Here is a 55,067-nt window from a genome sequence, read left to right on the forward strand (position 1 = left end):
CCCGATGGTCGTGCCCGTGCAGAAGAAGGTCCGCATCATCACCACCGCGAACGACGTGATCCACGCTTTCGCCGTGCCGCAGCTGGGCCTCAAGCAGGACGCCATTCCCGGCTTCGTGCGCGACACCTGGTTCCGCGCCGAGACCGTGGGCGACTACTACGGCCAGTGCCAGGAACTGTGCGGCAAGGAACACGCCTACATGCCGATCCACGTGAAGGTGGTCTCGGCCGCCGACTACACGACCTGGGTCGCCACCAAGCGCAAGGAAGCCGCCGCCAAGCTCGACGACCCGACCAAGGTCTGGACGCTGCCCGACATGCTGGCACGCGGCGAGAAGGTCTACGCCTCCAACTGCGCGGCCTGCCACCAGGCCAACGGCAAGGGCGCAGGCCCGATCAAGCCGCTCGACGGCGCAGCCAAGGTGACCGATTCCGACCACAAGGTTCAGCTGCTGGTGCTGCTCAACGGCCAGAACAACGGTGCCATGCCTGCCTGGAAGCAGCTGAGCGACACCGACCTCGCGGCCGTGGCCACGTACACCAAGAACAGCTGGTCGAACAAGACGGGCCAGCTGGTGCAACCGGCTGAAGTGCTGGCCCTGCGCGGCAAGTGATCCGACGGCGCCCCGCGAAGAAGAAATTGCAAGGAACAACGACATGAGCGCAGTCCTCGACCCCCACGGTCACGCCCCCGGCGGCCACGCACACGACGAGCATCACGATCACCACGCGCCCACCGGCTGGCGCCGTTGGGTGTTCGCGACCAACCACAAGGACATCGGCACGCTCTACCTGCTGTTCAGCTTCACGATGCTGATGATCGGCGGCGTGCTCGCCCTGCTGATCCGCGCCGAGCTGTTCCAGCCCGGCCTGCAGCTGGTGAACCCCGAACTGTTCAACCAGTTCACCACCATGCACGGCCTGATCATGGTGTTCGGCGCGATCATGCCGGCCTTCGTGGGCTTCGCGAACTGGATGATCCCGCTGCAGATCGGCGCATCCGACATGGCGTTCGCGCGCATGAACAACTTCAGCTTCTGGCTGCTGATCCCGGCGGCCATCATGCTGGCCGGTTCGTTCTTCATGCCCGGCGGCGCGCCCGCGGCCGGCTGGACGCTGTACGCCCCGCTCACGCTGCAGATGGGCCCCTCGATGGACGCCGGCATCTTCGCGATGCACATCATGGGCGCCTCGTCGATCATGGGTTCGATCAACATCATCGTCACCATCCTGAACATGCGCGCCCCCGGCATGACGCTGATGAAGATGCCGATGTTCTGCTGGACCTGGCTCATCACCGCCTACCTGCTGATCGCCGTGATGCCCGTGCTTGCAGGCGCCATCACGATGACGCTGACCGACCGCCACTTCGGCACCAGCTTCTTCAACCCCGCCGGCGGCGGCGACCCGGTGATGTACCAGCACATCTTCTGGTTCTTCGGCCACCCCGAGGTCTACATCATGATCTTGCCGGCCTTCGGCATCATCAGCCAGGTGGTCCCGGCCTTCGCCCGCAAGAAGCTCTTCGGCTACGCCTCGATGGTGTACGCCACCTCGTCGATCGCCATCCTGTCGTTCATCGTGTGGGCCCACCACATGTTCACGACCGGCATGCCGCTCACGGGCCAGCTGTTCTTCATGTACGCGACCATGCTGATCGCCGTGCCCACGGCCGTGAAGATCTTCAACTGGATCGCCACGATGTGGCAGGGCTCGATGACCTTCGAGACGCCCATGCTGTTCGCGGTCGGCTTCATCTTCGTGTTCACGATGGGCGGCTTCACCGGCCTGATCCTCGCGGTCGCGCCGATCGACACGCAGCTGCAGGACACCTACTACGTGGTGGCCCACTTCCACTACGTGCTGGTGGCCGGCTCGCTGTTCGCCATGTTCTCGGGCTTCTACTACTGGGCGCCCAAGTGGACCGGCGTGATGTACAACGAAACGCGCGGCAAGGTCCACTTCTGGTGGTCGCTGATCTCGTTCAACGTCACCTTCTTCCCGATGCACTTCCTGGGTCTGGCCGGCATGCCACGTCGCTACGCCGACTACCCCATGCAGTTCGCCGACTTCAACGCCATCGCCTCGGTGGGTGCGTTCTTCTTCGGCTTCGCCCAGGTCTACTTCTTCCTGTTCATCGTGCTGCCTTCGATGCGCGGCAAGGGTGAAGCAGCGGCCCAGAAGCCCTGGGAAGCGGCCGAAGGCCTCGAGTGGGAAGTGCCGTCGCCGGCCCCGTTCCACACCTTCGAGAACCCGCCCAAGCTCGACGTGACCGCCACCAAGGTGATCGGCTGATCACCCGCGCACGCCGCACAAGCACCACGACCGCACGACGATGACGACGCCTGAACAAAGAAGGAACAACCGACGCATGGGGCTCACGCTGGCCTCCATCGCGGTGATCTTCTTCATCGGCTTCATCGTCCGCATGGTCTGGTTCAGCGGTCGCTGACCGCGCCGCATCGCACCCCCCGAACGGAAGCAACAGCATGAGCCTCGGTCAACGCATCCGCCGCGCCAACGTCCGCATGGTCGGCAAGCTGGCCGTCGTGACCTGCGGCATGTTCGCCTTCGGCTACGCGCTGGTGCCGATGTACCGCGCCATCTGCGAGATGACCGGCATCAACATCCTCGCGCTCTCCGAGCTCCAGGTGCCGGGCGGTGCCAGCGGCGCCAAGAACGTGCGCGTGCCGGACAACACGCAGGTCGACATGACCCGCACGATCAAGGTCGAGTTCGACTCCAACGTGCGCGGTGGCCTGTGGGACTTCAAGCCGGCCGAGCGCTTCATCGAAGTGCACCCGGGCCAGCTGAACACGGTGATGTACGAGTTCCAGAACACGCAGAACCGCCGCATGGCCGCGCAGGCCATCCCGAGCTACGCACCGCAGCAGGCCGCGGCGCACTTCAACAAGCTCGAGTGCTTCTGCTTCAACCAGTACACGCTCGACGCGGGCGAGAAGAAGCAGTGGCCGGTCGCCTTCGTGATCGATCCGAAGATCTCGAAGGACGTCAAGACCATCACGCTGTCGTACACCTTCTTCGAGGTGGGCGGCAAGACGCCTCCGGCCCCGGTGGCCGCCGTTTCGCATGTTGTCGCTGATGAGCCGCGCTCGTGACCTCGCCGTTGCCGCCCGAAGCCCCGCGCCGCAAGCCCACGCTGTGGGACACGATGAAGGCGGTGGGCTGGTCGTTCTTCGGGGTGCGCCGCAACAGCGCCTACAAGGAAGACCTGGGCAAGCTCAATCCGCTGCACGTCATCGTGGTGGCGTTTGCCGCAGTGATCGTCTTCGTGGTCGGGCTGGTGCTGCTGGTGCGGCATGTGGTCGCGGCCGCCTGAGCGCTGCCTGCTGAGCCGAAGACAAAAACCACGATCTCCAGAATCATTGAATCGAGAGAAGAAAGAAAGCCAGGAGCTGATATGAGTTCAACCACCCACGGCACCACGCCCTACTACTTCGTGCCCGGACCCTCGGCCTACCCGGTCGTGTCCGCGATCGGCTTGTTCTTCGTGATCCTCGGCGCGGGGCAATGGATCAACAGCCACCAGTGGGGCGCCTGGTCGCTGCTGCTGGGCATGGTGATCTGGCTCGGCACGCTCTTCGTGTGGTTCCGCGCTGCCGTCGGCGAGAGCGAGAGCGGCCAGTACGGCCACAAGATCGACCTCTCGTACCGCTGGAGCATGAGTTGGTTCATCTTCTCGGAAGTGATGTTCTTCGGCGCCTTCTTCACGGCGCTGTGGTGGGCCCGCACCCACGCGCTGCCGACGCTCGGCAGCCTGGACAACGCGATCCTCTGGCCCGACTTCAAGGCCGTGTGGCCCAGCGTCGCGGCCGGCGTGACCGGTTCCCCGGCCGGCATCATCGAGCCCTTCCAGACCGTCGGTCCGTTCTGGCTGCCGACCATCAACACCGCGCTGCTGCTGAGCTCGGGCGTGACGCTGACCATCGCCCACCACGCGCTGCGCGCCGACCACCGCGCCCAGTGCATTCGCTTCATGTGGCTCACCGTGCTGCTGGGCGTGATCTTCCTGGGCGTGCAGGGCTACGAGTACTTCCACCTGTACACCGAACTGAACCTCAAGCTCAGCTCGGGCACCTACGGTTCGACCTTCTTCATGCTGACCGGCTTCCACGGCCTGCACGTGTTCATCGGCATGCTGATGCTGCTGTTCATCACGCTGCGCCTGCAGAAGGGTCACTTCACGGCCGAGCGTCACTTCGGCTTCGAAGGCGCCGCCTGGTACTGGCACTTCGTGGACGTGGTCTGGCTGGGCCTGTACGTGCTGGTCTATTGGCTTTGAGCGAAGACCTTCACGGCATTCCAGAAAAAAGGCGCCGTAAGGCGCCTTTTTCATGGTTCTCGTGGAACGAGCACCATCTGTTACTTCCCGAGCGGGAGCCCGGTGGGCTGGATGTAGCCGAGTTTCCAGGCCAGCAGCATGCACAGGAACAAAAAGACCGACAGGCCGATCCGAAAGGTGAGGGCGCGGGCCATGCCGCCGCGCTTGTTCTGCCCGTCGCGACCGTCCTTCAGCATGAAGTAGAGCGCGAAAGCGAGGCTCGCGAAGATGCCCAGAAAGATCAGCGCGACGAAATATTTCATGACCCGCATTATCGGCCGCACGCCCCGTCCGCTCCAGTGACCCCCGAGCCTCTCGTTTCCTCTGCCACGCCGCGCCGCCGCGCGGGCCGGGGCCGTTTCCTGGTCGTGACGCTGGCGGCCGTGCTGGCGCTGGCCGCCACTGTGTCGCTGGGCCGCTGGCAGCTGTCGCGCGCTGCGCAGAAAGAGGCGCTGCAGGCCCGCATCGATGCGCAGAAGCTGAAAGCCCCGCTGTCGCAGGCCGAGTTCCTGGCGCTGGGCGAAGCCGCCGGTGAAATGCACCGGCCGGTGCGCCTGCGCGGCCTGTGGCTCACGGCGCAGACGGTCTACCTGGACAACCGCCAGATGCACGGCACGCCGGGCTTCTACGTGCTGACGCCGTTCGCGCTCGAAGGCAGCGAGCAGGCCGTGATGGTCCAGCGCGGATGGGTGCAGCGCAATTTCGTCGACCGTACGCAGCTCGGTGTGGTCGAGACGCCGCCCGGCATCGTCGAGCTCACGGCGCTGATCGAGCCGCCGCCGAGCCATCTGTTCGAACTCGGCGCGAAGGCTGCGGCCGCACCGGCACCCGCGGCATCGGCCGCCGCACCGGCCCCTTCGGCTGCCGGCGCCAGCGCTCCGGCACCGGGCATTCAGGGGTCTTCCCCCATCCGGCAAAATCTCGACCTGGAGGCATTCCGCGCCGAGACCCAACTGCCGCTACGCACCGACGTGTCGCTGCAGCAGAGCGGGCCGGCGTCCGAGGGCCTGCAGCGCGACTGGCCGGCCCCGGCGTTGGGCCTTGAGAGGCACTACGGTTACGCATTCCAGTGGTTCGGCCTGTCGGCCCTCGTTGTCATCCTCTATGTCTGGTTCCAATTCATCTCCCCCTTCCGGCGCGCGCGGCGCCGCGCACGCGATGGCCGCGGCCTCTGACGAGCCGCTGGGCTTGACCGTGCACTCGATGCCGTCGCCGGGCCAGGCGCTGGACGAGGCCGAGAACCGCCGCACCGTCCACGGGCGCTGGAAGATGATCGCCGTGCTGCTGATGTGCGCGGCGCCCGTCATCGCCTCCTACTTCACCTACTACGTGATCCGCCCCGAGGGCCGCAGCGTGTACGGCGAGCTGATCGATCCGCAGCGCGAGATGCCCCGCCTCACGGCAACCGACCGCAGCGGCGCGCCGGTCGAGCTGGCCACGCTCAAGGGCCAGTGGCTGCTGGTGGCGGTGGCCGACGCCGCCTGCGACGCGCTGTGCGAGCAGCAGCTGTACCTGCAGCGTCAGCTGCGCGAGAGCCTGGGCCGCGAAAAAGACCGCCTGGACCGCGTCTGGCTCGTGAGCGACGCGGCGCCCGTGCCCGAGCGCCTGACCAACGGCCTGCACGGCGCGACCGTGCTGCGCGTGCCGGCCGACCAACTCGCCCGCTGGCTCGCGCCCGTGCAGGGCCACACGCTGCCCGAGCACCTCTACGTGGTCGATCCGATGGGCAACTGGATGATGCGTTTCCCGGCCCGCATGGACGCCGCCGGCGCGAGCCGCGCCAAGCGCGACATCGACCGCCTGCTGCGCGCCTCGTCCTCGTGGGACGAAGCCGGCCGCTGAGCCCGCGCGAACCACTACCGCCTCATGGACACGAGCTCCCTCTACGACCTCACGCCGATCGCCTGGATGATGGGCGCCGGCGTGCTGCTCGCGCTCGGACCGCTGGTCTGGGTGTGGCGCCGCAACGCCGGCTCCGGCCCCGCGCGGCGGTTGCATGCGCTGACCGTGCTCACGCTGTTCCTCACCTTCGACCTCACGCTGTTCGGCGCCTTCACGCGGCTCACCGATTCGGGCCTGGGCTGCCCCGACTGGCCCGGCTGCTACGGCAACGCCAGCCCGGCCGGCGCGCGCCACGAGATCGCCATGGCGCAGGCGGCCCAGCCGACCGGCCCGGTGACGCACAGCAAGGCCTGGATCGAGATGGTCCACCGCTACCTCGCGACCGGCGTCGGGGTGCTGATCCTCACGCTGGCCGGTGCCACCTGGATCGTGCGCCGCCGCCAGCGGCGCCAGCCCGCGCCGCCGGTCGACAGCGCGCACCACCACGTCGTGCTCAGCGCCTGGTGGCCCGCGGCCACGCTGGTCTGGGTCTGCCTGCAAGGCGCTTTCGGCGCCATGACCGTCACCTGGAAGCTGTTCCCCGCCATCGTCACGATGCACCTGATGGGCGCCATCGTGCTGCTCGCGCTGCTGTGCATCCAGGCCGTGCGCTACCGCCAGGTGGCGGCGCAGCGCCTGCCCACGGCCGTGTCGCCGGCCCTGCGCAACGGGCTGATCGCCACGGCGGTGCTGCTGGTGCTGCAGATCGCGCTCGGCGGCTGGGTCAGCACCAACTACGCGGTGCTGGCCTGCACGCAGTTCCCGACCTGCCAGGACAGCTGGTGGCCGCCGATGAACTTCGTGCAGGGCTTCGAGATCTGGCGCCACCTCGGCGTGACCGGCGAGGGCCAGCCGCTCGATTTTTCCGCTCTCACCGCCATCCACTATGCGCACCGCCTCATGGCGTACGCCGTGTTCGTGGCGCTCGGCCTGCTGGCCTGGCGCCTGCGCCGCCTCGAGGCGCTGCGCGCGCAGGCACACTGGCTGGCCGGCCTGGCGCTGCTGCAGCTGGCCACGGGCCTGGGCAACGTGCTGCTCGGCTGGCCGCTGGCCGCCGCCGTGCTCCACACCGGTGGCGCCGCGGCGCTGGCCGTGGTCCTGACCTGGGCGCTGTGCGAGAGCCGGCGCGAAAGCGCCGCCGCTGCACCGATTCCGCGCGCCGTCGACAATGCGCGCGGCACCCCCCAACCGAAGAAAGCCACCGCGTGAGCACCCCGATTCCTGTTCAGCACGCCAGCACCGCCAACGTGCTGCGCCAGTTCTACGCGCTCACCAAGCCGCGCGTGGTGCAGCTGATCGTGTTCTGCGCGCTCATCGGCATGGTGCTGGCCGTGCCCGGCCTGCCGTCGTGGGCCGACGTGCAGCGCGGCGTGCTGGCTTGCATCGGCATCTGGCTCGTGGCCGGTGCGGCCGCCGCATTCAACTGCCTGGTCGAGAAGGGCATCGACGCCAAGATGAAGCGCACCGCCTGGCGCCCCACGGCGCGCGGGCAGCTCAGCGACATGCAGGCGCTGGTGTTCTCGGCGCTGCTGTGCGCGGCGGGCTCGGCGCTGCTGTGGTTCACGGTCAACCCGCTGACCATGTGGCTCACGTTTGCCACCTTCGTCGGCTACGCGGTGATCTACACCGTCATCCTGAAGCCGCTGACGCCGCAGAACATCGTGATCGGCGGCGCCTCGGGCGCCATGCCGCCGGTGCTGGGCTGGGCCGCCATGACGGGCGATGTCGGCCCCGAGGCGCTGATCCTGTTCCTCATCATCTTCCTGTGGACCCCGCCGCACTTCTGGGCGCTGGCGCTGTACCGCGTCGAGGACTACCGCAAGGCCGGCCTGCCGATGCTGCCCGTGACGCACGGCAACGAGTTCACGCGGCTGCAGGTGCTGCTGTACACCTTCATCCTGTTCGCGGCCTGCCTGATGCCCTTCATCTACGGCATGAGCGGCTGGCTCTATCTCGTGGTCGCCATCGGCGTGAGCATCGGCTTCACCGGCTATGCCTTCGCGCTGTGGCGCAACTATTCCGACACGCTGGCGCGCAAGACCTTCCGGTTTTCGCTCATCCACCTGAGCGTGCTGTTCGCGGCGCTGCTCGTCGACCATTACCTCCGCTGACCGGACCTCACCTGCCCATGAACAAGCGCAATGCCCTGAAATCGATCGCCGCCACGGCCGGCTGGGTGGCCGCCTCTGCCACGCTGGGCCTGGGCCTTTCGGCCTGCAGCGAGCAGCCGAAACAGAGCTTCCAGGCGGTCGACATCACGGGCGCCGACTACGCCAAAGACTTCTCGCTCACCGACGCCGACGGCAAGGTGCGCACGCTGGCCGACTTCAAGGGCAAGGCGGTCGTGCTGTTCTTCGGCTACGTGCAGTGCCCCGACGTCTGCCCGACCACCATGACCGAGATGGCGCAGGTCAAGCAGCAACTCGGCGCCGACGGCAGCAAGCTGCAAGTGCTGTTCGTCACCGTCGATCCGGCGCGCGACACGCCCGAGGTGCTCAAGGCCTACATGGGCGCCTTCGACCCGAGCTTCGTGGCGCTCATCCCCACGGCCGAGCAGTTGGCCGCCGTCGCGAAGGACTTCAAGGTCTACTACAAGAAGGTCGACGGCAAGACCCCGACCAGCTACGCCATGGACCACTCGGCCGCTAGCTACATCTACGACCCGCAGGGCCGGCTGCGGCTCTACGCGCGCTACGGCGCGGGCGTGCCGGCCATGGTGTCGGATCTGAAGACGCTGCTCGCTTCCTGAGCCGGACGCTCACGGAATGGACACCGCATCGGTCGCGCACCTGAAGTCGCGCAAGGGCGCGTTCCGCATCGCGCTCATTCCGCCCGAGGTGCTGGGTGCGCTGAACGGCGGGCTGCTCGAGACCGTCAACCTCAACGAATTCCTCGCGCTCGAACTGCCGCTGCTCGCGCGCAGCGTGGCGGGCCATGTCGGCCTCGACGCGACGCACGAACGGCTGGACGACACGCTCGCCATGCTGGCCGCCTTCAAGCCCATGCAGCGTCACAGCCACATCGCGCGGGCGCTGTACGACATGACGGCCGAACACGCCGAGCGCGACGCCGTGGCACACCGGCTGGCCACGCACGCGAGCGACGTGGCGCGCTGCTGGGCGGTGCAGTGGATCACGCTGTCGGGCCTGCCGCTGGCGGCCCAGCTCGACGCCGTGCGCCGCTTTGCCGCCGACCCGCATTTCGGCGTGCGCGAGTTCGCCTGGATGGCGGTGCGCGACAGCGTCATCGATTCGCTCGACGAAGCGCTGGCGCTGCTGCAGCCCTGGGTGACCGATGCCGACCCGAACGTGCGCCGCTTCGCCAGCGAGCTCACGCGCCCGCGCGGCGTGTGGTGCGCGCAGATCGAGACGCTGAAGGCCGAGCCCTGGCTGGCGCTGCCGCTGCTGGAGCCGCTGCGCGCCGACGCGCATCGCTACGTGCAGAACTCGGTCGCCAACTGGCTCAACGACGCGAGCAAGACACAGCCCGAGTGGGTCGAGACGCTGTGCACGCGCTGGGTGGCCGAGTCGCCGACCGCCGAGACCCGCTACATCGCGAAGCGGGCGCTGCGCACGCTGACCAAGTCGACGCCCTGAAGCGCCCCCGAACGAAAAAAAGCCCGGCACTGCCGGGCTTTTTCGTGGAGGAGGGCGGTCGTGACGCTTACGCGTACTCGGCCAGCGCCTTCTTCATCTTCTTCATCGCCGCCACTTCGATCTGGCGGATGCGCTCGGCGCTCACGCCGTACACCGCGGCCAGGTCGTGCAGCGTCATGCCGCCCGAGCCGTCGTCGTTCACCTTGAGCCAGCGCTCTTCGACGATGCGGCGGCTGCGGTCGTCCAGCGCCTCCAGGGCGGTGGCGATGCCGTCGCTCGACAGGCGGTCGCGCTGCTGCGATTCGAGCAGGGCGGTCGGTTCCTGCGTGGCGTCGGCCAGGTAGGCAATGGGGCCGAAGCCTTCATCGCCGTCATCGGACGGACCCGGATCGAGCAGCACGTCGCCGCCCGACAGGCGGGTTTCCATCTCGAGCACTTCCTCGGGCTTCACGTTCAGGCGCGTGGCCATCTGCGAGACCTCGTCGGGGCTCAGCGTCTCGCGGTGCGTGCCGTTGTCGGCCGCGGCCGAGTCGGCCTTGAAACTCTGCTTCATCGAACGCAGATTGAAGAACAGCTTGCGCTGGGCCTTGGTCGTCGCGACCTTGACCATGCGCCAGTTCTTCAGGATGTACTCGTGGATCTCGGCCTTGATCCAGTGCATGGCGTAGCTCACCAGCCGCACGCCCTGGTCGGGGTCGAAACGCTTCACGGCCTTCATGAGGCCGACGTTGCCTTCCTGGATCAGGTCGCCGTGCGGCAGCCCGTAGCCCAGGTACTGGCGGGAAATGGACACGACCAGGCGCAGGTGCGACAGGATCAGCGCACCGGCGGCTTCGAGGTCGTTCTGGTCGCGCAACTTGCGTGCGAAGCCCTGCTCTTCTTCAAGCGTGAGCAGCGGCAGGCGGTTGGCGGCCGAAATGTAGGCATCCAGGTTGCCCAGCGGGGGGACCATCGACCAGGGGTTGGCGACGGCCAGCTGGTTGGCAGAGACTCCAGACAGCGTTGTCATCAGGGGAAACTCCTTTGTGTTGGCCATATTAGCACTCGGTTAGAGGGAGTGCTAAGCCAAGGGTTCCCTTGGGTTTCTATCGTTGCGATAGCTTTTGTCGCGATTTGTTGGATATTTGTATGCCGTTTGGCGTTTTTCAAGTCCTGGACGCCTGCCCCAGCAACCAGTCCTGGAACGCCAGGATGCGCGGGTCCCGGGCGCTGCCTTCCGGGTAGACCAGGTGGTAGGCGTAGCCCGCCGCCATGGGCACGCCGATGTCGAACAGCCGCACCAGCCGGCCCTGGGCGAGGTCGGCGCCGATCATGTCCAGGTCGGCCAGTCCGACCATGCCGCTCTCGGTGACGGCGCGCACCACGTCGCTCGAGTCGGCGAAGCCGATGCAGCGGCTGTCGTCGAAGCCCTCGATGCCCGCCGCGGCCATCCACATCGGCCAGTTGGGCCAGACCATGCCGTCGGTCTTCCAGTCGACGTAGCACAGCGTGTGCTGGAGCAGGTCGCGCGGCGTTGCCAGCGGGGGCCCGCTGGCGAGCAGCCTGGGGCTGCAGACCGGCACGATGACGGTGTCGAACAGCCGCTGCGCGCGTGTGCCCGGGTCTTGTCCGTTGCCGAAGCGGATCGCCACGTCGATGTCGTCGGCGTCGAAATCCCGCAGCGCGTCGGAAATATCGAAACCCAGTTCCAGCCCCGGATTCGCGGCCCGGAACTGCGGCAGCCGGGGCAGCAGCCAGTTGGTCGCGAAACGGGCGCTGGTCGACACGCGCAGCGTCGCCGCCCCGCGCGCCATGCGCCGGGCGCGGCCGGCGGCGCGGCGCAGGGTGTCGAGCGCGTCGGCGGTGGCCTCGAACCACACCGCGCCGGCCGGCGTCAGGCGGATGCTGCGGCTGGTGCGCGTGAACAGCACCACGCCGAGTTGCTCCTCGATCTCCTTGATCTGGTGGCTCACGGCCGCCGGCGTCAGTCCGACTTCTTCGGCGGCCCGCGTGAAGTTCAGGTGCCGCCCGGCGGCCTCGAAGGTGCGCAGGGCGCGGGTGCCGGGGAGCAGTCTGGGGTGCATTGATCTTCAAATGGTTTTTGATGATTTTCCAAAAACTATTCGTTTCTCTTGGGGAAGTCAACGCGGGATAGTTCAGGAACTTGATGATCCATCCCCTCGAGGAGCCACGAAACCATGTCCGCCAGCGTCCCTTCTTCTTTCTTTGTCGTGCAGCGCAACGGCCAGCCGGTGCCCGCCGCGGACCTGGCCCCGCTCGCCTTCGCCGGCCACGCGCATTTCACGGCCATGCAGGTGCGCGGCGGCCGGGTGCGGGGCCTCGACCTCCACCTGGCGCGGCTGCGCTTCGCCTCGCAGACCCTGTTCGGCCAGGCGCTGCCCGACGACACGGTGCGCGCCCACCTGCGGGCGGCGCTCGCGGCCGGCCCAGCCGACCTGTCGCTGACCGCCACCGTCTACTCCCCAGCCGGCGAGTTCACCGCGGCCGACGTGGTGCCCGAGGTGCTGGTCCGCACCGGCCCGCCTTCCAACGGCCCCGCCGGCCCGCTGACCCTGGCCGCGATCGAGCACGAGCGCTTCCTGCCGGCCGTGAAGCACGTCGGCGAAGGCGCCAAGACCCAGCTGTTGCATCAGGCCGTCGCGCGGGGTTTCGACGACGCGGCCTTTCTCGACCGGCACGGCCGGCTCGGCGAGGCGTCGATCTGGAACCTGGCCTTCTGGGACGGCGAGGCGGTGGTGTGGCCCGAAGCCGAGATCCTGACTGGCACCACGATGGGCATCGTGCGCCGGCAGCTCGAACGCCTCGGTGTCCCGCAGCGCAGCCAGGTGCTGCGGATGGCCGACCTGCCCGCGCTGGCCGGCGCCGTGGTCATGAACTCGTGGACGCCGGGCGTGGCGGTGCACCGCATCGGCGACGTGGTGTTGCCGCCAGCGCCGGCTTTCGTGGAACTGCTGCACCGGGCCTATGAGGCCGAGCCGCTCGTGTCGCCTTGAAGGAACCCCGCGCGCGGACGCTGCGCACCGGCGTGGCCGGGCCTGCGGGGCTACCAGCGAATGCCGAGTTTGACGAACAACTTCGACAGCACGAACAGCGGACCGACCCAGAGGTACTGGATGTCCTCGAAGAACGACGGCTTCTTGCCTTCGATCTTGTGGCCGACGAACTGGAAGATCCACGCCACCACGAAGATCGCCGCCGACACCGGCGCCACCGCGGTGCCCATCGCATGCACCGCCACCAGCGCCAGCACCGTGAGCGCCAGCATCGTGACGAGGAAGGCCGGCGAGCGCAGCAGGGCGTAGTACACGAGGCTGGCCGCCACGAAGGCGTAGGCCACCCACGGATGGATCGCGAACAGCAGCCCGACGATGCTCAGCATGATCGCGGGAATGGCCACGAAGTGGATCAGCTCGTTGGTCGGATGGCGGTGGCTCTCCTCGTAGTGGGCGAGCAGGCGGTCGACCTTGCGCTCGCTGGTGGCGAGCGGGGCGGCGGCAGTGTGGGTCATGGCAGGTCTCCGGGGCGCCGTGCGTTGCGGCAAGACGTCCATGGTGCCCACGGCGCCGCGCCGTGGCAAGTGGCGCCAGCCCGGGTCAGGGCGCCATGACTTAGGGCACTGTCGCGCGGGGCTTGCGCCGCTAAGATCAAATCCGTGGCCTCTTTCGACTCCCCCTCCGCACCCCCGCCGCCCCTCACCGACACCGGTGTGCCTGCCGGCGTGTCCGGCGCGATCCTGGTGGTCGACGACCACGACCTGCTGCGCCTGGGCGTGAGCGCGCTGGTGCAGGCCCAGGCCGCCACCTCGGGCGCGCGCATTTCGGTGTTCGAGGCCGGCAACATCGCCGACGCGCTCGCGCTCTATGCGGCGAACGAGGCGGCCATCGGCCTCGTGCTGCTTGACCTCGCGCTGCCCGACACGCACGGGCTCAGCGGCCTGGCCGAGTTCCGGCTGCGCTTTCCGGCGGCGCGCGTCGTCGTGCTCTCGGGCACCGCCAACAGCACGCTGGCGCAGGGCGCGCTCGCACTCGGTGCCAGCGCCTTCCTGCCCAAGTCCGCCGACCTGAAGGAGATGGTGGGCTTCATCCGCGCCTGCGGCCTGTTCGAGGCCGATGGCACGCCGCAGCAGCCGCTGCCGCCCGCGGCACTGCCCAAGTCGCTGTCGGGGTACGCGGAGTTCGCGCACGCCAGCGCCTGGCAGGAGCTCACGCCGCGCCAGATGCAGGTGCTGCAGTGGGTGCTCGAAGGCAAGGCGAACAAGGAGATCGCGCAACTGGCCAACCTGAGCGAGGGCACGGTGAAGAACCATGTCTCGACCATCCTGCTGCTGTTCGGCATGCGCTCGCGCGCCCAGCTGATCAGCATGCTGCGTTGAGCGGCGCCACGCTGGCGGGCCGCGGCGACGCCGCCGCCGGCCAGCTGCTCGGCCAGCGCGTGCTGCGCGAGCACGTCGGCTCGGTCTACGACACCTACGGCATCTCCACGCTGACCCACCTGGGCTTCGTGATCGTGTTCGGCTGCATCATCTACTCGCAGCTCAGCGATGCGCGCCTGCTGTTCTGGATGGCGGCGCTGGTGGCGGTCGACATCTACGTCTTCTTCACGCCGCGCTGGACGCCCGACAAGCCGGCCTCCGAGAGCCCGTACTGGGCGCGCAAGATCTCGCGCATGGTCACGCTGGTCAGCATGATCACGGCGGTGGTGCCCTGGTTCATCGTGCCGCACGAGAACCTGCCCATGACCTCGCTGCTGATGGCCGTGATCGTCGGCAGCTGCGCGCGCGCCGCGCAGTCGCTGTGGCCGCTCAAGCCCGCGCTGTTCGGCTACACGCTGCCCATGTCGCTGGGCATGATCATCGCGCTGGCCTGGCAGGGCGACGGCCTGCACCTGTTCCTGGCCGCGGCGGGCTCGGCCTACCTGATGCTCACGCTGCACGCCGGCGTGCGCCAGCACCGGCTGCTGACCGACTCGCTCATGTTGCGTTTCGAGAACGAAGCGCTGGCCGCGCGCCTGGGTGAGCAGATCGCCGCCACCGAGCGTGCCAGCGAAGAAAAGACCCGCTTCCTCGGCGCCGCCAGCCACGACCTGCGCCAGCCGCTGCACGCCATCGCGCTGTTCGGCGCCGCGCTCGAGAACGAACTGCGCGGGCGCCCCGAGAGCCGCAACGCCGAGCGCCTGATGCGCGCCGTGAACGCGCTGGGCGCCTCGCTCGACACCATGCTCGATGTGTCCCGGCTCGACGCGGGCGTCATCACGCCGTCGCCGCAGCCTGTCGAGCTTGATGCGCTGTTCCTGCCGCTCAACCACACCTTCTCGGCGCAGGCCGAGCAGAAGGAGCTGCAGCTGCGCGTGCGCGCCAGCGGCCTGTGGGTGCGTAGCGATCCGCAGCTGCTGCACCGCATGCTGTCCAATCTGATGGACAACGCCCTCAAGTACACCGTGCAGGGCGGCGTGACCGTGACGGCGCGCGACCGTGGCGACACCGTGTGGATCGAGGTGCGCGACACCGGCATCGGCATCGCGCCCGAGCAGTCGCACCGCATCTTCGAAGAGTTCTACCAAATCGATAACCCGGGCCGCGACCGTGCGCGCGGCCTGGGCATCGGCCTGTCGATCGTGCGCCGCCTGTCGCGGCTGCTGGGCCATCCGGTGCAGATGCATTCGCGCCCGGGCCGCGGCACGCACTTCCGTGTCGTGCTGCCGACCGTGCCGCCGCAGGTCAGTGCGCTCGTGGGACCGTTCCCGGCCGGCAGCGCCGAACTGTCCGTGCGCCGCCGCGCCGCCGCGCTGCCCGGGCGCGTGCTGCTGATGGACGACGAACTCGAAATCCGCGAGGCCATGACCGGCCTGCTGCGCTCCCACGCGATCGACGCACACGCCGTCGCCGACGAGGCCGCCGCGGCCGATGCGCTGCACCAGGCCCGCGCCGAGGGCCGTCCCTTCGGCCTGCTGATGTGCGACTACCGCCTGGCCGACGGCGTCGACGGCCTGGACGTGGGCCTGCGCCTGAGTCGGCATCTGGGCACCGAGCTGCCGCTGCTGCTGATCACCGGCGAGACCTCGCCCGACCGCCTGCAGCGCGTGCGCGAGTCGGGCGTGCCCGTGCTGTTCAAGCCCGTGGCGCCCGATGCGCTGCTGCAGGCCATGGCGGGGCTCGCGACGGCACCGTAGCGTCTCGCACACAGCTTGCGATCGAAAGTGAATACGTTGTAGTTCATTGCGTGCCGATCGATCCGGATGGGCACATATGCAATGACTTTTGGCACTGCCGGGAACATCGGCCCCGTCGTAATTTCGGGTTTCCACGGCGTCGACGGACAGCGGTCCGCGTCGCCACCGAACAAGAATCGACAAGGGAGTGACCATGAATTTCAAACCTGCTGCAGTGGCCGCCGCGACGGCCGCGCTGCTGGCCCTGACGGCGTGCGGAGGTGGGGGCAGCGGCGGCGGTGGTGGTGGCTTCGTGTTGCCGCCGCCGGCCCCGCCGCCCGCACCGGCACCAGCCCCGGCGCCTGCACCCACACCAGCGCCGGCCCCCGCACCCGCGCCGAATCCGGGCGCGACCACTTTCCTGTACGAGGGCCTGCCGGCTGCGACCGCCACGTCGGCCTTCTTCGACAGCCTCGCGGCACAGGGCGCGCGCGGGTTCCGTTTCCTGAGCGGTTTCTCTTTCATGGCCAGCCCGACCACTGTCGATCAGGTCGATGGTTTCGTGAAGACCGTCGATGCGACCTACAGCTACGAGAAGAAGCCGCAGGCCACGTCCAACGCGGACCTGCTGAACCAGCTGAATGAAGCCGGTGCGCGGGGCTTCCAATGGGCGGGCGAGTGGAGCGTCGGTGGCGAGACCTTCTACTTCTACCGCAAGAGCAGCGCCGACACTGCCACCTACAGCTACCGTGTCGAGCTGGCGCCTAAGAGCAAGGCGGACTACCTGACGCAGGCGAACACCCAAGGCGCGAGCGGATTTTTCAACCGGACGACCGCGTTCATAACCGGAGATCCGGCGGGCACGGTCGCCGTCTATGAGAAGAGCTCGGTTGGCAACGCCACCTTCGCCTACGAGATGGGTGACATCAGCGGTGATCACGCTGGGTACCTTGCGCAATTCAACGAGCGCGGAAGCCGTGGCTTCCGTTTCCGGGGCGAACTCCTCTTTGCGGGGGGCAACGGTGTGCTCTACGCCAAGGACCTGTCGCAGTCGGCGACCTTCAACTTCTATTCGCTCGCACCGAGCACCAACACCACGGCCCTCATCCAGCAGGCGAACGCCGAAGGGGCCAAGAAGGCGGCGCTGCTCGGTCACCTGGCGCTGGGCACCAGCGAGCAGAAGGCCTACTACTTCACACCGACCGATTGCAACGTCAGCCCGTTGTGCGGCCCGACGTCACCGTTCGGTTTCTGATTTCCGAAGAGGCACACACGCAGGGGGAAATACAAAGGGAGAAAAAAGAAAGACAGGGAGCTGACGGTCCCCGGCGCGAGTCGGGGACCGTTTTTTTTGACCGAAGCGAACGGCGGCGAAAGCGCCGGTCAGCCCAGCAGCGCCTGCGCGAACTCGCGGGCGTTGAAGGTCTCGAGGTCCTCGAGCTTTTCGCCCACGCCGATGAAGTACACCGGAATCGGCCGCTCGCGCGCGATGGCGCACAGCACGCCGCCCTTGGCGGTGCCGTCGAGCTTGGTGACGATGAGGCCCGTGAGGCCCAGCGTCTCGTCGAAAGCCCTGACTTGCGCCAGCGCGTTCTGGCCGGTGTTGCCGTCGATCACCAGCAGCACCTCGTGCGGCGCGGTGGCGTCGGCCTTGGTGACGACGCGCTTGATCTTCTTGAGCTCGTCCATCAGGTGCAGCTGCGTCGGCAGGCGCCCGGCCGTGTCGACCAGCACCACGTCCTTGCCGCGCGCCTTGCCGGCGTTCACCGCGTCGAAGCTCACGGCCGACGGGTCGCCGCCTTCGTTGCTCACGATCTCGACGGTGTTGCGGTCGGCCCAGACCAGCAGCTGCTCGCGCGCCGCCGCCCGGAAGGTGTCGGCCGCGGCCAGCAGCACCGAAGCGCCCTCGGTGGCCAGGTGCTTGGTGAGCTTGCCGATGGAGGTGGTCTTGCCCGCGCCGTTGACGCCGGCCACCATGATCACGGTGGGCGTGTACTCGCCGATGACCAGTGGCTTCTCCAGCGGCTTGAGCAGGTCGGTGACGGCATCGGCCAGCAGGCGCTTGACCTGCGCGGCGTCGGTGGCCATCTGGCGCTTGACGCGCACCTTCAGGTCGTCGAGCAGGAACTCGGTGGCCTTGACGCCGGTGTCGGCCATGAGCAGCGCCGATTCGAGCTCTTCATACAGCGCGTCGTCGATCTGCGCGTTGACGAACACGGCCTGGATGCCGGTGCCGGTCTTGCGCAGGCCGGTCTTGAGCTTGTCGAACCAGCTCTTGCGCTCGGTGGCGATGGGGGCCGGCTCGACGACGGCGACAGGCGCGGGAGGCGGTGCGGGCACGGGCGCCGGAGGGGGCGGCGGTGGCGCGATGACGGGAGCGGGTGCAGGAACGGGGGCGGGCGCTGGCGCAGGGATCGGCGCTGGTGCATCGACCGGAGCTGGCGCGGGCGCCGGCGCCACCACGGGCGCGGCCGGTGCCGGCTCGGGGGCCGGCGCAGGGGTGAGTGCGGGTGCGGGAACAGGCGCTTCCGCTGCCGGCTTCGACCCGAACCAGCTCGACGGCGAGAACACCGAGCGTGCCGGTGCGGGTTCCGCGGCCGGGGGCGGCGCGGGTTCGGCGGTCGGCGGCGGGGCCGGTGTCACCGGGGCATCGGCAGGTGGTTTTTTCTTGAAGAAACTGAACATCGGGAGCTTTTTACAATCCGACCCATTCTATGAAACACCTCTCGCCACGCCGCGCTGCGTCTGGTGCGGTGCTGGCCCTGGCGCTTTCGGCGCTGTGGACCGTGCCCGCGCAGGCCCAGTCCACCCCCGCTCCCGCCGCGTCGACCCCTGCCGCCGCGGCCCCGGGCCCCCAGCAATTCACCCTCGCCAACGGCATGACCGTGATCGTGCAGACCGACCGGCGCTCGCCGACGGCGGTGCAGATGGTCTGGGTGCGGGTCGGCTCCATGGACGAGGTCGACGGCACCACGGGCGTGGCGCACGTGCTGGAGCACATGCTGTTCAAGGGCACGAAGAGCGTGCCGGCCGGCGAGTTCTCGCGCCGCGTGGCGGCGCTGGGCGGCCAGGAAAACGCCTTCACCATGCGCGACGCCACCGGCTACTACCAGCAGATCCCGGTCGGCAGCCTCGAGCAGGTGATGAAGCTCGAATCGGACCGCTTCGCCAACAACCAGTGGCCCGACGACGAGTTCAAGCGCGAGATCGAGGTGGTCAAGGAAGAGCGCCGCCTGCGCACCGACGACCAGCCGCGCGCCCTGCTCGGCGAGCAGCAGAGCGCGGCCGTCTTCACCGCGTCGCCGTACCGCCGCCCGGTGGTGGGCTGGATGAGCGACCTCGAATCGATGACGCCCGCCGACGCGCGCGCCTTCTTCCAGCGCTGGTACGTGCCGGCCAACGCCGTGCTCGTGGTGGCCGGCGACGTCGACGTGGCACGCGTGCGCGCGCTGGCCGAGAAGTACTACGGCAGCATCCCCGCGCGCGCCGTGCCGGAGCGCAAGCCGCGCACCGAGCCCGCGCAGCGCGGCATCCGCCGCCTCGAGTTCAAGGCCCCGGCCGAGCAGGCGTACGTGTCGCTTGCCTTCCGCGTGCCGCAGCTCACGAACATCGACGACGCCAACAGCGACGCCTGGGCGCTGGTGGTGCTCTCGGCCGTGCTCGACGGCTACGCCGGCGCGCGGCTCGACCGCGCACTCACACAGGGCCCCGGCCGCGTGGCCGATTCGGCCGGCGCGTACGCGGGCTTCATCGGCCGCGGTCCGCAGCTGTTCATGCTCGACGGCGTGCCGGCCGCCGGCAAGACCGCCGAGACGGTCGAGGCCGCGCTGCGCGCCCAGGTGGCGCGCGTGGCGAAAGAGGGCGTCGGCGAGGCCGAGCTGGCCCGCGTCAAGACGCAGTGGGTGGCGAGCGAGACCTACAAGCGCGATTCGGTGATGGCACAGGCGCGCGAACTCGGCAGCAACTGGATCCAGGGCCTGCCGCTGGACGCCAGCGAGCGCATCGTCGCCCGGCTGCAGGCCGTGACGGCGGCGCAGGTGCAGGCCGTGGCCGCCAAGTACTTCGGCGACGACCAGCTCACGGTCGCCACGCTGCGGCCCCTGCCGCCCGAACCCAAGCGCGGCCGCGGCTTCGCCGCCCCTGCTGGCGAGATGCGCTGAAAGGCACCGGATTCCTCCATGAAGAACCTCAAGAAATTTGCAAGCACCGCCCTCCTGGCGGGCATCACCGCGCTGTTCGGCATGGGCAGCGCGCAGGCCGCGTTGCCCATCCAGCACTGGACGCTGGCCAACGGCGCCAAGGTGTACCTGGTGTCGACCAACGCATTGCCGATCGTCGACGTGCAGATCGATTTCGACGCCGGCAGCCGGCGCGACCCGGCCGCGCAGGCCGGGCTGGCCAGCACCAGCGCCGCGATGGTCGAGAAGGGCGTGCGCGCCGGGCGCAACGGCGAGCCTGCGCTCGACCAGAATGCGCTGGGCGAGGCCTGGGCCGACCTGGGCGCCAGCTTCGACGTGAGCGCCGGCACCGACCGCACCAGCTACACGCTGCGCACGCTGTCCGACCCCGCGCTGCTGACCAAGGCCGTGGCCCTGGCCGCGCGCGAGATCGGCGAGCCCTCGTTCCCCGACGACATCTGGCCGCGCGAGCGCGAGCGCATCAACGCCGCCATCAAGGAAGCCAACACCAAGCCCGCCACCGTGGTCGGCCGCGCCTTCGCGCAGGCCGTGTACGGCACGCACCCCTACGGCCAGGAAGTGACGGAAGCCACGCTGGCGCGCATCGACACCGCGGCCATGCGCCAGCGCTACGAGCAGCTGATCCTGCCGTGCCGCGCCAAGCTCAGCATCGTGGGCGCGGTCACGCGCGCCGAGGCCGAGGCGCTCGCGACCACGCTGCTGTCGCGCCTGCCCAGCCCCGCCGCCTGCGCACCGCTGCCGGCCATCGCGCCGGTGGTGGCGCTCACGGCGCCGAAGGACGAGCGCATCGCGTTCGACTCGGCGCAGGCCCACGTCTTCATCGGCCAGCCCGGCTACCCGCGCCAGGACCCCGACCACTTCGCGCTCACGCTCGGCAACTACGTGCTCGGCGGCGGCGGCTTTGTTTCGCGGCTGACCGAAGAGGTGCGCGAGAAGCGCGGCCTGGCCTACAGCGTGTACAGCGGCTTTGCGCCGGGGCTCGACGCGGGCGCCTTCCGCATCGGCTTCCAGACCCGGCCCGACCAGGCCGAGGCGGCGACGAAGGTCTCGCGTGACGTGCTCGCGAAGTTCGTGGCCGAAGGCCCGACCGAGAAGGAGCTGAAGGCCGCCAAGGACAACCTGATCGGCGGCTTCCCGCTGCTCTTGGACAGCAATCGCAAGCTGATCGGCAACGTTGCCAATATCGCCTGGTACGGCCTGCCGCTGGACTACCTCGACACCTGGACCGCGCGCATGAACGCGGTCACGGCCGCCGACATCCAGGCCGCGTTCGCCCGCAAGCTGCAGCCGCAGCGCATGGTGACGGTGGTGGTGGGCGGCAAGCAGGCCGCCGCGGCGCAGTAAGAAGAAAAGAAGAGCTCAGGCCAGCGCGTGCGGCCCGCTGCGCGCGGCCTCGCGCACCGCGGCGCCGAGCTGCGCCAGCAGGCGCGGCGCCGCGCGGGCGTGCTGCCAGTACAGCGGCACCGGCAACGTCGCGCCGGGCACCAGTTCCACCAGCGTGCCGTCGCGCAATGCATCGGCCACCATGCTGGTCGGATGCATGCCCCAGCCGATGCCGCGGCAGGCCGCCTCGACGAAGGCGGCGGGCGAGGGCACCCAGTGGCGCGGCGTCTCCACGTTGCGGTGGCAGATGCGGCGCACCCAGCGGGCCTGCAGCCGGTCCTTGCGGTCGAACACCAGGTTCGGCGCGGCGGCCAGCGTGCGCGCGCCCACGCCCTTGGCGAAATGGCGTTCCACGAAACCGGGGCTCGCGGCGGCCACGTAGTGCACCGTGCCCAGCGCCTCGCTGTTGCAGCCCGTGACCGGCTGGGCCAGCGCGGTCACGGCCGCCAGCACCGCGCCGCTGCGCAGCCGCTCGGCCGTGTGGTCCTGGTCGTCGGCCGTGAGGTCGAGCAGGGCGTCGGGCGCCTGTGCGGCAAAGGCCGCGGCGCCCGCCATGAACCAGGTCGCGAGGCTGTCGGCGTTGACCGCCACCCGCACCGTGACCCGCTCGTGCGCCTCGCCGCTGCCCATGCCCAGCGCGGGCAGGGCCTCGCGCAGCTCGTGCTCCAGCATGCCCACGCGCTCGACGTGCCGGCACAGCTGCAGGCCGGCCTCGGTCGCCACGCAGGGCTGGCCGCGCACCAGCAGCGCGCCGCCGGTGCGCTCCTCGAGCAGCTTCACGCGCTGCGACACCGCCGAGGGCGTGACGTGCAGCGCGCGGGCGGCGCGCTCGAAACTGCCTTCGCGCACCACGGCGGCAAGGGCGTGCAGGGCGGCGTAGTCGAGCATGGTCGTGAATGAAGTAAAACTGAATCGACGTTAGAAAGTTTAGTTTGATTGAATCGGCTGCGGACGGCAAGCTCGGACCATGACCGCCGTTCACGCCTCCACCGCTTTCCTCAACGGGCTCTTCATGAGCCTGGTGCTCATCGTCGCCATCGGCGCCCAGAACGCCTACGTGCTGCGCCAGGGATTGCGCCGCGAGCACGTGAGCGCGGTGGTGCTGTTCTGCGCCGTCTGCGACGCGGTGCTGGTCGCCGCCGGCGTGGCCGGCATGGCGCAGGCGCTGAAGGGGCGGCCGATGCTGGCAACGCTGCTCGCGGGCTTCGGCGCGGCCTTTCTCTGCGGCTACGGCCTGCGCGCGCTGTGGCGCTCGCGCCAGCCGGGCGCGTTGCAGACGGTGTCGCAGGGCGCCTCGCGCTCGCGCGCCGCGGTGGTCGCGCAGGCCGCCGGCTTCACGCTGCTGAACCCGCACGTCTACCTGGACACCGTGCTGCTCGTGGGCACGGCCGGGGCGCAGTACCCGGGCCTGCTCAAGGCCTGGTTCGTCGTCGGGTCGACGCTGGCCAGCGTGCTGTGGTTCACCGCGCTGGGCTTCGGCGCGCGGCTGCTGGCGCCGGTGTTCGCACGGCCGCGCGCCTGGCAGATGCTCGATGCGCTCATCGGCGGCACGATGCTCGTGCTGGCCGCGCTGCTGGCCCGTCGCGCGTTCATGGGCTACTGAGTGAAGGGGGGCCAGCTGCGGCGTTAAGCTCGCCGCATGCCCCAGAAGCCCCCGAAGAAGAACGCCGCCGCGCCCGTCTCGCGCGCCCCCGCCGCCAAGCGCCCGTCGCGGCCCAGCGAGGTCCGCATCATCGGCGGCGAATGGAAGCGCACCCGCCTGGCCGTGGCCGACAAGCCCGGCCTGCGCCCCACGCCCGATCGCGTGCGCGAAACGCTGTTCAACTGGCTCGCGAGCCTGGCCGGCGTGGGCGGCGGTGCCTTGCCGGGCTGGCACTGCATCGACGCCTTCGCGGGCACCGGCGCGCTCGGCCTCGAAGCCGCCTCGCGCGGCGCGGCCCAGGTGCTGCTGTGCGAGCAGGACGCCGCGCTGGTCGCCCAACTGCAGGCCGCCAAGGCCAAGCTCTCGGCCGAGGCCGTGCGCGTGGAGCGCGGCAACGGCGTCACCGCGCTCGAACGCGCGGCGGCGGGCAGCCTGCAGGCGGTGTTTCTCGATCCGCCCTTCGACAACCTCGCGCTGTACGAGCCGGCCCTGCGCGCCGCCGCGCGCGCGCTGCATGCCGACGGCGCGATCTACCTCGAAGCGCCGCGTCGCTGGGCCGCCGAAGAACTCGCCGCGCTGGGCCTGGCCGAATTCCGCTACCTGAAGGCCGGCGCCGTGCATGCCCATCTGCTGCGCCGCGCTGTGTCCGTGCCTGCATAATCCGCCGGACAAGCCGCACCGGCAGCATGAGGAAGAAGCAACCATGGCCAGCAACGTGATCGCGGTTTATCCCGGCACTTTCGACCCCATCACCCTCGGTCACGAGGACGTGGTGCGGCGTGCAACCCAACTCTTCTCCAAGGTGATCGTCGCCGTCGCGGCGGGCCACCACAAGAAGGCGCTGTTCACGCTCTCCGAGCGCATGGACATGGCCCGCGAGGCCGTGAAGCCCTACAGCGACCAGGTGACGGTCGAGAGCTTCTCGGGCCTGCTGCGCGACTTCGTGGTCGCGCGCGGCGGCAAGGCCATGGTGCGCGGCCTGCGCGCCGTGACCGACTTCGACTACGAGTTCCAGCTCGCCGGCATGAACCGCTCGCTGATGCCCGACGTCGAGACCGTGTTCCTGACCCCGAGCGACAAGTACCAGTTCATCTCCAGCACCTTCGTGCGCGAGATCGCCATGCTCGGCGGCGAGGTCAACAAGTTCGTCTCGCCGAACGTCGAGCAGCAGCTCACTGCCAAAGTCCGCAGCCTGGGCAGGGAATGAGCCCGCTCCAGGCTTCGCGCTGAGGTGAGCGCCACCCCCTTGCCCCGCCTGCATCCGCTGGGCGATGCGGCGCTGGTGTGCGACCTGCCCGCGCCCGCTACGCTGGCGCAGCAGCAGCGCATCTGGGCGCTGGCCGCCGAGGTGCTGGCCTGGCCCGGCGTCGGCGAGGCGCTGCCGGGCATGAACAACCTCACGCTGACCTTCGACCCGACCGCCGTGGCGTTTGAGGAACTCGCGGCGCGCGTGCTCGAGGCCTGGCCGGGGCTCGCGGCCCATGCCGCCGAAGGGCGACGCATCGAGATTCCCGTGGCCTACGGCGGCGAGCACGGCCCCGACCTGGCCGACGTGGCGGCCCACACCGGGCTGTCGGCGGCCGAGGTGGTGCGACGCCACAGCGGCGGCGACTACGTGGTCTACCTGCTCGGCTTCCTGCCGGGCTTCGCCTTCATGGGCGGGCTGGCACCCGAACTTGCGACACCGCGCCGCGCCGAACCGCGCACCGCCGTGCCCGCGCGCTCGGTCGGCATCGGCGGCGAGCAGACCGGCATCTATCCGCTGGTGTCGCCGGGTGGCTGGCAGCTCATCGGGCGCACGCCGCTCGAGCTGTTCGACCCGTCGGCCGAGTCGCCCACCTTGCTGCGTCCGGGCGACCGCGTGCGCTTCGTCGTCGAAAGCCTGCAGACATGATCCTCGTGCGCAAACCCGGCGTGCATGCCTCGGTGCAGGACCTCGGGCGGCCGGGCCTGCGCCAGCTCGGCATCTGCCCGGGCGGCGCGCTCGACATGCTCGCGCTCACGCTGGCGAACCGGCTGGCCGGCAACGCCGACGCGGCGGCGGGCATCGAATTCACCATGGGCGGCTGCGAGCTGCAGTTCGAAGTCGACACCCGCATCGCGCTCACCGGCGACGACTTCGGCGCCACGCTCGACGGCGTGCCGCTGTGGCCCTGCTGGAGCGTGCCGGTGCGTGCCGGCCAGACCTTGCGCCTGGCCGGCGCCAACGCGCCTGGCACGGCGAAGGCCGGCCTGCGCAGCTGGCTCGCGGTGGCCGGCGGCATCGACGTGGCGCCCGTGCTCGGCTCGCGCAGCACCGACCTCAAGGCCGGCTTCGGCGGCCACGAGGGCCGCGCGCTGCGCAAGGGCGACCGGCTCGCGCTGGGGGCTTCGCGTCTCGGTGCAGACCAAAGCGCGCGCCGTCCTTTCGGCCTGCGCGCGCCCGACTGGGGCACGGCCGAGCCCGACGGCGCCTTCGCGCTGCGCGTGCTGCCCGGCCCCGAGTTCGACCTGTTCACGCCCGACGTGCAGGCGTTGCTGTGGAGCGAGCGCTGGCGCATCACGCCACAGAGCAACCGCATGGGCAGCCGGCTCGCCGGCGCCGAGCTGCAGCGCAAGGCGGGCGGCGACATGCTGTCTTCGGGCGTGATCCCCGGCACGATCCAGGTGCCGCCTTCGGGCCAGCCGATCATCCTCATGGGCGACGCGCAGACCACCGGTGGCTACCCGCGCATCGGCGTGGTGATCCGCGCCGACCTCTGGAAGCTCGCGCAGGCGCCGCTCGGCGGCCGGCTGCGGCTGGTGCGCACCGACCTGTCGCACGCGCTCGCGGCCTGGGCCGGGCAGCAGCGCTACCTGGCGCAGGTGGCGCAAGGGCTCGCCGCTGCGGGCTGGCCCGGCGCGGCCTAGACTGTGGCCTGACGCAGGTGGCTCCCGCACCTGCCCCCGAGACGGAGAACATCCCATGCAGATCGACCTGAACGCCGACCTCGGCGAAGGCGCCGGCAGCGACGAAGCGCTGCTCGGCCTCGTGAGTTCCGCCAACATCGCGTGTGGCTGGCACGCGGGCGACGCCAGGACCATGCAGCAGTGCGTGCGCTGGGCCATGGCGCACGGCGTGGCGATCGGCGCGCACCCGAGCTTTCCCGACCGCGAGAATTTCGGTCGCAGCACCATGCACCTGCCGCCCGAGGAGATCGTGGCGAACGTGCTCTACCAGGTCGGCGCGCTGGCCGCGATCGTCAAGGCCGAAGGCGGCCGGCTCGCGCACGTGAAGCCGCACGGCCAGCTCTACAACCAGGCGGTGAAAGAACCCGAACTCGCCGAGGCGCTGTGCGAGGCGGTGCGTCGCTTCGACCCCTCGCTCAAGTTCTTCGGCCTGGCCGGCAGCAACATGATCGACGCGGCCCGCCGTGCCGGCCTGCAGCCGGTCGAAGAGGTGTTCGCCGACCGCGGCTACATGCCCGACGGCAGCCTCGTGCCGCGCAGCCAGCCCGGCGCGCTCATCGAGAGCGAAGAACAGTCGCTCGCGCAGACGCTGTCGCTGGTGCGCGACCACCGCGTGGTCGCCATCGACGGCAGCACCGTGCCCGTCAACGCCCAGAGCGTGTGCCTGCACGGCGACGGCGCGCATGCGCTGGCCTTCGCGCGGCGCATCCGCGAGCGGCTGCAGCAGGAAGGCATCGACGTTCGCGCGATGGCCTGAACAGGATGCCGACGAAGCGCGCTTCTCCCACGGTCTTGCTGACGGGCTTCGAGCCCTTCGAGCAGGAGCTGCTCAACCCATCCTGGGAGGCAGTGCGCTCGCTCGACGGCTGGCAGTGCGGCCGCGCCACCGTGCATGCGCGCCTCGTGCCCTGCGTCTTCGGCGAGGCGCTCGCCGCACTCGACCGCGCGATGGACGAGCTCCAGCCGACGCTGGTGATCTGCATCGGCCAGGCCGGTGGCCGCGCCGAGTTCACGCCGGAGCGCATCGCGATCAACGTCGACGACGCCCGCGTGCCCGACAACCTCGGCCGCCAGCCGATCGATGTGCCGGTGGTGCCCGGCGCGCCCGCCGCCTACTTCTCGAGTCTGCCCGTGAAGGCCATCGTGCGCGAACTGCGCGCGGGCGGCGTGCCGGCCTCGGTGTCGAACAGCGCGGGCACCTTCGTGTGCAACCACCTCTTCTACGGGCTGATGCACCGCATCGCGACGCACGCGGCGGCGAAGGGCGCGCGCGGCGGCTTCATCCACATTCCCTACCTGCCCGCGCAGGCGGCGCGCTTTCCGGGCGCGCCGAGCATGTCGCTGGAGACGCTGGTCGATGCGTTGCGCATCACCGTGAAGACAGCACTTGCGGTGAAGCAGGACGTCGCGGAAACCGGCGGCCAGCTGCACTGACCGGGCTCTCAAGCGCGGGGGAAGTGCTTGCCCAGCCAGGCGTTGAGCGCCGTGTTGACGAACGCAGGCTTCTCCATCGTCAGCATGTGACCGCACTGCGGCACCCACACCACCTCGGCGCGCGGCAGCAGCGCCGCCATCTCGCGCGTGCATTCGGGTGGCGCGAGGCGGTCGTCGTCGCCGCACATCAGCAGCACCGGCGCGCGCAGCAGGGCCAGGTGCGTGCGCGCATCGGGGCGGCGCATCACGGCATGGTTCTGGCGGATGAGCTGGGCCGCGCCGGCGCCGAGCACGATGTCCAGGTAGCGCTGCACCAGCGCCGGGTTGGCGGCCTGCGCGGGATGGAAGGCGAAGGCCACGTTGGGCTCGATGATCTCGCGCACCTCGCCGCGCTCGAACCATTCGATGGCGCCTTCGCGCAGCGCGAACATGTCGGGCGTCTCGGGCCGCGCGCTGGTGCCCAGCAGCATCAACCCGGCGATGCGCTCGGGCGCCTGGCGCGCCGCTTCCATCGCGACCATGCCGCCCATCGACGCGCCGCACAGCACCAGCGGGCCGTCGTGCTCGCGCAGCACGGCGCTGGCCATGCCTTCGATGGTGTCGTGGCGCGTCTGGACGTCGCTCACGCGGGCGCCGAAGGCGGCGGGAAGTGCGGGCAACTGGGCCTCCCAGAGGCGTTCGTCGCAGGCAAGGCCGGGCAGCAGGACAAGATGGGGCATGGGCCGATTTTGCGCGATCGGACGCGCCCGGCGCACGGCCCGTACGCGGTGGCGACCATGCAACAGCGGGTTGGCACGAAGCCGCCGTGTCATGCACTCGGGGGACAATGCATGCAATGTCCACCACCACCCCCGACTCCGCCCCCACCGACCTCATCCTGATCCGCCACGGCGAAACCGCCTGGAACCGCGAACTGCGCTTCCAGGGCCACGCGGACGTCCCGCTCAACGACATCGGCCACGAGCAGGCACGCCGCCTCGGCCTGCGTCTGGCGGGCGAGACGGCACAGCACCTCATCAGCAGCGACCTCATGCGCGCCCAGCAGACCGCGGCACCCGCGGCGCAGCAGCTCGCGCTGCAGGTGGTCACCTCGGCGGCGCTGCGCGAGCAGCACTTCGGCGTGGTCGAGGGTATGCGGGCCGACGAGATCCAGAGCCAGCATCCGCGTGCCTGGGAAGAGTGGCTGGAGTTCCGCGAAGACCACGCCATGCCGCAGGGCGAGAGCGCGCGCGAGTTCCATGCACGCGTGATCGGCGCGCTCGGCGCCGTCGCCGCCGCGCACCGCGGCCAGCGCCTGATCGTCGTCACGCACGGCGGCGTGCTCGACATGGTGTGGCGCACCGCGCGCGGCCTGAGCCTCAGCGGCCCGCGCCAGAGCGAGATCCCGAACGCGGGCTTCAACCGCATCCGCATCGCCGACCCGGCCGCGCCGGACGCCATCGAGATCGTCGAGTGGGCCGACACGCGCCACCTCGCCGACCTGCCGCCGCAGCCGACCTACGACCAGCGGCGGCACCTGAAGAAAGACTGATCTCTCGGCTCAGGCCGGGCAGCTGCCCGCCTTCGGCGTGCGCAGCAGCGGCACGCCGGCGCCCACGCCCGTGGGCTGGCCGCCGTCCACCGCGAGGCGGCCGTTCACCAGCACCGTGACCACGCCTTCGGACAGCAGCGTCGGCTGCGTGTAGGTGGCCTTGGCCGCGAAGCGCTTCGGATCGAACACCACCACGTCGGCGTGGTAGCCGGGGCGCAGGTGGCCGCGCTGCACGAGGCCCAGCGTGTCGGCCGTGTACGCGCTGCTGCTGCGGATGAACTGCGCCAGCGAGATCGCGCGCTCCTTCACCACGTACTGGTCGTACTTGCGCGCGAAGGTGCCGTAGGCGCGCGGATGGCCCAGCGACGAGTCGGACGAGGTCATGACCCACGGCCGCTTCATGAAGGCGCGCACGTCGTCGTCGCTCATGTTGAACGAGGCGATCATCAGGTCGCCGTCGCGCAGCACGGCAATGGCGGCGTCGACCGGGTCGGCGTTCGAGGCCTTGGCCACGTCGGCCAGCGTCTTGCCCACGTACTTCGTGCTGCCGGCCGAGAACAGGATCGCCTCGGGCCCGCCGCGCAGGCGCAGGTTCTCGCGCATGTCCTTGCGCAGGCGCTCCTGCTGCGCCGCATCGTCGAAGCGTTGCAGCGTCGCGGCGCGGCCGCCTTCGTTGGCCCAGGGCGGCAGCAGCGCGGCCGAGAAGCGCGTGCTCGACGCGGTCCAGGGGTAGTGGTCGGCCGTGATGTCCAGGCCCGCGGCGCGCTCCTTCTCGATGCGCCGGATGATGTCGCCGCTCTGGCCCTGCACCGCCACGCCCAGCGCCTTGATGTGCGCCACATGCACCGGCAGCTTCGCCTCGTGGCCGATGCGGATCACCTCGTCGATCGAGCCTTTGAGGCCTATGTTGTACATGGCCTCGTCGCGGATGTGGCTGTCGTACAGGCCGCCGTGCGCGGCCGCCACCTTCGCGAGTTCGATGACCTCCTCGGTCTTCGAGAAATTCTGCGGCGGGTAGAACAGGCCCGTCGACAGCCCGAGCGCGCCGTCGCACATCGCGCGGGCCAGGTGCTGCTTCATCGTGTCCATCTGCGCGGGCGCGGGGGCGCGGTTGGCCTCGCCGAGCTGGCTGATGCGCAGCGGCCCGAAGCCCGCGTACATCGCGACGTTGGTGCCGACCGGCACGGCGCGCAGCTTCTGCGTCTGCGCTGCGATGTCGTAGCCGCCGAAGCCGTCGTTGCCGATCACGGCCGTGGTCACGCCCTGCGTGAGAAAAGGAATGTTCAGGCGCTTGCGCGCGTCGCTCGAGAGCAGGTCGGCGTCGGCGTGCGTGTGGGCGTCGATGAAGCCGGGCGCCACCACGAGGCCAGTGGCGTCGATGGTGCGGCGTGCGCTGAACTGCGCCGGCATGGCGCGACCTGCGAACACGATGCGGTCGCCCGCGATGCCGACATCGCCGACCACCGGCGTGTCGCTGTCGCCCGTGTAGATCGTGCCGCCGCGCAGCAGCAGGTCGAGCGCGACAGTGGCTTCAGCGGCGGTGGTGGGGAAGGGCGAGGCAAGGGCCGCGAGAACGGCCAGCGTGACGAGGGAGCGCTGCATGGGCGAACGGGAAGAGAGCGGGAGGAGCGGCCAGTTTAGGAGTCGCTCCCGCGCAGCCGTTAATTCCTTTTGCGGCACGCCCCATGACCGGAAGGCATGGGTGGTGCCACGCGCCGCTCAGCGCGCCGTGAGCTGCCCGAGCCCCAACCGCGCGTAGACCGCGTCGGCCTGCCGCCGCAGCCGCAGCGATTCGGGCTGGCCGTTGAGCTGCTGCTGCAGCAGGCCCTGCGCGCCCGCGAGCGCGGATTCGGTGTCGGTGCGCACCAGCGCGTCGAGGTACAGCTGCTCGAACAGGTCGCGCTGCGCATGGCTGCCGCCGATCTCGATCATGCGCGGCAGCGCGACGCCCAGGCCTTCGACCGCACCCGCCACGTCGCCGCGCGCATGGGCCACGAGGCCGCGCGCGGCCGGCACGCACACGCGCTGCCACGCGGCGCGCGTGGACGCCGGCGCCACGGGCGCGAAGGCCTCGATGTTGTGCAGCAGCACCTGCGCCTCGGGCCGGCCAGCGCGCGCCAGGCCGTAGAGGTACTGCAGGTCGAGAAAGGGCAGCACGTGGTCGGCCTGGCGCTGCCGCAGGTGGTCGGCCACGTCGTCCCAGCGCGCACCGACGTCGATGCCCGCCAGCTCGAGCCGCGCGAGCAGCGACACGGCGCCGATCTGGTCCTGTGAGTAGTCCTTCACCACGCCCCAGGCGTGCTCGTCGTACACGGCGAGCGCCTCGGCGTCGCGGCCCAGGTCGATGAGGAACAGCGCCACGTGCCACCAGTTGTGCGTCACCATGAAGGAGTTGAGCCCGGTCCAGGTGTCGCTCACGCTTTGCATGAACGCCAGCCCCTCGGCCAGCCGGCCTTCGGTGAGCATCACGTGTGCCAGCGCATGGTGCGCCCAGGGCTCCTTGCGGCACAGGCCGATGGCACGGCGCGCGCTGGCCTCGGCCTCGCGCAGCAGGTGGCACTGCTCGTAGCCGAAGGCCGCCATGCCGTGCACGTACGGCACCTCGGCCGCGGCCGGCAGCGCCGCGAGCGCCAGCCGCAGCATGCCGGGGCAGTCGCCGGTGTTGAAACAGTGGTACTGGCCCAGCTTCACCGACACCAGGTCGCGCGGATGCTCGCGCGCCTGCTCGGCATGCAGCGCGATGGCGCGCGCGATGTCGCCGTCGGCCCAGGCCTGGACGGCGGCGATGTAGCGCTGCTCGCGCGGCGTGGCGCGCGCCGCACCGGCGCGGGCCTTGTCGAGGAAGGGCTGCGCGTTGGCAGCGGCCTCGCGCGATTCGGCGAACAGGTGCAGCGTCGCGCAGTAGGCCTGCACGATCGGGCTGGCATCGCGTTCGGCCAGCGCCAGCAGGTTCACGGCGCGCGCCTCGGTCGAGAGAAAGCCCATGACGAAGTCGTCGACCAGCGTGAGGCTGGCGGCGTCGTCGAGCGTGAGCGGATTGCCGAGGCTGTCGGCGGCGTGCGGGGTTCCGTGGGAGGGCATGGCGGCATGGTGCCACGCCCCCGGCGTCTTTCAAGAAGTCTTCTCAGACACCCGCTTGCTGGTGGCGGTACTCCTGCGTCTGGCCTCCATAGCCGTAGGCCGCGGCGCGCGCGTCAATCACGTGGACGTACGAGACCTCGTGCAGGTCGGGCCGCAGCCGCGCCATGGCCGCGTGCACCTCGCGCAGGTAGCGCGCCTTCTCGGCCTTGGTGTTGGTCTCGTCGGTCACGCTGATGTCCAGGTGGAAGGCCGACTTGCCGAGTTCGGCCAGCGACTGACCGCCGATGAACCAGCTGTCGGCGGCGATGTACTGCACCGTGACGGCGATGACCGGCAGCGCCTTGCCCAGCACGCTCTGCGTGAGCTCGGCGACCGTGTCGACGGTCTTGCGGGTGAGGGCGGCGTCAGGCTGGCCGGAGAGGTGGACGACGATGTGGGGCATGGTGGACTCCTTTTGCGTTGAAGAACGGGTGGTCGATGGGGTGATTGTGGGATTCCTCTCGTCATCGGAAAAGCGGGAAGATATGATGGAATCCATCGGATCAGCGAATGGATAGGCAGGCACCATGCAAGGCTTCGACCTCGAACAGTTGCGCACCCTGGTGGCGGTGGCCGACGCCGGCAGCCTCACGGCGGCGGCGCCGCGCGTGTACCTGTCGCAATCGTCCGTGAGCGAGCAGATCCGCAAGCTCGAGGAGCGCGCCGGCCAGTCGCTGCTGACCCGCAGCAAGGCCGGCGTGGCGCCCACCGAGGCGGGCGTGCGGCTGCTGGGACATGCGCGGCGCATCCTCGCGCTGAGCGACGAGGCCTTTCGCGACCTGCGCGGCGAAACCCTGCAGGGCGAGCTGCGGCTGGCCGTGACCGACTACTTCCGCCCCGGCGACCTCACCCGCCTGCTGGGCCGGCTCGGCGAGCGCTATCCGCAGGTGCGGCTCCACGTGACCATCCTGAAGAGCGACGCGCTGCGCACCGCCTACGCGCACGGCGATTTCGACGTGGGCCTGGCCATGAACATCGCGGGAGCCAATGCAGTCGCGGCCGGCAGTGGCGCCGTGCTGCGACGCGAATCGCTGGCGTGGCTCGGAGCGACCGGCCTGCGCGTGGTGCGCGGCGAGCCGGTGCGGCTGCTGGCGCTGCCCGACATCTGTTCGCTGCACCAGTTCACCGTGTCCCTGCTGCGCCGCCGCCGCGTGCCCTACGTGCTGGCGCATGTCGCGTCGGGGGTGGCGGGCCTGCAGTCGGCCCTGGCCGCGGGCCTGGGCGTGGCCTGCCTCAACGAATCGGCTATCGGGGAAGGCATCGCGCGGCTGGCCACGCCGCATGGGCTACCGGCGCTGCCGCGCGTGGCGTTCCAGTGGTTGCCCGCGCGGCGGGGCGAGACCGCGTTCGTGACGCGGGCGCGGGAGATGCTGTCGTTGCAGCTGGGGTAAGGCGACAGCAAGTGGGTGAGGAAATCAGTTCAGCTTGATGTTGGAACCGTCGAGCTTGGCTTGATCTTCGGCGAGGCGTTGTACCTTGCCTTTCTTGACTTGAACGCCGGTGAAGTTCACGGTGCGGGTGATCGTGTTGCCCTCGATTTCCAATGAATCGAGGCGGCCCTGCTGAATGTCAAGCGATTCGATGGTGTTGCCCTCGATCACGACATCACCTGCATTGAGATATCCAGAGCGGAGAAAGGGAATTCTGCTGTCCCGCAGCGCGAGACGTCGCGTCATCACGGGCTGAGTTTCCTTGTTGTCCGGGTCGAAGCCGCCTCCGATGATCACTGGCTTGGTGACGTCACCACCGAAGATGCATCGTTCGATGAGAACGGAGTCAAAGGCTCCGGCATAGACATAGCAGACGGAGATCCCGTTGCCGTGAATCTGGCTGTCCTTCATGGAAAAGGCAAGCGCGGCTTCTTTGATGCCAACTTGAATGGCGCCACCTCTGACTCGCTCTATCACCAGATCGTCCTTGATCGTGGCATTGGTCAGGTCGAGGTGGTCCAGTACGGTGTCACGGATGGTCAGAGACCGAAGGTCGGCTGAGACCATGCCGAATCTGCCGCGCAGCTTGCAGCGCTCCAAAAGAACGGATGCGTAGAGTCCTTCGCCGCCGCCAGCGGGCTGACAACCGACCTCTTCGAACTCGCAGGACACGAGAGTGAGTCCCGCATAGCCGCTGATATCGAACCATCTCCCGCGGCAGTCGATGAATGTGGCTTCACCGTAGGTTCCCACACTCCCCCAATTGTTGGGCTCGCTGTCCGCTCCTTCGAAAGTGCATCTCTCAAAGACGGTGGAGCGGCTTTCGGTATCTCCAACCAGGTGGGTCTCCCCAGTGAGCTGGCAGTCCAGAAATCGAACTTCTTTGAGAACACCAAGGTTGAATACGCCAGTGAAGCGGCAATTTTCAAAGATCACTTTCTCGAGGCTTTTCGGTCTGATCTGATGCGAGCTAACGAACTCGCAGTTGATGAATCGAATGTTGTGCCAACTCTGCCCGATGAACTCCACATTGCTGACGTAGGCGCTATCGAGTGTCAGCATGGTGTCCCCTGTTTCCTGCTTGCGAAGATCGGGATCTTTTAGGTAGTTGAATTGCTTGCCGAAGTTTTGAATCTTTTCTTTTTTCATCAGATCACATCCTGTCAAAAAAATTGCGTCGCAACCGCCTGCGATTCGTATCGCAATTGATAGAAATCTGCGACGTTTCATGCGCCGAAACTCATTTGACAGCCCGACCCGTAATGACTTCGCGGGCGGCGATGTATCCCTTATCCCTGTAGTGCTCCGCCAAGAATCGCCAATCCGGCACTTGCCCGTGCTCCCCACTTCTACGCTGCATGAAGTCGAAGGCGTTAGATCCCACAAGAGACGTCCCGATCTCCAGCGGAAATATCCACGGATCGTTCTCCCATTTCATGTCTGCACTCCAATCGGGTGTAGCTTTTCCCTTTTCGGGCCCCGTGGTGTATAGCGCGATCATGGGCTTCTTCAGGATGACCTCGCAGAAGGATTGCGCCACTCGTTGCATGGAGAGCACCCCTGCACCTTTGGACAGGCTTGCGGCGCCACCCGCAGCGGGGCGTGTGGAGGTCGTCACCATGGCTTCTGCCAGTTTCTTCATGTCTGCCGAGGTGAAACGCAACGCACCGCCGGCCTCTGCGCGCTTGAACTCCGGGGTCAGACAGTGCCAGGTTGCGGGCTTGGGTTTGTTCTTCTCATCCACACGACCACCTTCAAAAATCCATACCTTCATCGCCGCGATGCAATCCAGCTTCTTCATCTGCTCGCTCAAAAGCACATTCACGGTGTCAGAGCGCCCCTTATTCAGTAGGCCTGCACGAGATTCCCAGGTGAAATGCACGGGTGAGTTGTCCGGTTGCAGTACGTGCAGATAGTCCAGAGCGACCGCCAAGCGTGGCACCTCGTTGTAGCGGGTACCTGTGTCGCGACCGGTGCGTTGGGTCTTGATCTGCCGGAGGGTGCGCTCGCCGCAATTGAGCAGGCTGCCTGCGGGTGGACGCAGTGTGTGGCCGTTGAGCTCACCGGCAAGGTTCTGGACACCAATGGGGCCACCGCATGAACTCACCACGAATTGCGTGCCGCTGCGGGCATACGCGATGAGCCCGTCCTTGTACATGCCGGGATCGCGCCGGGACGCGACGGTGATCGTGCCAGCGCCGAGGGCGTTGCGACCTTGATTGATGGTGTACAGCGCGCTACGGTGGCTGTGGCCGCTGAGGTGCCAGTCGACGCGTGTCGGCTGTCCGGGCACGCTGGCGCAATGCGCAAAGTACCACTTGAGATTGCGCTCGCAGGTGCCGAAGTTGGCATTGTTGAAGCCGGCCGAGGTCAGGCCGCGCGGCCCGTCGTGGGGAACGAAGCTCAGCTCTTCCTGGAGGGCCGCAGCGTTGTAATTGATCATCGTGAAGTGGCTGGCAACCACGAGCGGGGCGTTCGTGCTGCCCTTCAGCGCCAGAGCCTGACGCAGAACAGCCTGCTGGGCTGCATCGATGCTCGCACTGGCGCGCGGCAGGATCATCGCGCCATGACGGTCGGTTCCAAGCTTCGCGGCGCCCTCGACGTTCATGAAGTTCTCTGTTTCTCCCCACGCAAGACCTACGAGAACCTGCTGGGGAAGTCGCGTCGCATCGGGCTCCGTGGGCATCGCGATGCAAAAGTCGGACAGCGGCGTGAAGAGCACGCTGAACCAGTCGAAGTTGGCGGTGGTGAAGTTCAGACTGGTCCACGTCTGCCCATAAGTCGGTCCGTAGGCCAGCGTGGCTTCGAACACCGTCATGTTGTGATCTGCCGAGATGCCCGGATTGGCTTGCAGGCCCGTGAACTTGCTGGCGCCTTCGACGTCTTTCCTGTGGGTGTTGATCGATGCATCCAGCGTGGCGAGCATTTCCTTGTTGGCCTGCAGTGCGGCCTGCACGCTGACGCGCGCGGCGCTGACCGCGAGATGCGACGACGTCGCCATGTGCGCAGCCGCCGTTTGCGCCTGCAAGACGCCGATGCTCACGCCGAGGTCCATCGTGCGGGTCTTCAGGTCGTCCGCGAGATCGGTCAGCTGGACGCCGAGATCTCCGGCGCTCTGTCCGAGGCTGATCGCACCATGACCCACCGTGCTGACGACGCTTGTGTACGTGCTCCAGAGGGCACTGATGCCGGCGTTGGTTGCGTCGGCCACAGCTTGTTTGGCGCCTTGGAGCGCAGCGTGATAGATGTCCCACGCCTGTGCAGCAAGACCATTACCGGATGACTTCGGGGCGGGTTGAGGCGACGCGACTTTGGGTTGTCCGGCTTGGGTTTGACGCAGGTAGTCGTCGAGTGCGGCCTTGGCATTGGTGGCAGCAGCGTTGCTGTTGGCCTGAAGCCCTGCAAGTGCCGCCTGATTTTGCTGGCGAGCCGATCGCAGCGCATCGTGTGCGTCCTTGCCCTGCTGCTCGGCCGATTGATCGAAGGTGCTCCGGATGCGGTCGATCTGGCGGTCGCAGGCATCATGCGCCGCCAGTAGCTGCGTCCATTGCGCGAGGGTCTTGCGCATCTCGGCTTGCAGAATCTCCATGGCGCCGAGCGTCATGCCCCAGACGCCGACGCGCGGATAGACCCCATAGGCGATGTCATAGGCTTCGTGGTTGCCCGTCGTCATGAATACAGGCAGCTTGAGCTCGTTGTACGCGTAGCGCACCAGGCTGTAGGCCAGCATGTCGTCTTGACCGCGCGGGTACAACTCGGGATTCGCGGGGTCGTTGAGCCGGTTGAGAACGTTGAAGAGCTTCCATTGGTCTCCGATACGCCGGTCCGGCACCTTGGAGGGGTCGATATTGCGATTGAAGTCGATCAGGTCGCCCGTGAGCAGCAACACGGTATCGGGGCGCTTGCTGACACCCACCTGATCGAACAAGGCCTTGAGGGCGTTGAAGGTGTTGCACACGAGCTCACCCACTGCAGGTCGTTGGCCCTTGGTGAACTGGCTGTCCTCGATCACGTGCGCAGGCGACTTGGCCAGTGCGTTGTGCCGCACATTGATATGCACATCGCTCAGGTGTCCGACTTTCAAGGGGGCGTCGCTGGCGAGGCGGATGACCGGATGCCATGCGGCGAGGCGTGCATCGGTTTCGGTGAACAGCGATTGTGCAGAACGGGCGGTTCGTGGAACGTCGTATTCCATCAAGGCCGCTTCCTTGCCGCGCCGTGTCACGGCGGGCGCATTGGTGGCTTGGTGACGGTGTGACTGGTGCGTGACTTGCTGCGAGAGAAAGGTCTCGACCAGCAGGTCCTGCGCATGGACCGTGCCGCCCTTGCACAGTGATGGGTAGTCGTTCTTCTGGGCCTGTGTAGGCTTAACCATCCAGGCGAAGCTCTTGAACTCAGCGCTCTCTGGCTTGATGGTCAACCGGGCGAGGTCGAGTTCCACTTCATAGATATCGCCTCCCGGGAAGCCGGCGGCACTGAATGCCTTGACGGCCTGCGGACTGACGGTGGCGAACACCTCGCCTTTCTGGTTGTAGATGATGGCGCTGGGTTCGAACTTGGCGACCCGCCAGACCTTGATGGCCGTTTTCGCGATGGTGCAGTCTCGGCCGTCACCGGTCAGTGCGCCGACCTGAATGTCGGTGTCGGGCTTTGCGCCTTTCATGGCCACGAGTCGAAGATGGCGAGCGACGGTCGCTGACGCGTCGCCGCGCAGGAGGCTCACCCGCCCACGTTTGTCCAACGTGGCTCTCGCATCGCTGCTCGTGGCGAGACCGAGCGATTCCGCCGCAATGAATAGACTGCACTTCTTCTGGTGCGGTCCGATCAGCAGAGGAGTCCCCAGGCTGGGGTAGAGGATCAATGCCAGCTTTGGCGAGGGCTCGCTGCAATCGCAGACGGATGCTTGGGGGAGGAGGGCCATCGGCTAGCCTCCCGCTGTGGTCGCGGCCACTGGATGGCACGCGAGATCTGAAGCAGAAGCCGCGGACGCGGCAAAGCGACGCATGAACATTGCGTTTTCCTCCCTGTTGTTTGGCTGGCCGGCACTGTGCGCTCTTGTGGCCTCAACCTGTGACAAGGTGTGAGGCGAAGGCGCATTGTGCGGGGAGCATCTGTTCCCTGCGCAGGCAGTTCTTCACGAAGGCGAGAGGATTCGACGATGGCGTTTGCAGCGAGGCGCGGTCAGGCGCGCTGCGGATCGAGCCGGAGCAGCGTCTGGCTCGACCTGGGACCGATTCGATCAGCCCGGAACAACTCGCGGCCAAGGCCGCTGCACTTCCCTGATCTGCTCGAACGCGCGCGCCACGCGCAGCACGCCGAGGTCGTCGAAGCGCTGCCCCGCAATCTGCAGCCCGATCGGCAGGCCGCCGGCCGAGTACCCGCAGTTCACCGACGCCGCCGGCTGCTCCGACATGTTGAACGGCACGGTGAAGCCGATGTGCTCCAGCGGCCGCAGCGGGTCGTTGGTGGGCGAGGGCGCCTCGGCCGCTGCCGGCATGTTGGGCGACACCGGCGAGATCACGTAGTCGAAGCGTGCGCAGGCGTTCACCGTGGTGACGCGCGTCGCATGGAACTGGCTGAAGCTGCGGAACACATGCTCGCCGCTGAACTCGGCGGCGCTCTCGGCCCATTCGCGGATGTAGGGCAGCACCTTGGCGCGCTGGTCGGGGCGCAGGGCCTTCAGGTCCACCAGCGAGCGCATGCGCCACAGGTGGTCCATGCCGTCGAGCAGGGCCTGCGACATGAAGGGCTGCATGGGCTCGACGGTGGCGCCGGCCTTTTCGAACAGGCGCGCCGCCTGCTCGACCGCGGCCTGGATCTCGGGTTCGACCGCGAGGCCGCAGCCGGCGTCCAGCAGCAGGCCGATGCGCAGGCCGCGCAGGTGGTCGGGCGCGACGTCGAACGCGGCCCAGTCGATGTCCTGCGCGGGCAGGCTCATGCTGTCGCGCGCGTCGGGCCGGGCCAGCGCCTGCATCATGAGCGCGGCGTCGCCGACGGTGCGCGTCATGGGGCCGGCGGCGCGGCCCATGTAGGGCGGATCGATCGGGATGCGCCCCAGGCTGGGCTTGAGCGTGAAGATGCCGCACCAGCTCGCGGGCAGGCGCAGCGAACCGCCGATGTCGGTGCCCAGGTGCAGCGGGCCGTAGCCCGCGGCCGCGGCGGCACCGGCGCCGGCGCTGGAACCGCCCGGCGTGCGGCTCAGGTCCCAGGGGTTGCGCGCGAGCGTGTGAAAGCTCGACAGCCCCGACGACAACATGCCGTAGTCGGGCATGGTGGTCTTGCTGACGATGACGGCGCCGGCTTCCTTCAGGCGCGCGGCCGGCGGGGCGTCGGCGGCAGCGGGCATGAGGTCGACGGCGGCGGTGCCCGCGGGCAGCGGGTCACCGCGCGTGGCGATGTTTTCCTTGATCGTGGTCGGCACGCCGTCGAGCGGGCCGCGCGCGTCGCCGCGCTGCCAGCGCTGCTCCGAGGCACGCGCCTGCTCCAGCGCGGCCTCGGGCCGGAACAGCCACGTGGCCTGCAGCCGGGGCTCGCAGTGCTCGATGCGCGCGATGACGGCGCGCGTCACCTCGACCGGCGACAGGCGCTTCTCGCGGTAGGCCGCAGAGAGCTCCTGCGCCGACAGGTCGCTCAACGAAGGCAGGGAAGGGTCAGGCACTGCGGGGCTCATCCCCACGACAGGGCCGACAGGTCGTTCACGAAGATCGGGTTCTCTTTCCAGAGGCCCTTGACGTTCTTCTTGGCCACGGTCGGGAACTGCGGCTGGTAGAGGAAGCCGTTGGCCGCGTCGGTGGCCAGCAGCTTCTGCGCCTCGCCCAGCAGCTTGTTGCGCTCGGCCGCGTTGCCGGTGGACTTGATCTTGTCGAACAGCGTGTCGAAGGCTTTCGACTGGTAGCCCCAGTAGTAGTCGGGCTTGGCGTAGTTGCCCAGGTCGAAGGGCTCGACGTGCGAAATGATCGACAGGTCGTAGTCCTTGTTGGTGTAGGTGCCGCTGAGCCACTGCGCCCACTCGACGTTCTGGATCTTCACGTTGATGCCGATCTTGGCGAGCTGGGCCACGATGACTTCGCCGCCCTGGCGCGCGTACGGCGGCGGGGGCAGGGTCATGCGCAGTTCGAGCGGGGTCTTCACGCCGGCCTCGACCAGCAGCTTCTTGGCCTTCTCGATGTCGAAGGGGTTGATGCCCGTGGTGTCGATGTAGCCCGCGGCACCCGGCACGTAGTGGCTGCCGATCGGCACGCCCAGGCCGTCGGCAGCACCCTCGATGAAGGCCTTGCGGTCGATGGCCGCGAGGATGGCGCGGCGCACGCGCACGTCGTCCAGCGGCTTCTTCTTGTTGTTGATCGAGAGGATGGTCTTGGCGCGCGAACCGGCCAGGATGGTCTGGAACTGCGGGTTGTTGCGGAACTGCGGCACGGCGCGCGTGCCGATGCGCGTGAACACGTCCACGTCGCCCGAGAGCACGGCGGCAGCCTGCGCGGCGGTGTCCGAGATGAAGCGGAAGGTGACCTTGTTGATCTTGGCGACCGCGGGGGCGCGGAAGCCCTCCCACTTGCTCAGCGTGATCGACGAACCCTTGGCCCAGTTGTCCAGCTTGTAGGGGCCGGTGCCGATCGGCTTGGTGGCGTTGCCCTCGGCGCTCTTGGGCTCGACGATGGCGGCCGTGGCCTGGCCCAGCACGAAGGGCAGGTCGGGGTCGATCTCCTTGTTGATGACCACCACCGTGTGCTCGTCGACCACCTGCGTGGCGAGGTTGGCGAAGGTGCGCTTGTCCTTGTTGGTGCTCTTCTCGCCGCCGGCGCGGTCGAACGCGAACTTGACGGTGGACGCGTTGAAGGGCTCGCCGTTCTGGAACTTGACGCCCTTGCGCAGCTTGAAGGTGTAGGTCTTCAGGTCGGGCGAGATTTCCCAGCTCTCGGCCAAGAGCGGCGTGACGCTGCCGTCGACGTTGATCTTGGTCAGCGTTTCCAGGATGTTGTATTGCACGACCTCGGCGATGGCGGCGGCGGCGCCGGTGGTGGGGTCCAGGCCCGGCGGCTCCAGGGCCATGCCGATCACGATGGCGTCCTTGCGGCCCTGCGCCATGCCGGCCAGCGGGGTGGCCAGGGCGACGGTGGCGCCGGCGGTGGTAAGGAGCGTGCGACGGTTCAACATACGGGGTGATCTCCGGAAAACGGTCAGTGTCGAATGACTGCTTCGGCGCGCACCGTGCCCCAGGGGGAAGCGCAGCGCCACGAAAGAAAGACACACAGCACGAAAGATGCCACGTGCAGCGGATCATTCTCTCGCAGCAGGCCCTCCGGTGCGCGCCGGCGCGGGCGGTTTTTCCTCGGGACGTTCCCGGATGGGCGAGCGATCTTGCGCGAAGCCCACCGCTTGCGCCACCAGATGCTCATGACCGATCTGTCCGAGGCCGTGCCCCGGCGACTTCAGGCCGCGCGCAGCGTGCCGCCGGGCGGCGTGTGCAGCACCGCCGACAGCAGGGTGCGGGTGTACGGATGCTGCGCGTGATGGAACAGCTCGGCCGGCGGCCCCTGCTCCACGATCTGGCCCTTGAACACCACGCACACCTCGTCGCACAGGTGGTTGACCACCGCGAGGTCGTGGCTGATGAGCAGGTAGCTGATGCCGAACTGCTGCTGCAGGTCCTGCATGAGGTTGAGCACCTGGGCCTGCACCGAGACGTCGAGCGCGCTCACGGGCTCGTCGGCGACGATGAGCTTGGGCCGCGTGATGAGCGCGCGTGCGATCGCGATGCGCTGGCGTTGGCCGCCCGAGAACTCGTGCGGGTACTTGTCGAGGTCGGTGGTGCGCAGGCCGACGGCGGCGAGGGCTTCGGCGGCGCGTTCGCGCTGCTCGGCGCGGCGCGTTTCAGCCAGCGCTTCGAGCGGCTCGGCGACGATGCGTGCGACGGTCTGGCGCGGGTCGAGCGAGCCGTAGGGGTCCTGGAAGACCATCTGGAAGTCACGCCGCGCGGTGCGCAGCTCGGCCTTCGACAGCGCGTGCAGGTTGCGGCCTTCGAGGGCGACGCTGCCCGAGGTGGGCGTGTCCAGCGCCATCACGAGGCGTGCGATCGTCGATTTGCCCGAGCCCGATTCGCCGACGATGCCCACGCTCTTGCCGGCCTGCACGCTGAAGCTCACGCCGTTGAGCGCCTTCACGGTGGGCGGCGGGCCGAAGAGCTTTTCGCGCGGCAATGCGTAGTGCCGCACGAGGTCGGTCACCTGCAGCAACGGGGTCGATGGATTCATGGCGCAACAGCCTGCGCGGCTGCAATTTCTTCGAGACGCATGCAGCGCACCGCGTGGTCCGGCGGCAGCACCGTGGCGGACGGCCGCGTGGTGTGGCAGGCGTCGACCGTGTACGCGCAGCGGCCCGCGAACGGGCAGCCCGGTGGCAGGTCGACCAGCTCGGGCACGCTGCCGCGGATGGTCGCCAGGCGCAGGCCGCGCGGCGCGCCGATGGCGGGGCGCGCGGCGAACAGGCCTTGCGTGTAGGGGTGGGCGCGCTTGGCGAACACGGCGTCGGTGGGGCCGCTCTCGACCACGCTGCCGCCGTACATCACGAGCATCTTCGAGACCGTCTGCGAGATCACGCCGAGGTCGTGCGAGATCAGGATCAGCGCCATGCCGCGCTCGGCCACGAGGCCCTGGATGAGCTCCAGGATCTGCTTCTGGATCGTCACGTCGAGCGCGGTGGTGGGCTCGTCGGCGATCAGCAGATCGGGCCCGCAGGCCAGTGCCATCGCGATGCCGATGCGCTGGCGTTGCCCGCCCGAGAATTGGTGCGGGTAGGCATCGAGTCGCGAGGCGGCGTCGGGAATGCCGACGCGGTCGAGCAGCGCGAGCACTTCCTTGCGCGCCTCGGCTTTCGACAGACCGCGGTGCAGCCGCAGCGGCTCACCGACCTGGCGCGCGATGGTGTGCACGGGGTTCAGCGCCGTCATCGGCTCCTGGAAGATCATGCCGATGCGGTTGCCGCGGATCTGGCACATGTCTTTTTCGTCGCGCCCGACCAGCTCGGTGCCGTCGAAGCGGATGCTGCCCGTGACCTTCGCGGTCGCGGGCAGCAGGCCCATGAGCGACATGACGGTGATCGACTTGCCGCAGCCCGACTCGCCGACGATGCCCAGCGTTTCGCCGCGCTCCAGCGAGAAGGAAATGCCGCGCACGGCTTCGGCCGGCCCGCGTTGCGTCTGCAGGCCGATGTGGAGGTCGTTGACTTCGAGAAGCGCCATGGCGTGCTTGTTTACCTCGCGCGCGCCAGGCGCGGATCGAGCAGGTCGCGCAGACCGTCGCCCATCAGGTTCAGGCCGAGCACCGCCAGGGCGATGGCCATGCCGGGGAAGACGGCCAGCAGCGGCTGCTGGAACATGAGGGTCTGGGCTTCGCTGAGCATGCGGCCCCACGATGGTTGCGGTGGTTGCGTGCCGAGGCCGAGGTAGGAGAGGGCGGCTTCCGCCAGGATCGCGATGGCGAAGCGGATGGTGATCTGCACGATCAGCACGGCGGAGATGTTGGGCAGCACGTGCTGCATCGTGATCGCGAACGATCCCTTGCCGCAGGCGCGTGCTGCGGCGACGTACTCGCGTGACCAGATGGCGTTGGCCGAAGCGCGCGTGATGCGTGCGAAGGTCGGGATGTTGTAGATGCCGATGGCGATGATCGCGTTGACGATGCCGGCGCCGAACACGGCGGTCATCATGATCGCGGAGAGGATGGCGGGGAAGGCGAGCGTGAAGTCCGACAGGCGCATCACCGCTTCTTCGACCCAGCCGCGTCTCGCAGCAGCGAGCAGGCCCAGCGCGGTGCCGACCACGAGGCCGATGCCAACGGCGATCACGCCCACGAGGATGGACGCGCGCGCGCCCACCAGCAGCAGCGAGGCCACGTCGCGCCCGAAGGCATCGGTGCCGAGCCAGTGCGTGGCCGAGGGCCCCTGCATCTTGTTCGCCATGTCCATCGCGTAGGGCGACCACGGCGTCCAGACCAGGGAGAGCACGGCAGCGATCAGCAGCAGCAGGCTCAGCACGCCGCCGATCGCGAAGCTGCGGTGGTGCAGGGCGCGGCGCCAGAAGCCCGGCACCTTGAGCGCGACGGCGCTGGGAACTGTGGTCGTGCTCATACGTCGCTCGCCTTGATGCGCGGGTCGATCACGGCGTAGAGCACGTCGACCACGAAGTTCACGATGACCACCATCGCCGCGAGCAGCATCACGCAGTTGCGCACCACGATCAGGTCGCGGTTGCTGATGGCCTGGAAGATCAGCCGGCCCAGCCCGGGCAGGTAGAACACGTTCTCCACCACGATGGTGCCGGCCAGCAGTTCGGAGAACTGCATGCCCATGACGGTGATGACCGGGATCATCGCGTTGCGCAGCACGTGGGTCCACAGCACCATGCGCTGGGACACGCCCTTGGCGCGCGCGGTACGCACGAAGTCTTCGCGCATCACCTCGAGCACGGCCGAGCGCGTGATGCGCGCGAGGATGGCTGCCTGCACTACGGCCAGCGAGAGCGCCGGCAGCAGCAGCGATTTCAATCCCGCGAAGATGCCTTCACCCCAGCCCTCGAAGCCGCCGGCGGAGAACCACTGCAGCTGCACCGAGAACACAAGGATCAGCAGGATCGCGAACCAGAAGTTGGGAATGGCGATGCCGACCTGGGCCATGCCCATGAGGCCGACGTCGCCGAGCTTGTTGTGGCGCGCTGCGGCCGTCACGCCCACGAGCAGGGCGATGACGACGGTGAGGGCCATCGCCATCACGGCGAGCGGCACGGTGAGGGCCAAACGTTCCAGGATCAGGTCGATGACGGGCGAGCTGTAGGCGTAGCTGTCGCCCAGGTTGCCGGTGAGCAGGCCGCCGATCCAGTGCCAGTAGCGCGTCCACGCGGGCTGGTCCAGGCCGAGCTTGGTGGCCAGGGCGGCGACGGCATCGGGCGAGGCGTCGGGGCCCATGAGCATCTGCGCGGCGTTGCCGGGCAGGATCTCGAGGACGAGGAAAACGATGACCGAGGCGCCGATCAGGGTGCCGATCAGCGTGGCGATGCGCTTGAATAGAAACAGACTCATGGGGCGGGCCGCAGCATAACTGACTGATGCAACAACCGTGCCTTGGCTGTGAACTTTGTCGCTCCTCGCCGGACCGCCCTGACGCCGGCGGGGGCTCCGCAGGGTCTGCGGGGAGGCCTTCGCCCGGTCCGCCGATAATCGGGGGATGGCCCTCATGATCACCGACGAATGCATCAACTGCGATGTCTGCGAGCCCGAGTGCCCGAACGATGCGATCTACATGGGCGCCGAGTTCTACGAGATCGATCCGCACAAGTGCACCGAGTGCGTCGGCCACTTCGACGAGCCGCAGTGTGTGCAGATCTGCCCGGTGGCCTGCATCCCGGTGAACCCGGACCATGTGGAGACCCGCGAGACGCTGATGCAGAAGTACGTGCGCCTCACGGCGGACAAGGCGGCCCCGCCTTCGTCGGATGCCGCCTCGCCGTCGTCGTCAGCCGGCGCCCTCTGAGCCGGGTTTTTTCTTCGTTTTCTTCTTGCCTGTGTCCTTCGGCGCCTCGTCGCCGGTCGAAGGACTGTTGAAGCGCGCGCTCGTCGGGCGGGGCTCGGCCGTGTGCTTGCGCTGACGGGCCTGGACGGCCTGTTCGGCGGGCGTGAGCGGTTGTGCGCCTGAGGCGAAGCGCCCCGCATCGAAGGTCGTTGGATTGCGCCGGCCGAGCGCCTCCCGCTCCTGCGACTCTCGGTGGCGTGCCAGCCGACCCGCGCTGCGTTCGTTGCGGCGCGTGGCGTCTTCCGACGCCTTGCGGTCCGCATCGCTGCGCCGGTCGTCCACCTTCACGGTCCGCCCGCCTTCGCACGGCTGGTCGGAGTAGGTGTTGCCGCATCGCCAGGTCTGGGCTGAGGCGCCCATGGAGGCGACGGACATTGCTATTGAAAATATAGCGATTGCCGCTGTGCCTGCGGTCTCCTTGTTCTTCGTCGTCGTTCTTCTTTTTCTCATTTTTTGTTTGCTCTCCCTCCCTGCACTCCCGTGGCCGGCTAGGTGGCGGCAGGCGTCGTGCCTCCGTCGCCGGGCTCCCGCCTCGGCGGCTTGGGCCGCGGCGGTTTGCTCGTGTGAATCATCAGCGTGGCTTTTTCCATCTCGCCGGCCACCAGCGCGGGGGCGGCATGCAGGGTGCGCACGATGGCGTCTTCGATCGCTTCGCGCTGCTCCTTGAGCGGCTTCTTGAGCACCCAGTTGACGACCTCCGACTTCACGCCGGGATGGCCGATGCCCAGGCGCAGGCGCCAGTAGTCGCCGGTGCCGAGCTGGGCGTGGATGTCGCGCAGGCCGTTGTGGCCCGCATGGCTGCCGCCGAACTTGAGCTTGGCCTGGCCGGGCACCACGTCGAGCTCGTCGTGCACCACGAGGATTTCGTCGGGGGCGATCTTGAAGAAGCGCGCCAGCGCGGCCACCGACTTGCCCGACAGGTTCATGAAGGTCTGTGGTTCCAGCAGCCAGATGCTTTGGCCGCCGATGTTCGCGCGCGCCGCGAGGCCGTGGTAGCCGCGCTCGGGCACGAGGTTGAGCTTCCAGTCGCGCGCGAGGGCGTCGATCCACCAGAAGCCGGCGTTGTGGCGCGTGGCTTCGTACTCGGGGCCCGGGTTTCCGAGGCCGACAAACAGCTTGATCATGGCGGGAATTATCTCGCCGCCCCCCAAAGCAAAAGGCCCGCACGGGGCGGGCCTTCTGTTCGCGGACGGAAAGAAAGAGGATTACTTCTTCTTGGCCGTCTTGGCGGCGGGCTTGCCAGCGGCAGCAGCAGCGCCTTCGGCAGCAGCGCCTTCGGCAGCGGGTGCCGGCTCTTCCGAGACCAGCGGCGGCACGGCCGACACGATGACGGGGTTGGTCTTGCCGTGGCTCACGAACTTCACGCCCTTGGGCAGCTTGATGTCGTTGACGTGCAGCGTGGCGTTCTTCTTCAGGCCCGAGAGATCGATCTCGATGAATTCAGGCAGATCGCTGGGCAGGCAGTTGATTTCCAGCTCGGTCATCACGTGGTTCACGAGGTTGTGATCCAGCTTGACGGCGTCGGACTCTTCTTCACCCTTGAAGTGAAGCGGCACCTTCATGTTCATGCGGGTCTTGGCATCGACGCGTTGGAAGTCGATGTGTTGCACCAGCTGGCGGAACGGGTGGTATTGCACGTCGCGCAGCAGCACCTTGGTGACGGCGCCGGCGAGGTCCATTTCGAGGATCGACGAGTGGAAGGCTTCCTTCTTCAGGGCGTGCCACAGCGCGTTGTGATCGATTTCGATCAGTTGCGGCTGGGTGTCACCACCGTAGACGATGCCCGGGGTCTTGCCCGTGATGCGGAGACGGCGGCTCGCACCCGTGCCCTGCTTTGCGCGCTCATAAGCGACGAATTTCATAACTAGCTCCTGTGAGAGTCCACCGCGACCAGTGCGACTCCGGTTCAAAAAGGCCTCCGAAGGAGGCCTGCTTTTTCGCTCTCAGCTCAGAACAGGTTGTCCTGGTCCGAGAACAAACTCATCACCGACTCGCCCTTGGCAATGCGCTGGATCGTTTCGGCGATCAGCGGTGCCACGGAGAGCTGGCGAATCTTTCCGCACGCGACGGCCGCGTCGGAAAGAGGGATGGTGTTGGTGACGACCACTTCGTCCAGGGCCGTGCCCTTGGAGAGGCGCTCGATGGCCGGGCCCGAGAAGATCGGGTGCGTGCAATAGGCGTACACGCTCTTGGCGCCGCGCTCCTTCAGCACTTCGGCCGCTTTGACCAGCGTGCCGGCTGTGTCGATCATGTCGTCCATGATCACGCAGTTGCGGCCGTCGATCTCGCCGATCACGTTCATGACTTCGCTGACGTTGGCCTTCGGGCGGCGCTTGTCGATGATGGCGAGGTCGCAATTCAGTTGTTTGGCCAGCGCACGGGCGCGCACCACGCCGCCGACGTCGGGCGAGACCACGATGAGGTCTTCGTAGTTCTTCTGGCGCAGGTCGCCCAGCAGCACGGGCGAGGCGTAGATGTTGTCGACCGGAATGTCGAAGAAGCCCTGAATCTGGTCGGCGTGCAGGTCCATGGTGAGCACGCGCTCGACGCCCACGGTTTCCAGCAGGTTGGCGACCACCTTGGCCGAGATCGGCACGCGGCTCGAGCGCGGGCGGCGGTCCTGGCGGGCGTAGCCGAAGTAGGGAATCACGGCGCTGATCCGCTCGGCCGAAGCGCGCTTGAGCGCGTCGACCATGATCAGCAGTTCCATCAGGTTTTCGTTGGTCGGCGCGCAGGTCGACTGCACCACGAACACGTCACGGGCACGGACGTTCTGGTTGATCTCGACGGTGACTTCGCCATCGGAGAAGCGACCGACGCGTGCGGCGCCCAGCGAGGTGCCGAGGTTGTGCGCGATTTCTGCAGCAAGGCCGGGATTGGCGTTGCCGGTGAAAACCAAAAAGTCAGGGTGATTGGCCTGCATGAGCGCGTCCGGGCAGTGCAAATGGGCTTGCGGGAAAGCCGCCAAAGGTTTCGAGTCGTGGCGGCCTGTGTGGGCCGCCGATTATTGCAGCCGGTGGACTGCAAAAGAAGCACTGCGGCCATCAGGCCGCAGTTTGAGAGATTTGGCAGGGGAGAAAGGATTCGAACCTTTGCATGCTGGAATCAAAATCCAGTGCCTTAACCAGCTTGGCGACTCCCCTACACAGGTTGATGGTTTGCACCATCCACCGATATATGTCGCATCGAACCGCAGAGCGTTCCGATTATCTCTTCAGGCTGCCCATCCCCAGAGTGGATGAACTGCCAGATTGTCGCATTGTCGAACCTGCCATCCCCGGGGGGCTTCGAGCAGTTCCGCTTCCTGCGGCAATTGCGGCATCTTCGCGAACACCGAACTTCCGGAGCCGGTCATCCGGGCCTTCAATCCTTGCAGTCCGAGCCATTCGATGGCGTCGGTGACTGCGGGGCAAAGCCGTTGGGCAACCGGCTGCAGGTCGTTGTGACCGAAGTCGTAAACCCCGTTGCCGAGGTTTGTGGCTTCTAGCTGTTCGCTATCTGCAGCAAAGCCTGAGATTATAGCAACAGGAGTTGCCCGTTCCAAATCATCCGCAGAAAAAATTAATCGGGTATCGAGTCCCTCGGGTGGCTTGGCCACCACGAAGCGTGCCGGCGGCAGGTTCACGGGGGTGATTTCCTCGCCGATGCCCTCGACCCAGGCGTTGCGTCCGCCGAGGAAGAAAGGCACATCCGCACCCAGCTTCAGCCCGATCTGCGCCAGGCGCGACAGCGGCAGGTTCAGGTTCCAGAGGCGGTTGAGCGCGAGCAGGCAGGTGGCCGCGTCCGACGACCCTCCGCCCATGCCCGCCTGCGCCGGCACGTGCTTGGCGATGCCGATGTGCGCGCCCTGGCCCGGTGCGGCATGCGCCTGCAGCGCACGGGCGGCGCGCAGTACGAGGTCGTCGGCCGGCAGCGGCGTGGTGAGGTCTTCGCGGCTCAGTTGGCCATCGTTGCGCAGTTCGACGTGCAGCGTGTCGCACCAGTCGATCAGCATGAAGACCGACTGCAGCAGGTGGTAGCCGTCGTCGCGCCGCCCGGTGATGTGCAGGAACAGGTTCAGCTTGGCCGGCGCGGGAAGGTCGTAGATCGCCTTCATGAGCGTTCGAACACGATGCGCAGGTCTGCCCGTGGCGCAGGGGATTCGCGGGTGGCCTGCAGCTTGCCGTTCGACAGCTGGCCCAGATCGGCGCGCCAGCCGGGCACGGGGTCGGCGCGGCCGTCGAGCCAGCCGAACAGCGCGCCCACCGGAATGGCGGCGCCGGTAGCGGCTTCGATCAGCGCGTCGACGGAGTCGTAGCGGCGGGTCTCGCTGCCGTTCTTCAGCAGGGCTTCACCCGGCGCCCAGTGCAGCTGGGCCAGCGTGCTGCCGATGGGCGTGGTCAGCGTCAGGTCGCCGGTCTCGGCCGAGCCGCGCAGCTCGAACAGGGCGGCAAAGGTCTGGACCGGTTCGCTGTCGATGCGCAGCGACATTCGCCCGCTCCAGCTGGCCGAACGTCCGGGCGCGGCAGCGGTGCCGCCCGAGAGCTGGGCGCAGCCCGCGAGCCACAGCAGCAGTGCGCTGCCGCCCGCGCCGAGCGCCGCGCGGCGGGTGAGGGACCCATCGCCCCGCGCGGGAGCCGTGTACGTGATCGGTGCCATTCAGGGTTTGACGCGCAGGCGCTTGAGGGTTTCCTGCAGCGTCTCGTTTTCGGCGTCCGTCAGCAGCGATTCTTTCCAGATCGCGACCGCGCGGTCCTTCTGGCCGACCGACCACAGGACTTCGCCGAAGTGCGCGCCGATCTCGGGGTCGGGCCGCGTCTTGTAGGCCGCCTCGAGGATGCGGATCGCCTCCGCCGTGTTGCCGAGCCGGAACTCGACCCAGCCCAGGCTGTCGGCAATGAACGGGTCTTCGGGCGCGAGCTGCACCGCTTTCTGGATGAGCGTGCGGGCCTCGTCGAGCCGGATCTTGCGATCGGCAAAGGAGTAGCCCAGCGCGTTGTAGGCGTTCTGGCTCTCGGGCTTGAGCGTCATGAGGCGCCGCAGCAGCCGCTCCATGTCGTCCAGGCGGTTGAGCTTCTCGGCCATCATGGCCTGGTCGTAGACGAGGTCGCCGTCGTCCGGCGCGGCGGCCGAGGCCTGGGCCAGCAGGTCGTAGGCGGCCTGGTATTGCTTGGCTTCGCGCAGCAGCTGGGTTTCGGCCAGCAGTTTCTGCTTGCGTTCCTCCGCCGTGCGCTCGGGCAGCGCGCGCAGCAGCTCGCGGGCCTGGGGCAGCTTGCCCTGCTTGGCGAGCAGGCTGGCGCGGCGGCCCTGGATGGCGCTCTGGTTGTCAGTGCTGTCGATGCGCGTGATCCAGCGGTCGGCCGCCTGGAAATCCTTGCGCCGCTCGGCCAGCTGCGAGAGCACGAGGTACGCCTGCGTCAGCCCGCGCTTGCGGTCGGCGACGTCACCGGCGTCCTGGCTCTGGCCCGGCGCCGTCATCAGGTCGACGTAGCGCTTGAGCGAGGTTTCGGCCGCCGCTTCCTGGCGGGCCTGCATCTGCAGGCTGCCGAGCAGCAGCCACGGCTCCGCCAGCTCGGGGCGCGCGGCGGTCAGGGTCTGCAGCTGCGTGCTGGCGTCGCTGAAGCGGCGGTTCTCGACCAGCGTGCGTGCGTACGCGATGCGCAGGTCGGGCGAGGCCTTGGGGTTGTTCGCGAGGTAGCGCGTGACGATCGGCTCGGCCAGCGGCTGGCCCGGGTCGATGAGCTCGAGCGCCAGCGCCGAGGGCGCCTCGGACGACGGATCGATGGCCTGCCCCTTGCGCGCGGCATCCAGCGCCCCCGAGGGGTCGCCGGCGTTCAGGCGCAGCCGGCCCACGGTGGCCCAGGCCAGTCCGCCGGTGGTCGGGCTCTTGAGTTCGTCGACCAGCGCCTGCTCGACCACCGAGGCGGCCAGCTTCTTGTCGGCGGCGCGGCCGTAGGTGCGCGCGATCACCGCCATCAGCAGGGGGCGTTCGATCTGCGAGGTGGCGGCCACCTCGGCGCGCAGCGGTTCGACGGTTTCGCTGATGCGGTTCAGCGCGATCAGGATCTGCAACTCGATGCGCCGGGCATCGCGTGAATTGGGCAGTGCTTCCTGCCAGGCGCGTGCCGCGGAAATGGCGGCGTCGCCGGAGCGCGACTGCAGCGCGATTTCGACCGCGCGCTGGAACAGCTTGCCGTCGCGCAGGCGCCGGGCGGCGTCGAGCACCAGCGAATAGCCGGAGCCGGGATCGCCCGAGCGGGCGGTGATCTCGCCCATGAGGATTTCGTAGAACAGGTCGGCCGTCAGCGCCGACGGCTGCGCGGCTTCGGCGGCCGGCTTGGCGGCAGCAGGGGTCGTCCGGGGGCGCACCGGCGGCTTCGGCGGTGCCGTGCGCTCGATGACGGGAGGCGGGTTGCCGGCGGCGGTGGGTTCAAGAGACTGTGCGTGCGTTGTGTAGGCAAGCAGCACGAGAGACGCGGCCGCCGCAAGGCGGTGACGGCGGGGCGATGGGTTCATCTGACCATAATAATCCAGCCATTTGAACGAGTGCCGCATGGGGCTTCGTCGCTGCCGGAGTTTTACTTTTCATGCCTGAACTACCCGAAGTCGAAGTCACCCGGCGCGGCTTTGCCGACCGCATCGCCGGCGCGCGCATCGAGTCCGTGCGTATCGGCAAGCCGCTGCGCTGGGCGCTGATGGTGGTGCCGCAGGCGCTCGTCGGGCGCCGCGTGCGCGAGGTGCGCCGCCGCGGCAAGTACCTGCTGATCGACCTGGACCGCGGGCTGCTGTTGCTGCACCTGGGCATGTCGGGCAGCCTGCGTTTCGACATCCACCTGCCGGAGCCCGGCGTGCACGACCACTTCGACCTCGTCACCGAACTCGGGACCCTGCGGCTGAACGACCCGCGCCGCTTCGGCGCCGTGGTCTACGTGGACGACGAAGAGGCGCCCTGGGCCCTCAAGCTGCTCGGCGGGCTGGGCATGGAGCCGCTGGGCGATGACTTCGACCTCGACGCCTTCCATGCCGGGCTGAAGAAACGCCGCACGGCCATCAAGCAGGTGCTGCTCGCGGGCGACGTGGTGGTGGGGGTGGGCAACATCTACGCGTCGGAGGCGCTGTTCATGGCCGGCATCCGCCCGACCCTGTCGGCGGCGCGCATCAGCCGGCCGCGCGCGGCCAAGCTGCATGCGGCGGTGCGCGACATCCTGGCGCGGGCGGTGGAGAAGGGCGGCAGCACCTTGCGCGACTTCTCGAACGTGGATGGGCAAAGCGGCTACTTCCAGCTCGAAGCGACCGTCTACGGGCGCACGGGCGAGCCGTGCCGTGTGTGCGGCACGCCGATCCGGCAGCTGAAACAGGGGCAGCGCTCTACTTATTACTGCCCCCATTGCCAGAAATCCTAGGGAAGGCGGGCCCCGTGGCGGCCGCTTCGGGGCAAACTCCTGTTGGTACCCCGTTCGCCATGCGGCGATGTTATATTTGTAAATTCTTACTTACATCTTCCCCTTGAGCCGCTCTTTCAACCAACAGCTCGATCAGCACGGCGCCTGGCGGAGCAACTTCGCCCGCCGCCTTCAGTGGCTGTCCCGTTGGCTGACCGACAACGAGCTGCTCGACCAGGCCGTGGCCGAACGGCTGCGCGCCCTCGAAGACCAGATCCGCACCAGCAAGGTCATGGTGGCCTTCGTGGCCGAGTTCTCGCGCGGCAAGTCGGAGCTGATCAACGCGATCTTCTTTGCCGGCTACGGGCGGCGGATCATGCCGGCCAGCGCAGGGCGCACCACGATGTGCCCGACCGAGCTGGGCTACGACGCCGCACTGGCGCCCAAGCTGCGCCTGCTGCCCATCGAAACCCGCCTGGAGCCGCATTCGCTCGCCCACTGGCGCGAGCGGCCCACGCGCTGGACCGAGCTGCCCATCGAGGTGGGCGACGCCGAGCAATTGGCCCGGGCCATGGGCAAGGTGGCCGAAGTCCGCTGGGTGAGCAAGGACGAAGCCCGCGCGCTCGGTTTCTGGAACCCCGAGACGCCCGACGACAACCCGGTGCAGGACGCCGAAGGCCGCGTCGAGATTCCGCGTTGGCGTCATGCGGTGCTGAACATGCCGCACCCGCTGCTGGAGCAGGGGCTCGTGATCCTCGACACGCCCGGCCTGAACGCGATCGGTGCCGAGCCCGAACTCACCGTGAGCCTGATCCCGCAGGCGCATGCCGTGGTCTTCATCCTGGGCGCCGAAACCGGCGTGACCCGCTCCGACCTGTCGATCTGGCGCGAGCACCTGATCACCGGCGACGAGAGCCACGACACGCGCTTCGTTGTGCTCAACAAGATCGACACGCTGTGGGACACGCTGAGCACCCCGGCGCAGATCGCGCAGCAGATCGAGCGCCAGCGTGAAGGCGCGGCCCGGCTGCTCGAAGTGCCGCTGGCGCAGGTGCTGCCGGTGTCGGCGCAGAAGGGCCTGCAGGCCAAGATCGCTCACGACGCGACCCTGCTCGACGCCAGCCGGCTGCCGGCGCTCGAGGCGCTGCTCGGCGAAGGCGTGCTCGGCAAGCGCGAAACCATGCTGCGGCTGGCGGTCGACGCCGGCATGACCGCGCTGCGCACCGAGGCCGAGCGCCTGTTGAAGGTGCGCCAGCGCGACCTGTCGGAGCAGGCGCTGGAGCTGCAGGGCCTGCGCGGCAAGAACGTGTCGGTGATCCGCCACATGCGTGCGCGCATCGACCAGGAACATGCTGAATTCGAGGGCAGCAACACCCGCATCCTGGCGCTGCGCTCGGTGCAGGGCAAGCTGCTGCGCGAGGTGTACGCGGTGCTCGGGCGCACGGCACTCAAGGCCGACATGGTCAAGCTGGCCGCGGCGCTCAAGCGCCCCGGCGTCAAGTTCAACGTGCGC

Annotated in this window: 55 protein-coding genes and 1 tRNA gene (2 of these 56 only partly in view); 30 read left to right on the forward strand and 26 right to left on the reverse strand. The window is 68.3% G+C overall.

The window, feature by feature from the left end; genetic code table 11:
- From coxB to AC07OX_RS15940, 6 genes are all read left to right on the forward strand, one after another.
- Positions 1–613, forward strand: the 3' portion of a protein-coding gene (coxB, locus tag AC07OX_RS15915) for a cytochrome c oxidase subunit II (RefSeq protein WP_495261220.1). It extends 566 nt beyond the left edge of the window; the window shows 613 of its 1,179 coding nt (coding positions 567–1,179); its start codon lies beyond the left edge, outside the window; its stop codon occupies positions 611–613.
- 43 nt (positions 614–656) lie between these two features.
- Positions 657–2,294, forward strand: a complete 1,638-nt coding sequence (gene ctaD / locus AC07OX_RS15920; protein ID WP_369630066.1) for a cytochrome c oxidase subunit I — start codon at positions 657–659, stop codon at positions 2,292–2,294.
- A gap of 40 nt (positions 2,295–2,334) precedes the next feature.
- Positions 2,335–2,451, forward strand: coding sequence for a cytochrome oxidase small assembly protein (locus AC07OX_RS15925; protein WP_216360125.1), 117 nt, complete (start codon positions 2,335–2,337; stop codon positions 2,449–2,451).
- Between the two features lie 37 nt (positions 2,452–2,488).
- The gene (locus AC07OX_RS15930; protein ID WP_095950886.1) at positions 2,489–3,118 is read left to right on the forward strand and encodes a cytochrome c oxidase assembly protein; all 630 of its coding nucleotides are present in this window, start codon (positions 2,489–2,491) and stop codon (positions 3,116–3,118) included.
- Positions 3,119–3,171: 53 nt separating this feature from the next.
- Positions 3,172–3,339 carry a DUF2970 domain-containing protein gene (locus AC07OX_RS15935; RefSeq protein WP_082818316.1) on the forward strand — a complete coding sequence of 56 codons (168 nt, stop codon included), beginning with the start codon at positions 3,172–3,174 and terminating at the stop codon, positions 3,337–3,339.
- A gap of 81 nt (positions 3,340–3,420) precedes the next feature.
- Positions 3,421–4,302: a cytochrome c oxidase subunit 3 gene (locus tag AC07OX_RS15940; RefSeq protein ID WP_062481365.1), complete on the forward strand. Its 882-nt coding sequence runs from the start codon at positions 3,421–3,423 to the stop codon at positions 4,300–4,302.
- 80 nt (positions 4,303–4,382) lie between these two features.
- Here AC07OX_RS15940 and AC07OX_RS15945 read toward each other — a convergent pair whose 3' ends face one another.
- Positions 4,383–4,613, reverse strand: a complete 231-nt coding sequence (locus AC07OX_RS15945; protein ID WP_062481367.1) for a twin transmembrane helix small protein — start codon at positions 4,611–4,613, stop codon at positions 4,383–4,385.
- A 27-nt stretch (positions 4,614–4,640) separates the two neighbouring features.
- On the opposite strand from AC07OX_RS15945, the gene AC07OX_RS15950 reads away from it, so the two are divergent.
- From AC07OX_RS15950 to AC07OX_RS15975, 6 genes are read left to right on the forward strand one after another with little or no spacing between them, the layout of a single operon-like run.
- Positions 4,641–5,516 (forward strand): SURF1 family protein, encoded by an 876-nt coding sequence (locus tag AC07OX_RS15950; protein ID WP_495261219.1) that lies wholly within the window; start codon positions 4,641–4,643, stop codon positions 5,514–5,516.
- Positions 5,500–6,183: a redox-active disulfide-containing membrane protein gene (locus tag AC07OX_RS15955; protein ID WP_495261218.1), complete on the forward strand. Its 684-nt coding sequence runs from the start codon at positions 5,500–5,502 to the stop codon at positions 6,181–6,183. Before AC07OX_RS15950 ends, AC07OX_RS15955 begins: the two co-directional genes overlap by 17 nt.
- 24 nt (positions 6,184–6,207) lie before the next feature.
- On the forward strand, positions 6,208–7,431 hold the full coding sequence (locus AC07OX_RS15960) for a COX15/CtaA family protein (RefSeq protein WP_159272987.1): 1,224 nt from the start codon (positions 6,208–6,210) through the stop codon (positions 7,429–7,431).
- Positions 7,428–8,333 (forward strand): heme o synthase, encoded by a 906-nt coding sequence (cyoE, locus tag AC07OX_RS15965; RefSeq protein ID WP_159272988.1) that lies wholly within the window; start codon positions 7,428–7,430, stop codon positions 8,331–8,333. Before AC07OX_RS15960 ends, cyoE begins: the two co-directional genes overlap by 4 nt.
- Before the next feature lie 17 nt (positions 8,334–8,350).
- Positions 8,351–8,971, forward strand: coding sequence for an SCO family protein (locus AC07OX_RS15970; protein WP_083259257.1), 621 nt, complete (start codon positions 8,351–8,353; stop codon positions 8,969–8,971).
- A gap of 16 nt (positions 8,972–8,987) precedes the next feature.
- Positions 8,988–9,818 carry a DNA alkylation repair protein gene (locus AC07OX_RS15975; RefSeq protein ID WP_495261217.1) on the forward strand — a complete coding sequence of 277 codons (831 nt, stop codon included), beginning with the start codon at positions 8,988–8,990 and terminating at the stop codon, positions 9,816–9,818.
- A 67-nt stretch (positions 9,819–9,885) separates the two neighbouring features.
- Here AC07OX_RS15975 and rpoH read toward each other — a convergent pair whose 3' ends face one another.
- Complete coding sequence (rpoH, locus tag AC07OX_RS15980) at positions 9,886–10,827, reverse strand: RNA polymerase sigma factor RpoH (protein ID WP_099792678.1); 942 nt, start codon at positions 10,825–10,827, stop codon at positions 9,886–9,888.
- A 136-nt stretch (positions 10,828–10,963) separates the two neighbouring features.
- Positions 10,964–11,881: a LysR substrate-binding domain-containing protein gene (locus AC07OX_RS15985; protein ID WP_495261216.1), complete on the reverse strand. Its 918-nt coding sequence runs from the start codon at positions 11,879–11,881 to the stop codon at positions 10,964–10,966.
- Positions 11,882–11,995: 114 nt separating this feature from the next.
- Between AC07OX_RS15985 and AC07OX_RS15990 the strand changes: the two genes are divergently transcribed.
- Positions 11,996–12,811, forward strand: a complete 816-nt coding sequence (locus AC07OX_RS15990) for an aminotransferase class IV family protein (RefSeq protein ID WP_495261215.1) — start codon at positions 11,996–11,998, stop codon at positions 12,809–12,811.
- Between the two features lie 50 nt (positions 12,812–12,861).
- Here the strand turns inward: AC07OX_RS15990 and AC07OX_RS15995 are convergent, their stop codons facing one another.
- Entirely contained in the window at positions 12,862–13,326 is a 465-nt protein-coding gene (locus tag AC07OX_RS15995; RefSeq protein WP_144004491.1) for an Mpo1 family 2-hydroxy fatty acid dioxygenase, read from the reverse strand.
- A gap of 144 nt (positions 13,327–13,470) precedes the next feature.
- Here AC07OX_RS15995 and AC07OX_RS16000 point away from each other — a divergent pair, with 144 nt between their 5' ends.
- The 3 genes from AC07OX_RS16000 to AC07OX_RS16010 all read left to right on the forward strand — a co-directional run bounded on the left by AC07OX_RS16000 (position 13,471) and on the right by AC07OX_RS16010 (position 17,220).
- Positions 13,471–14,190 (forward strand): response regulator transcription factor, encoded by a 720-nt coding sequence (locus AC07OX_RS16000; RefSeq protein WP_495261214.1) that lies wholly within the window; start codon positions 13,471–13,473, stop codon positions 14,188–14,190.
- Positions 14,187–15,986, forward strand: a complete 1,800-nt coding sequence (locus AC07OX_RS16005) for a hybrid sensor histidine kinase/response regulator (RefSeq protein WP_495261213.1) — start codon at positions 14,187–14,189, stop codon at positions 15,984–15,986. Before AC07OX_RS16000 ends, AC07OX_RS16005 begins: the two co-directional genes overlap by 4 nt.
- Before the next feature lie 193 nt (positions 15,987–16,179).
- Complete coding sequence (locus AC07OX_RS16010) at positions 16,180–17,220, forward strand: hypothetical protein (protein WP_495261212.1); 1,041 nt, start codon at positions 16,180–16,182, stop codon at positions 17,218–17,220.
- 128 nt (positions 17,221–17,348) lie between these two features.
- On the opposite strand, the gene ftsY is transcribed toward AC07OX_RS16010, so the two are convergent.
- Positions 17,349–18,650, reverse strand: coding sequence for a signal recognition particle-docking protein FtsY (gene ftsY, locus AC07OX_RS16015; protein WP_495261211.1), 1,302 nt, complete (start codon positions 18,648–18,650; stop codon positions 17,349–17,351).
- A gap of 29 nt (positions 18,651–18,679) precedes the next feature.
- On the opposite strand from ftsY, the gene AC07OX_RS16020 reads away from it, so the two are divergent.
- Together AC07OX_RS16020 and AC07OX_RS16025 are read left to right on the forward strand one after the other, a co-directional pair.
- Positions 18,680–20,125, forward strand: a complete 1,446-nt coding sequence (locus AC07OX_RS16020; protein ID WP_095746684.1) for a M16 family metallopeptidase — start codon at positions 18,680–18,682, stop codon at positions 20,123–20,125.
- A gap of 18 nt (positions 20,126–20,143) precedes the next feature.
- Positions 20,144–21,508, forward strand: coding sequence for a M16 family metallopeptidase (locus AC07OX_RS16025; protein WP_495261210.1), 1,365 nt, complete (start codon positions 20,144–20,146; stop codon positions 21,506–21,508).
- A 15-nt stretch (positions 21,509–21,523) separates the two neighbouring features.
- Here the strand turns inward: AC07OX_RS16025 and AC07OX_RS16030 are convergent, their stop codons facing one another.
- Positions 21,524–22,435, reverse strand: coding sequence for a LysR family transcriptional regulator ArgP (locus AC07OX_RS16030; RefSeq protein ID WP_062481446.1), 912 nt, complete (start codon positions 22,433–22,435; stop codon positions 21,524–21,526).
- Positions 22,436–22,514: 79 nt separating this feature from the next.
- Between AC07OX_RS16030 and AC07OX_RS16035 the strand changes: the two genes are divergently transcribed.
- The 7 genes from AC07OX_RS16035 to pcp are packed head-to-tail and all read left to right on the forward strand — an operon-like array spanning position 22,515 to position 27,551.
- Positions 22,515–23,150 carry a LysE/ArgO family amino acid transporter gene (locus AC07OX_RS16035; protein ID WP_095746682.1) on the forward strand — a complete coding sequence of 212 codons (636 nt, stop codon included), beginning with the start codon at positions 22,515–22,517 and terminating at the stop codon, positions 23,148–23,150.
- 36 nt (positions 23,151–23,186) lie between these two features.
- Positions 23,187–23,849, forward strand: coding sequence for an RsmD family RNA methyltransferase (locus AC07OX_RS16040; RefSeq protein WP_495261209.1), 663 nt, complete (start codon positions 23,187–23,189; stop codon positions 23,847–23,849).
- Between the two features lie 43 nt (positions 23,850–23,892).
- Positions 23,893–24,396 carry a pantetheine-phosphate adenylyltransferase gene (gene coaD, locus AC07OX_RS16045; protein ID WP_062481439.1) on the forward strand — a complete coding sequence of 168 codons (504 nt, stop codon included), beginning with the start codon at positions 23,893–23,895 and terminating at the stop codon, positions 24,394–24,396.
- Positions 24,397–24,435: 39 nt separating this feature from the next.
- Positions 24,436–25,083: a 5-oxoprolinase subunit PxpB gene (pxpB, locus tag AC07OX_RS16050; RefSeq protein ID WP_493193947.1), complete on the forward strand. Its 648-nt coding sequence runs from the start codon at positions 24,436–24,438 to the stop codon at positions 25,081–25,083.
- Positions 25,080–26,078, forward strand: a complete 999-nt coding sequence (locus AC07OX_RS16055) for a 5-oxoprolinase subunit C family protein (protein ID WP_495261208.1) — start codon at positions 25,080–25,082, stop codon at positions 26,076–26,078. Before pxpB ends, AC07OX_RS16055 begins: the two co-directional genes overlap by 4 nt.
- A gap of 55 nt (positions 26,079–26,133) precedes the next feature.
- Positions 26,134–26,874 (forward strand): 5-oxoprolinase subunit PxpA, encoded by a 741-nt coding sequence (gene pxpA / locus AC07OX_RS16060; RefSeq protein ID WP_070061982.1) that lies wholly within the window; start codon positions 26,134–26,136, stop codon positions 26,872–26,874.
- 5 nt (positions 26,875–26,879) lie between these two features.
- Positions 26,880–27,551 carry a pyroglutamyl-peptidase I gene (gene pcp, locus AC07OX_RS16065; RefSeq protein WP_495261207.1) on the forward strand — a complete coding sequence of 224 codons (672 nt, stop codon included), beginning with the start codon at positions 26,880–26,882 and terminating at the stop codon, positions 27,549–27,551.
- Between the two features lie 8 nt (positions 27,552–27,559).
- Here pcp and AC07OX_RS16070 read toward each other — a convergent pair whose 3' ends face one another.
- Positions 27,560–28,270: an alpha/beta fold hydrolase gene (locus AC07OX_RS16070; protein WP_185993669.1), complete on the reverse strand. Its 711-nt coding sequence runs from the start codon at positions 28,268–28,270 to the stop codon at positions 27,560–27,562.
- Positions 28,271–28,386: 116 nt separating this feature from the next.
- Between AC07OX_RS16070 and AC07OX_RS16075 the strand changes: the two genes are divergently transcribed.
- A complete protein-coding gene (locus AC07OX_RS16075) occupies positions 28,387–29,082 on the forward strand; it encodes a histidine phosphatase family protein (RefSeq protein WP_495261206.1) in 696 nt (231 codons plus the stop codon).
- A gap of 9 nt (positions 29,083–29,091) precedes the next feature.
- Here the strand turns inward: AC07OX_RS16075 and AC07OX_RS16080 are convergent, their stop codons facing one another.
- The 3 genes from AC07OX_RS16080 to AC07OX_RS16090 form a co-directional block, all read right to left on the reverse strand.
- Positions 29,092–30,684 (reverse strand): N-acyl-D-amino-acid deacylase family protein, encoded by a 1,593-nt coding sequence (locus AC07OX_RS16080; RefSeq protein WP_495261205.1) that lies wholly within the window; start codon positions 30,682–30,684, stop codon positions 29,092–29,094.
- 117 nt (positions 30,685–30,801) lie between these two features.
- A complete protein-coding gene (locus AC07OX_RS16085) occupies positions 30,802–32,163 on the reverse strand; it encodes a tetratricopeptide repeat protein (RefSeq protein WP_495261204.1) in 1,362 nt (453 codons plus the stop codon).
- A gap of 43 nt (positions 32,164–32,206) precedes the next feature.
- Positions 32,207–32,605, reverse strand: coding sequence for a tautomerase family protein (locus tag AC07OX_RS16090; RefSeq protein WP_159273004.1), 399 nt, complete (start codon positions 32,603–32,605; stop codon positions 32,207–32,209).
- Between the two features lie 124 nt (positions 32,606–32,729).
- On the opposite strand from AC07OX_RS16090, the gene AC07OX_RS16095 reads away from it, so the two are divergent.
- Positions 32,730–33,593, forward strand: a complete 864-nt coding sequence (locus AC07OX_RS16095) for a LysR family transcriptional regulator (protein WP_495261203.1) — start codon at positions 32,730–32,732, stop codon at positions 33,591–33,593.
- 24 nt (positions 33,594–33,617) lie between these two features.
- On the opposite strand, the gene AC07OX_RS16100 is transcribed toward AC07OX_RS16095, so the two are convergent.
- From AC07OX_RS16100 to AC07OX_RS16135, 8 genes are all read right to left on the reverse strand, one after another.
- Entirely contained in the window at positions 33,618–34,781 is a 1,164-nt protein-coding gene (locus AC07OX_RS16100) for a hypothetical protein (protein WP_495263322.1), read from the reverse strand.
- Positions 34,782–34,872: 91 nt separating this feature from the next.
- Complete coding sequence (locus AC07OX_RS16105) at positions 34,873–38,553, reverse strand: metallophosphoesterase (RefSeq protein ID WP_495261201.1); 3,681 nt, start codon at positions 38,551–38,553, stop codon at positions 34,873–34,875.
- Positions 38,554–38,871: 318 nt separating this feature from the next.
- Positions 38,872–40,275 carry an amidase gene (locus AC07OX_RS16110; protein WP_495261256.1) on the reverse strand — a complete coding sequence of 468 codons (1,404 nt, stop codon included), beginning with the start codon at positions 40,273–40,275 and terminating at the stop codon, positions 38,872–38,874.
- Between the two features lie 23 nt (positions 40,276–40,298).
- A complete protein-coding gene (locus AC07OX_RS16115; protein ID WP_495261200.1) occupies positions 40,299–41,786 on the reverse strand; it encodes an ABC transporter substrate-binding protein in 1,488 nt (495 codons plus the stop codon).
- Positions 41,787–42,061: 275 nt separating this feature from the next.
- Positions 42,062–42,883, reverse strand: coding sequence for an ATP-binding cassette domain-containing protein (locus AC07OX_RS16120; RefSeq protein ID WP_062481345.1), 822 nt, complete (start codon positions 42,881–42,883; stop codon positions 42,062–42,064).
- Positions 42,880–43,869: an ABC transporter ATP-binding protein gene (locus AC07OX_RS16125; RefSeq protein WP_062481347.1), complete on the reverse strand. Its 990-nt coding sequence runs from the start codon at positions 43,867–43,869 to the stop codon at positions 42,880–42,882. The genes AC07OX_RS16120 and AC07OX_RS16125 overlap by 4 nt, the downstream gene beginning before the upstream one ends.
- Positions 43,870–43,880: 11 nt before the next feature.
- Complete coding sequence (locus AC07OX_RS16130) at positions 43,881–44,756, reverse strand: ABC transporter permease (RefSeq protein ID WP_062481348.1); 876 nt, start codon at positions 44,754–44,756, stop codon at positions 43,881–43,883.
- Complete coding sequence (locus AC07OX_RS16135) at positions 44,753–45,703, reverse strand: ABC transporter permease (protein ID WP_095746670.1); 951 nt, start codon at positions 45,701–45,703, stop codon at positions 44,753–44,755. Before AC07OX_RS16135 ends, AC07OX_RS16130 begins: the two co-directional genes overlap by 4 nt.
- A 145-nt stretch (positions 45,704–45,848) precedes the next feature.
- Between AC07OX_RS16135 and AC07OX_RS16140 the strand changes: the two genes are divergently transcribed.
- Positions 45,849–46,154, forward strand: a complete 306-nt coding sequence (locus tag AC07OX_RS16140; protein WP_070061994.1) for a YfhL family 4Fe-4S dicluster ferredoxin — start codon at positions 45,849–45,851, stop codon at positions 46,152–46,154.
- Here the strand turns inward: AC07OX_RS16140 and AC07OX_RS16145 are convergent.
- The 8 genes from AC07OX_RS16145 to AC07OX_RS16180 all read right to left on the reverse strand — a co-directional run bounded on the left by AC07OX_RS16145 (position 46,137) and on the right by AC07OX_RS16180 (position 52,688).
- Positions 46,137–46,481: a hypothetical protein gene (locus AC07OX_RS16145; protein ID WP_495261199.1), complete on the reverse strand. Its 345-nt coding sequence runs from the start codon at positions 46,479–46,481 to the stop codon at positions 46,137–46,139. The genes AC07OX_RS16140 and AC07OX_RS16145 overlap by 18 nt on opposite strands.
- A gap of 200 nt (positions 46,482–46,681) precedes the next feature.
- Complete coding sequence (pth, locus tag AC07OX_RS16150; RefSeq protein WP_095949172.1) at positions 46,682–47,317, reverse strand: aminoacyl-tRNA hydrolase; 636 nt, start codon at positions 47,315–47,317, stop codon at positions 46,682–46,684.
- A gap of 81 nt (positions 47,318–47,398) precedes the next feature.
- Positions 47,399–48,055, reverse strand: a complete 657-nt coding sequence (locus tag AC07OX_RS16155) for a 50S ribosomal protein L25/general stress protein Ctc (RefSeq protein WP_062476274.1) — start codon at positions 48,053–48,055, stop codon at positions 47,399–47,401.
- An 86-nt stretch (positions 48,056–48,141) separates the two neighbouring features.
- Positions 48,142–49,116, reverse strand: a complete 975-nt coding sequence (locus AC07OX_RS16160; RefSeq protein ID WP_062476346.1) for a ribose-phosphate pyrophosphokinase — start codon at positions 49,114–49,116, stop codon at positions 48,142–48,144.
- A gap of 143 nt (positions 49,117–49,259) precedes the next feature.
- A tRNA-Gln gene (locus AC07OX_RS16165) sits at positions 49,260–49,336 on the reverse strand.
- A 71-nt stretch (positions 49,337–49,407) separates the two neighbouring features.
- Complete coding sequence (ispE, locus tag AC07OX_RS16170) at positions 49,408–50,289, reverse strand: 4-(cytidine 5'-diphospho)-2-C-methyl-D-erythritol kinase (RefSeq protein WP_070061996.1); 882 nt, start codon at positions 50,287–50,289, stop codon at positions 49,408–49,410.
- Positions 50,286–50,831 carry a lipoprotein insertase outer membrane protein LolB gene (locus AC07OX_RS16175; RefSeq protein ID WP_495261198.1) on the reverse strand — a complete coding sequence of 182 codons (546 nt, stop codon included), beginning with the start codon at positions 50,829–50,831 and terminating at the stop codon, positions 50,286–50,288. Before AC07OX_RS16175 ends, ispE begins: the two co-directional genes overlap by 4 nt.
- Positions 50,832–52,688, reverse strand: coding sequence for a tetratricopeptide repeat protein (locus tag AC07OX_RS16180; RefSeq protein ID WP_307637505.1), 1,857 nt, complete (start codon positions 52,686–52,688; stop codon positions 50,832–50,834). It abuts the gene before it with no gap.
- A 71-nt stretch (positions 52,689–52,759) separates the two neighbouring features.
- Between AC07OX_RS16180 and mutM the strand changes: the two genes are divergently transcribed.
- Both mutM and AC07OX_RS16190 read left to right on the forward strand, forming a co-directional pair.
- On the forward strand, positions 52,760–53,575 hold the full coding sequence (mutM, locus tag AC07OX_RS16185; RefSeq protein ID WP_495261197.1) for a bifunctional DNA-formamidopyrimidine glycosylase/DNA-(apurinic or apyrimidinic site) lyase: 816 nt from the start codon (positions 52,760–52,762) through the stop codon (positions 53,573–53,575).
- 103 nt (positions 53,576–53,678) lie between these two features.
- On the forward strand, positions 53,679–55,067 hold the 5' portion of the coding sequence (locus AC07OX_RS16190) for a dynamin family protein (protein ID WP_495261196.1). 585 nt of this gene lie beyond the right edge of the window; 1,389 of the gene's 1,974 nt are visible here — the first part of the coding sequence; the start codon lies at positions 53,679–53,681; its stop codon lies beyond the right edge, outside the window.

The sequence above is a fragment of the Variovorax sp. GW821-FHT09D07 genome, from assembly GCF_059416345.1.

Excerpts from the sequence above, each read along its gene's own strand:
- AC07OX_RS16120 (WP_062481345.1), bottom strand. The coding sequence starts at position 42,883 with ATGAATCCATCGACCCCGTTGCTGCAGGTGACCGACCTCGTGCGGCAC.
- AC07OX_RS16095 (WP_495261203.1), top strand. The coding sequence starts at position 32,730 with ATGCAAGGCTTCGACCTCGAACAGTTGCGCACCCTGGTGGCGGTGGCC.
- AC07OX_RS16175 (WP_495261198.1), bottom strand. The coding sequence starts at position 50,831 with ATGGCACCGATCACGTACACGGCTCCCGCGCGGGGCGATGGGTCCCTC.
- AC07OX_RS16160 (WP_062476346.1), bottom strand. The coding sequence starts at position 49,116 with ATGCAGGCCAATCACCCTGACTTTTTGGTTTTCACCGGCAACGCCAAT.
- mutM (WP_495261197.1), top strand. The coding sequence starts at position 52,760 with ATGCCTGAACTACCCGAAGTCGAAGTCACCCGGCGCGGCTTTGCCGAC.
- AC07OX_RS16090 (WP_159273004.1), bottom strand. The coding sequence starts at position 32,605 with ATGCCCCACATCGTCGTCCACCTCTCCGGCCAGCCTGACGCCGCCCTC.
- AC07OX_RS15945 (WP_062481367.1), bottom strand. The coding sequence starts at position 4,613 with ATGCGGGTCATGAAATATTTCGTCGCGCTGATCTTTCTGGGCATCTTC.
- ctaD (WP_369630066.1), top strand. The coding sequence starts at position 657 with ATGAGCGCAGTCCTCGACCCCCACGGTCACGCCCCCGGCGGCCACGCA.
- pth (WP_095949172.1), bottom strand. The coding sequence starts at position 47,317 with ATGATCAAGCTGTTTGTCGGCCTCGGAAACCCGGGCCCCGAGTACGAA.
- AC07OX_RS16040 (WP_495261209.1), top strand. The coding sequence starts at position 23,187 with ATGCCCCAGAAGCCCCCGAAGAAGAACGCCGCCGCGCCCGTCTCGCGC.
- AC07OX_RS16055 (WP_495261208.1), top strand. The coding sequence starts at position 25,080 with ATGATCCTCGTGCGCAAACCCGGCGTGCATGCCTCGGTGCAGGACCTC.
- AC07OX_RS16115 (WP_495261200.1), bottom strand. The coding sequence starts at position 41,786 with ATGTTGAACCGTCGCACGCTCCTTACCACCGCCGGCGCCACCGTCGCC.
- AC07OX_RS16010 (WP_495261212.1), top strand. The coding sequence starts at position 16,180 with ATGAATTTCAAACCTGCTGCAGTGGCCGCCGCGACGGCCGCGCTGCTG.
- AC07OX_RS15990 (WP_495261215.1), top strand. The coding sequence starts at position 11,996 with ATGTCCGCCAGCGTCCCTTCTTCTTTCTTTGTCGTGCAGCGCAACGGC.
- AC07OX_RS16125 (WP_062481347.1), bottom strand. The coding sequence starts at position 43,869 with ATGGCGCTTCTCGAAGTCAACGACCTCCACATCGGCCTGCAGACGCAA.
- AC07OX_RS15940 (WP_062481365.1), top strand. The coding sequence starts at position 3,421 with ATGAGTTCAACCACCCACGGCACCACGCCCTACTACTTCGTGCCCGGA.
- AC07OX_RS16070 (WP_185993669.1), bottom strand. The coding sequence starts at position 28,270 with ATGCCCCATCTTGTCCTGCTGCCCGGCCTTGCCTGCGACGAACGCCTC.
- AC07OX_RS16080 (WP_495261205.1), bottom strand. The coding sequence starts at position 30,684 with ATGCAGCGCTCCCTCGTCACGCTGGCCGTTCTCGCGGCCCTTGCCTCG.
- AC07OX_RS15995 (WP_144004491.1), bottom strand. The coding sequence starts at position 13,326 with ATGACCCACACTGCCGCCGCCCCGCTCGCCACCAGCGAGCGCAAGGTC.
- AC07OX_RS15985 (WP_495261216.1), bottom strand. The coding sequence starts at position 11,881 with ATGCACCCCAGACTGCTCCCCGGCACCCGCGCCCTGCGCACCTTCGAG.
- AC07OX_RS15935 (WP_082818316.1), top strand. The coding sequence starts at position 3,172 with ATGAAGGCGGTGGGCTGGTCGTTCTTCGGGGTGCGCCGCAACAGCGCC.
- rpoH (WP_099792678.1), bottom strand. The coding sequence starts at position 10,827 with ATGACAACGCTGTCTGGAGTCTCTGCCAACCAGCTGGCCGTCGCCAAC.
- AC07OX_RS15955 (WP_495261218.1), top strand. The coding sequence starts at position 5,500 with ATGGCCGCGGCCTCTGACGAGCCGCTGGGCTTGACCGTGCACTCGATG.
- AC07OX_RS16105 (WP_495261201.1), bottom strand. The coding sequence starts at position 38,553 with ATGGCCCTCCTCCCCCAAGCATCCGTCTGCGATTGCAGCGAGCCCTCG.
- AC07OX_RS16155 (WP_062476274.1), bottom strand. The coding sequence starts at position 48,055 with ATGAAATTCGTCGCTTATGAGCGCGCAAAGCAGGGCACGGGTGCGAGC.
- AC07OX_RS16020 (WP_095746684.1), top strand. The coding sequence starts at position 18,680 with ATGAAACACCTCTCGCCACGCCGCGCTGCGTCTGGTGCGGTGCTGGCC.
- coaD (WP_062481439.1), top strand. The coding sequence starts at position 23,893 with ATGGCCAGCAACGTGATCGCGGTTTATCCCGGCACTTTCGACCCCATC.
- pcp (WP_495261207.1), top strand. The coding sequence starts at position 26,880 with ATGCCGACGAAGCGCGCTTCTCCCACGGTCTTGCTGACGGGCTTCGAG.
- AC07OX_RS15970 (WP_083259257.1), top strand. The coding sequence starts at position 8,351 with ATGAACAAGCGCAATGCCCTGAAATCGATCGCCGCCACGGCCGGCTGG.
- AC07OX_RS16030 (WP_062481446.1), bottom strand. The coding sequence starts at position 22,435 with ATGCTCGACTACGCCGCCCTGCACGCCCTTGCCGCCGTGGTGCGCGAA.
- ftsY (WP_495261211.1), bottom strand. The coding sequence starts at position 18,650 with ATGTTCAGTTTCTTCAAGAAAAAACCACCTGCCGATGCCCCGGTGACA.
- AC07OX_RS15975 (WP_495261217.1), top strand. The coding sequence starts at position 8,988 with ATGGACACCGCATCGGTCGCGCACCTGAAGTCGCGCAAGGGCGCGTTC.
- pxpA (WP_070061982.1), top strand. The coding sequence starts at position 26,134 with ATGCAGATCGACCTGAACGCCGACCTCGGCGAAGGCGCCGGCAGCGAC.
- AC07OX_RS15925 (WP_216360125.1), top strand. The coding sequence starts at position 2,335 with ATGACGACGCCTGAACAAAGAAGGAACAACCGACGCATGGGGCTCACG.
- AC07OX_RS16180 (WP_307637505.1), bottom strand. The coding sequence starts at position 52,688 with ATGAACCCATCGCCCCGCCGTCACCGCCTTGCGGCGGCCGCGTCTCTC.
- AC07OX_RS16025 (WP_495261210.1), top strand. The coding sequence starts at position 20,144 with ATGAAGAACCTCAAGAAATTTGCAAGCACCGCCCTCCTGGCGGGCATC.
- AC07OX_RS16135 (WP_095746670.1), bottom strand. The coding sequence starts at position 45,703 with ATGAGTCTGTTTCTATTCAAGCGCATCGCCACGCTGATCGGCACCCTG.
- AC07OX_RS16130 (WP_062481348.1), bottom strand. The coding sequence starts at position 44,756 with ATGAGCACGACCACAGTTCCCAGCGCCGTCGCGCTCAAGGTGCCGGGC.
- AC07OX_RS15960 (WP_159272987.1), top strand. The coding sequence starts at position 6,208 with ATGGACACGAGCTCCCTCTACGACCTCACGCCGATCGCCTGGATGATG.
- AC07OX_RS15930 (WP_095950886.1), top strand. The coding sequence starts at position 2,489 with ATGAGCCTCGGTCAACGCATCCGCCGCGCCAACGTCCGCATGGTCGGC.
- AC07OX_RS16035 (WP_095746682.1), top strand. The coding sequence starts at position 22,515 with ATGACCGCCGTTCACGCCTCCACCGCTTTCCTCAACGGGCTCTTCATG.
- AC07OX_RS16085 (WP_495261204.1), bottom strand. The coding sequence starts at position 32,163 with ATGCCCTCCCACGGAACCCCGCACGCCGCCGACAGCCTCGGCAATCCG.
- AC07OX_RS16140 (WP_070061994.1), top strand. The coding sequence starts at position 45,849 with ATGGCCCTCATGATCACCGACGAATGCATCAACTGCGATGTCTGCGAG.
- AC07OX_RS16100 (WP_495263322.1), bottom strand. The coding sequence starts at position 34,781 with ATGAAAAAAGAAAAGATTCAAAACTTCGGCAAGCAATTCAACTACCTA.
- ispE (WP_070061996.1), bottom strand. The coding sequence starts at position 50,289 with ATGAAGGCGATCTACGACCTTCCCGCGCCGGCCAAGCTGAACCTGTTC.
- AC07OX_RS16075 (WP_495261206.1), top strand. The coding sequence starts at position 28,387 with ATGTCCACCACCACCCCCGACTCCGCCCCCACCGACCTCATCCTGATC.